This window comes from Halomonas sp. DP1Y21-3 (genome assembly GCF_019801245.1).
In the GTDB taxonomy this organism is placed as follows: Bacteria; Pseudomonadota; Gammaproteobacteria; order Pseudomonadales; family Halomonadaceae; genus Halomonas; species Halomonas litopenaei.
In genome coordinates, this window is record NZ_JAHVJM010000002.1 from 632,345 (window position 1) to 690,015 (window position 57,671).

General features: G+C 65.2%; 50 protein-coding genes (2 of these 50 running past the window's edge). 21 read left to right on the top strand and 29 right to left on the bottom strand.

Annotation, left to right across the window (positions count from 1 at the left end; translation table 11 throughout):
* Together KUV74_RS07940 and KUV74_RS07945 are read left to right on the top strand one after the other, a co-directional pair.
* Nucleotides 1-2,515, top strand: partial view of a penicillin-binding protein 1A gene (locus KUV74_RS07940; protein WP_124803448.1) — the 3' portion only. It extends 14 nt beyond the left edge of the window; the window shows 2,515 of its 2,529 coding nt (coding positions 15-2,529); its start codon lies beyond the left edge, outside the window; its stop codon occupies nucleotides 2,513-2,515.
* A gap of 147 nt (nucleotides 2,516-2,662) precedes the next feature.
* Entirely contained in the window at nucleotides 2,663-3,367 is a 705-nt protein-coding gene (locus tag KUV74_RS07945; RefSeq protein WP_231498599.1) for a YdiY family protein, read from the top strand.
* A gap of 251 nt (nucleotides 3,368-3,618) precedes the next feature.
* Here the strand turns inward: KUV74_RS07945 and KUV74_RS07950 are convergent, their stop codons facing one another.
* Nucleotides 3,619-4,890 carry a malic enzyme-like NAD(P)-binding protein gene (locus tag KUV74_RS07950; RefSeq protein WP_222516052.1) on the bottom strand — a complete coding sequence of 424 codons (1,272 nt, stop codon included), beginning with the start codon at nucleotides 4,888-4,890 and terminating at the stop codon, nucleotides 3,619-3,621.
* A gap of 502 nt (nucleotides 4,891-5,392) precedes the next feature.
* Nucleotides 5,393-5,605: a 50S ribosomal protein L31 gene (rpmE, locus tag KUV74_RS07955; protein ID WP_045991147.1), complete on the bottom strand. Its 213-nt coding sequence runs from the start codon at nucleotides 5,603-5,605 to the stop codon at nucleotides 5,393-5,395.
* A 169-nt stretch (nucleotides 5,606-5,774) separates the two neighbouring features.
* On the opposite strand from rpmE, the gene KUV74_RS07960 reads away from it, so the two are divergent.
* The 13 genes from KUV74_RS07960 (at nucleotide 5,775) to tatC (ending at nucleotide 18,263) form a co-directional block, all read left to right on the top strand.
* Nucleotides 5,775-8,000, top strand: a complete 2,226-nt coding sequence (locus KUV74_RS07960; RefSeq protein ID WP_222516053.1) for a primosomal protein N' — start codon at nucleotides 5,775-5,777, stop codon at nucleotides 7,998-8,000.
* A 139-nt stretch (nucleotides 8,001-8,139) separates the two neighbouring features.
* Nucleotides 8,140-9,825, top strand: coding sequence for an arginine--tRNA ligase (argS, locus tag KUV74_RS07965; protein ID WP_045991149.1), 1,686 nt, complete (start codon nucleotides 8,140-8,142; stop codon nucleotides 9,823-9,825).
* A gap of 3 nt (nucleotides 9,826-9,828) precedes the next feature.
* The gene (locus KUV74_RS07970) at nucleotides 9,829-10,563 is read left to right on the top strand and encodes an SPOR domain-containing protein (RefSeq protein ID WP_108132302.1); all 735 of its coding nucleotides are present in this window, start codon (nucleotides 9,829-9,831) and stop codon (nucleotides 10,561-10,563) included.
* Between the two features lie 274 nt (nucleotides 10,564-10,837).
* Nucleotides 10,838-11,356, top strand: a complete 519-nt coding sequence (gene hslV / locus KUV74_RS07975) for an ATP-dependent protease subunit HslV (RefSeq protein ID WP_045991151.1) — start codon at nucleotides 10,838-10,840, stop codon at nucleotides 11,354-11,356.
* Nucleotides 11,357-11,358: 2 nt separating this feature from the next.
* Nucleotides 11,359-12,681: an ATP-dependent protease ATPase subunit HslU gene (gene hslU, locus KUV74_RS07980; RefSeq protein ID WP_222516054.1), complete on the top strand. Its 1,323-nt coding sequence runs from the start codon at nucleotides 11,359-11,361 to the stop codon at nucleotides 12,679-12,681.
* A 123-nt stretch (nucleotides 12,682-12,804) separates the two neighbouring features.
* On the top strand, nucleotides 12,805-13,188 hold the full coding sequence (locus KUV74_RS07985; RefSeq protein ID WP_045991153.1) for a gamma-butyrobetaine hydroxylase-like domain-containing protein: 384 nt from the start codon (nucleotides 12,805-12,807) through the stop codon (nucleotides 13,186-13,188).
* Between the two features lie 128 nt (nucleotides 13,189-13,316).
* On the top strand, nucleotides 13,317-14,063 hold the full coding sequence (ubiE, locus tag KUV74_RS07990; protein WP_222516055.1) for a bifunctional demethylmenaquinone methyltransferase/2-methoxy-6-polyprenyl-1,4-benzoquinol methylase UbiE: 747 nt from the start codon (nucleotides 13,317-13,319) through the stop codon (nucleotides 14,061-14,063).
* Between the two features lie 7 nt (nucleotides 14,064-14,070).
* Entirely contained in the window at nucleotides 14,071-14,712 is a 642-nt protein-coding gene (locus KUV74_RS07995; protein ID WP_045991278.1) for an SCP2 domain-containing protein, read from the top strand.
* Nucleotides 14,709-16,331 (top strand): ubiquinone biosynthesis regulatory protein kinase UbiB, encoded by a 1,623-nt coding sequence (gene ubiB, locus KUV74_RS08000; protein ID WP_045991155.1) that lies wholly within the window; start codon nucleotides 14,709-14,711, stop codon nucleotides 16,329-16,331. Before KUV74_RS07995 ends, ubiB begins: the two co-directional genes overlap by 4 nt.
* 22 nt (nucleotides 16,332-16,353) lie before the next feature.
* Entirely contained in the window at nucleotides 16,354-16,686 is a 333-nt protein-coding gene (locus KUV74_RS08005) for a phosphoribosyl-ATP diphosphatase (RefSeq protein WP_045991156.1), read from the top strand.
* 57 nt (nucleotides 16,687-16,743) lie between these two features.
* Nucleotides 16,744-17,007 carry a Sec-independent protein translocase subunit TatA gene (tatA, locus tag KUV74_RS08010; protein WP_045991157.1) on the top strand — a complete coding sequence of 88 codons (264 nt, stop codon included), beginning with the start codon at nucleotides 16,744-16,746 and terminating at the stop codon, nucleotides 17,005-17,007.
* A gap of 6 nt (nucleotides 17,008-17,013) precedes the next feature.
* Nucleotides 17,014-17,490 (top strand): Sec-independent protein translocase protein TatB, encoded by a 477-nt coding sequence (gene tatB, locus KUV74_RS08015; protein WP_222516056.1) that lies wholly within the window; start codon nucleotides 17,014-17,016, stop codon nucleotides 17,488-17,490.
* On the top strand, nucleotides 17,487-18,263 hold the full coding sequence (tatC, locus tag KUV74_RS08020) for a twin-arginine translocase subunit TatC (RefSeq protein WP_222516057.1): 777 nt from the start codon (nucleotides 17,487-17,489) through the stop codon (nucleotides 18,261-18,263). The genes tatB and tatC overlap by 4 nt, the downstream gene beginning before the upstream one ends.
* Before the next feature lie 136 nt (nucleotides 18,264-18,399).
* Here the strand turns inward: tatC and elbB are convergent, their stop codons facing one another.
* Nucleotides 18,400-19,065: an isoprenoid biosynthesis glyoxalase ElbB gene (gene elbB / locus KUV74_RS08025; protein WP_222516058.1), complete on the bottom strand. Its 666-nt coding sequence runs from the start codon at nucleotides 19,063-19,065 to the stop codon at nucleotides 18,400-18,402.
* A 204-nt stretch (nucleotides 19,066-19,269) separates the two neighbouring features.
* Between elbB and hemB the strand changes: the two genes are divergently transcribed.
* Together hemB and ppk1 are read left to right on the top strand one after the other, a co-directional pair.
* Nucleotides 19,270-20,277: a porphobilinogen synthase gene (hemB, locus tag KUV74_RS08030; protein ID WP_108132299.1), complete on the top strand. Its 1,008-nt coding sequence runs from the start codon at nucleotides 19,270-19,272 to the stop codon at nucleotides 20,275-20,277.
* Between the two features lie 47 nt (nucleotides 20,278-20,324).
* Nucleotides 20,325-22,547 carry a polyphosphate kinase 1 gene (gene ppk1 / locus KUV74_RS08035; protein ID WP_222516059.1) on the top strand — a complete coding sequence of 741 codons (2,223 nt, stop codon included), beginning with the start codon at nucleotides 20,325-20,327 and terminating at the stop codon, nucleotides 22,545-22,547.
* 341 nt (nucleotides 22,548-22,888) lie between these two features.
* Here ppk1 and KUV74_RS08040 read toward each other — a convergent pair whose 3' ends face one another.
* Complete coding sequence (locus KUV74_RS08040; protein ID WP_124803460.1) at nucleotides 22,889-25,018, bottom strand: PhoX family protein; 2,130 nt, start codon at nucleotides 25,016-25,018, stop codon at nucleotides 22,889-22,891.
* A gap of 285 nt (nucleotides 25,019-25,303) precedes the next feature.
* Here KUV74_RS08040 and KUV74_RS08045 point away from each other — a divergent pair, with 285 nt between their 5' ends.
* Complete coding sequence (locus KUV74_RS08045) at nucleotides 25,304-26,065, top strand: hypothetical protein (RefSeq protein ID WP_124803462.1); 762 nt, start codon at nucleotides 25,304-25,306, stop codon at nucleotides 26,063-26,065.
* A 216-nt stretch (nucleotides 26,066-26,281) separates the two neighbouring features.
* Here the strand turns inward: KUV74_RS08045 and KUV74_RS08050 are convergent, their stop codons facing one another.
* Entirely contained in the window at nucleotides 26,282-26,998 is a 717-nt protein-coding gene (locus KUV74_RS08050; RefSeq protein WP_222516060.1) for a DUF1989 domain-containing protein, read from the bottom strand.
* 235 nt (nucleotides 26,999-27,233) lie between these two features.
* Nucleotides 27,234-27,944: an FMN-dependent NADH-azoreductase gene (locus KUV74_RS08055; protein WP_222516061.1), complete on the bottom strand. Its 711-nt coding sequence runs from the start codon at nucleotides 27,942-27,944 to the stop codon at nucleotides 27,234-27,236.
* 132 nt (nucleotides 27,945-28,076) lie between these two features.
* Here KUV74_RS08055 and KUV74_RS08060 point away from each other — a divergent pair, with 132 nt between their 5' ends.
* Complete coding sequence (locus KUV74_RS08060; RefSeq protein ID WP_181248594.1) at nucleotides 28,077-28,991, top strand: LysR substrate-binding domain-containing protein; 915 nt, start codon at nucleotides 28,077-28,079, stop codon at nucleotides 28,989-28,991.
* Between the two features lie 231 nt (nucleotides 28,992-29,222).
* The gene (locus KUV74_RS08065) at nucleotides 29,223-29,858 is read left to right on the top strand and encodes a lysozyme-like domain containing protein (RefSeq protein ID WP_108132294.1); all 636 of its coding nucleotides are present in this window, start codon (nucleotides 29,223-29,225) and stop codon (nucleotides 29,856-29,858) included.
* Nucleotides 29,859-29,955: 97 nt separating this feature from the next.
* Here KUV74_RS08065 and KUV74_RS08070 read toward each other — a convergent pair whose 3' ends face one another.
* The 7 genes from KUV74_RS08070 to rho form a co-directional block, all read right to left on the bottom strand.
* The gene (locus KUV74_RS08070) at nucleotides 29,956-31,035 is read right to left on the bottom strand and encodes a 3-deoxy-7-phosphoheptulonate synthase (protein WP_108132293.1); all 1,080 of its coding nucleotides are present in this window, start codon (nucleotides 31,033-31,035) and stop codon (nucleotides 29,956-29,958) included.
* Between the two features lie 317 nt (nucleotides 31,036-31,352).
* Nucleotides 31,353-31,520 (bottom strand): hypothetical protein, encoded by a 168-nt coding sequence (locus KUV74_RS08075; RefSeq protein WP_222516062.1) that lies wholly within the window; start codon nucleotides 31,518-31,520, stop codon nucleotides 31,353-31,355.
* 113 nt (nucleotides 31,521-31,633) lie between these two features.
* A complete protein-coding gene (locus KUV74_RS08080) occupies nucleotides 31,634-31,789 on the bottom strand; it encodes a hypothetical protein (protein WP_222516063.1) in 156 nt (51 codons plus the stop codon).
* Between the two features lie 80 nt (nucleotides 31,790-31,869).
* Nucleotides 31,870-32,583: a dihydromonapterin reductase gene (folM, locus tag KUV74_RS08085; RefSeq protein ID WP_222516064.1), complete on the bottom strand. Its 714-nt coding sequence runs from the start codon at nucleotides 32,581-32,583 to the stop codon at nucleotides 31,870-31,872.
* Complete coding sequence (locus tag KUV74_RS08090) at nucleotides 32,580-33,359, bottom strand: NAD(P)H-flavin reductase (RefSeq protein WP_222516065.1); 780 nt, start codon at nucleotides 33,357-33,359, stop codon at nucleotides 32,580-32,582. The genes folM and KUV74_RS08090 overlap by 4 nt, the downstream gene beginning before the upstream one ends.
* Complete coding sequence (ubiD, locus tag KUV74_RS08095; RefSeq protein ID WP_222516066.1) at nucleotides 33,356-34,849, bottom strand: 4-hydroxy-3-polyprenylbenzoate decarboxylase; 1,494 nt, start codon at nucleotides 34,847-34,849, stop codon at nucleotides 33,356-33,358. Before ubiD ends, KUV74_RS08090 begins: the two co-directional genes overlap by 4 nt.
* Before the next feature lie 117 nt (nucleotides 34,850-34,966).
* Nucleotides 34,967-36,226: a transcription termination factor Rho gene (rho, locus tag KUV74_RS08100; RefSeq protein ID WP_045991171.1), complete on the bottom strand. Its 1,260-nt coding sequence runs from the start codon at nucleotides 36,224-36,226 to the stop codon at nucleotides 34,967-34,969.
* A gap of 438 nt (nucleotides 36,227-36,664) precedes the next feature.
* On the opposite strand from rho, the gene ppx reads away from it, so the two are divergent.
* A complete protein-coding gene (ppx, locus tag KUV74_RS08105; protein ID WP_222516067.1) occupies nucleotides 36,665-38,224 on the top strand; it encodes an exopolyphosphatase in 1,560 nt (519 codons plus the stop codon).
* 66 nt (nucleotides 38,225-38,290) lie between these two features.
* Here the strand turns inward: ppx and tilS are convergent, their stop codons facing one another.
* From tilS to pyrH, 16 genes are all read right to left on the bottom strand, one after another.
* Complete coding sequence (gene tilS / locus KUV74_RS08110) at nucleotides 38,291-39,577, bottom strand: tRNA lysidine(34) synthetase TilS (protein WP_222516068.1); 1,287 nt, start codon at nucleotides 39,575-39,577, stop codon at nucleotides 38,291-38,293.
* Nucleotides 39,578-39,733: 156 nt separating this feature from the next.
* Complete coding sequence (locus tag KUV74_RS08115) at nucleotides 39,734-40,687, bottom strand: acetyl-CoA carboxylase carboxyltransferase subunit alpha (RefSeq protein WP_045991173.1); 954 nt, start codon at nucleotides 40,685-40,687, stop codon at nucleotides 39,734-39,736.
* A gap of 158 nt (nucleotides 40,688-40,845) precedes the next feature.
* Entirely contained in the window at nucleotides 40,846-44,355 is a 3,510-nt protein-coding gene (gene dnaE / locus KUV74_RS08120; RefSeq protein ID WP_222516069.1) for a DNA polymerase III subunit alpha, read from the bottom strand.
* Nucleotides 44,356-44,401: 46 nt separating this feature from the next.
* Nucleotides 44,402-45,040, bottom strand: coding sequence for a ribonuclease HII (rnhB, locus tag KUV74_RS08125; RefSeq protein ID WP_315900734.1), 639 nt, complete (start codon nucleotides 45,038-45,040; stop codon nucleotides 44,402-44,404).
* On the bottom strand, nucleotides 45,030-46,313 hold the full coding sequence (gene lpxB, locus KUV74_RS08130; protein ID WP_108449744.1) for a lipid-A-disaccharide synthase: 1,284 nt from the start codon (nucleotides 46,311-46,313) through the stop codon (nucleotides 45,030-45,032). Before lpxB ends, rnhB begins: the two co-directional genes overlap by 11 nt.
* 132 nt (nucleotides 46,314-46,445) lie before the next feature.
* Nucleotides 46,446-47,213 (bottom strand): acyl-ACP--UDP-N-acetylglucosamine O-acyltransferase, encoded by a 768-nt coding sequence (gene lpxA / locus KUV74_RS08135; protein ID WP_045991176.1) that lies wholly within the window; start codon nucleotides 47,211-47,213, stop codon nucleotides 46,446-46,448.
* Entirely contained in the window at nucleotides 47,210-47,653 is a 444-nt protein-coding gene (gene fabZ / locus KUV74_RS08140; RefSeq protein ID WP_045991177.1) for a 3-hydroxyacyl-ACP dehydratase FabZ, read from the bottom strand. The genes lpxA and fabZ overlap by 4 nt, the downstream gene beginning before the upstream one ends.
* A 115-nt stretch (nucleotides 47,654-47,768) precedes the next feature.
* A complete protein-coding gene (lpxD, locus tag KUV74_RS08145) occupies nucleotides 47,769-48,809 on the bottom strand; it encodes a UDP-3-O-(3-hydroxymyristoyl)glucosamine N-acyltransferase (RefSeq protein WP_045991178.1) in 1,041 nt (346 codons plus the stop codon).
* A 56-nt stretch (nucleotides 48,810-48,865) separates the two neighbouring features.
* Nucleotides 48,866-49,372 carry an OmpH family outer membrane protein gene (locus KUV74_RS08150; RefSeq protein WP_222516070.1) on the bottom strand — a complete coding sequence of 169 codons (507 nt, stop codon included), beginning with the start codon at nucleotides 49,370-49,372 and terminating at the stop codon, nucleotides 48,866-48,868.
* Nucleotides 49,372-51,720: an outer membrane protein assembly factor BamA gene (bamA, locus tag KUV74_RS08155; protein WP_181248592.1), complete on the bottom strand. Its 2,349-nt coding sequence runs from the start codon at nucleotides 51,718-51,720 to the stop codon at nucleotides 49,372-49,374. Before bamA ends, KUV74_RS08150 begins: the two co-directional genes overlap by 1 nt.
* Before the next feature lie 175 nt (nucleotides 51,721-51,895).
* A complete protein-coding gene (gene rseP, locus KUV74_RS08160; RefSeq protein ID WP_222516071.1) occupies nucleotides 51,896-53,254 on the bottom strand; it encodes an RIP metalloprotease RseP in 1,359 nt (452 codons plus the stop codon).
* A gap of 97 nt (nucleotides 53,255-53,351) precedes the next feature.
* Nucleotides 53,352-54,575 carry a 1-deoxy-D-xylulose-5-phosphate reductoisomerase gene (gene ispC, locus KUV74_RS08165; protein ID WP_108449741.1) on the bottom strand — a complete coding sequence of 408 codons (1,224 nt, stop codon included), beginning with the start codon at nucleotides 54,573-54,575 and terminating at the stop codon, nucleotides 53,352-53,354.
* A complete protein-coding gene (locus tag KUV74_RS08170; RefSeq protein ID WP_222516072.1) occupies nucleotides 54,572-55,378 on the bottom strand; it encodes a phosphatidate cytidylyltransferase in 807 nt (268 codons plus the stop codon). The genes ispC and KUV74_RS08170 overlap by 4 nt, the downstream gene beginning before the upstream one ends.
* Nucleotides 55,371-56,141, bottom strand: a complete 771-nt coding sequence (gene uppS / locus KUV74_RS08175) for a polyprenyl diphosphate synthase (protein WP_261395198.1) — start codon at nucleotides 56,139-56,141, stop codon at nucleotides 55,371-55,373. The genes KUV74_RS08170 and uppS overlap by 8 nt, the downstream gene beginning before the upstream one ends.
* A 203-nt stretch (nucleotides 56,142-56,344) precedes the next feature.
* Nucleotides 56,345-56,902 (bottom strand): ribosome recycling factor, encoded by a 558-nt coding sequence (gene frr / locus KUV74_RS08180; RefSeq protein WP_045991183.1) that lies wholly within the window; start codon nucleotides 56,900-56,902, stop codon nucleotides 56,345-56,347.
* 4 nt (nucleotides 56,903-56,906) lie between these two features.
* A protein-coding gene (gene pyrH / locus KUV74_RS08185; RefSeq protein ID WP_045991184.1) for a UMP kinase crosses the window boundary here: on the bottom strand, nucleotides 56,907-57,671 show its 3' portion. 3 nt of this gene lie beyond the right edge of the window; only the last 765 of its 768 coding nucleotides appear in the window; the start codon falls outside the window, past its right edge; its stop codon occupies nucleotides 56,907-56,909.

Here is a 57,671-nt window from a genome sequence, read left to right on the forward strand (position 1 = left end):
AACGCTCATTTTCTCCGCCGTGTGGCTGGTGATATCGCTTGGCGCCGCCGCGGCCCTGGGCGTCGTCGGTGCCGCCCTCTACTTCGCTCCTGGGCTTCCCGATGTCCGTCAACTGCAGGACTTCGAGCTGCAGACACCACTGCGCATCTATACCCGCGACGGTCAGCTGATCGGCGAATTCGGCGAGGAACGCCGCATGCCGGTCGACTTCGAGGACATTCCAGAACCAATGCTCCAGGCACTGATGGCAGCAGAGGATTCGGCGTTCTTCGAACACCCCGGCGTCGACCCCAAGGGCCTGGCGCGGGCCGCAGTGGAACTGGTGTCCAGCGGTGGCGATATCCAGTCGGGCGGTTCGACCATCACCATGCAGGTGGCGCGCAACTATCTGCTGACGCTGGATCGTACCTTTACCCGCAAGCTGCGTGAGATCCTGTTGTCGCTGCAGATGGAACAGATCCTGAGCAAACAGGAAATCATGGAGCTCTATGTCAACAAGATCTTCCTGGGGCACCGTGCCTACGGCATCGCCGCCGCCGCCGAGGTCTACTATGACAAGCCGCTCGACGAGCTGACGCTGGCCCAGCACGCGATGATCGCAGGCCTGCCCAAGGCGCCTTCGGCCTTCAACCCCCTGGCCAACGCCGAGCGCGCGCTGATTCGCCGCAACTGGATCCTGTTTCGCATGCGCGAGCTGGGCTACATCGACCGGAGCGCCTATGACGAAGCGGTTCAGGCGCCGATCACCGCCAGTCGCCACGTGGCCAAGGCCGAGGTTCAGGCCGACTATGTCGCCGAGATGGCCCGTCAGTTCGCCACCGATCGCTTCGGTGACGAGGCCTATACCGGCAGCTATCGCATCACCACCACCATCGACAGCGAGCTCCAGCCCATGGCTCGCCAGGCGCTGGCCAATGGCCTGATCGCCTACGACACCCGCCATGGCTGGCGCGGGCCTGAGGACACCGAGATTCCTCAGAGTCTGGCCGAAGCCCAGGAAAAGACCGAGCGCACCGGCCTGGAGGAAGAGCTGTCCGAGTCTCCCGAGGTCATGGAAACCGCCCGTCGCGCGGCCGAGCGCAGTCAGACCAGCGTCGAGGGCGTCGATGGCGACGTCAGCAACTGGCTGCAGGTGCTGGAGCGCACCCCGACCTACGGCCCGCTGGAACCCGCCATCGTGGTGAAGAGCGAAGGCCGCGAGATGCAGGTGCTGGCCCATGAGGGCGAGCTGATCACCCTGTCCTGGGACGGGCTGGACTGGGCCGCGCCCTACAAGAGTGCCCGCTATCGTGGCGCCTCACCGTCCTCGGCCTCAGAGATCGCCAGCCGGGGTGACCTGGTGCGCATCCTCCAGCGCGAGGACGGCAGCTGGCGCCTGTCCCAGCAGCCCGGTGCCGAGGGCTCACTGGTGGTGATGGACCCGCAGACCGGCGCGATCCTCGCACTCCAGGCCGGCTTCGACTTCGACGCCAGCAAGTTCAACCGCGCGATTCAGGCCCGTCGCCAGGCCGGCTCCATCTTCAAGCCGTTCATCTACCTGGCGGGCCTGAACAGTGGCGAGGTGACCCCCGCCACCGTCATCAACGACGCCCCGGTGGTGCTCAACGACGGCAGCAACGAACTGTGGCGCCCGTCCAACTCCAGCGGTGACTTCCTCGGCCCGACCCGACTGCGGGTCGGCCTTGCCCGCTCGCGCAACCTGGTCACCATTCGCCTTCTGCAGAACATCGGGCTGAGTCGCACCATCGACTTCCTGGTGGACTTCGGCTTCTCCCGTGATCGTCTACCCAACGGCCTGTCGCTGGCACTGGGCAGCGCCAGCCTGACCCCGCTGGAGATGACCAACGCCTACGCGGTGCTGGCCAACGGCGGCTTCCGGGTATCGCCCTGGTTCATCGAGAAGATCACCCAGGGCGAGCAGCAGACCCTGGTGGAAGAGGCAAGCCCCCGCGTGGCCTGCCGCGAATGCAGCGAAGGCCAGACCACCACACAGATCGACGGCAAGACCTACGAGGTGGCGCCTAGGGTCGCCAACGAGCGTGCCGTCTACCTGCTGCGCGACATGCTGCGCGACGTGGTCGAGCGCGGCACCGCCCGCCGCGCCCTGGCACTCGAGCGCACCGACATCGTCGGCAAGACCGGCACCACCAACGACCAGCGTGATGCCTGGTTTGCCGGCTTCAACGGCGACTACGCTGCCACCGTGTGGGTGGGCAAGGACGACAACACCCCCACCGCCGAGTACGGCGCCCAGGCCGCCTTGCCGATCTGGGTCGACTTCATGGGCCAGGCGCTGGCCGGCAAGCCGGAGAACATCCCCGAACAGCCGCCCGGCATCATCACCGCCAGGGTCGACGCCAACAGCGGTCGCCTGCTGCGCGACGGCCAGGGTGGCGGCGTCGAGGAACTGTTCGACGAAGACCACATGCCCACCGTACAGCCCCGCCGTGTCGAAAGCGCCGTCGAGCGCCACAGCGGCTCCCAGGGTACCGGCGCCTACGAAGCCATCTTCTAAGGCCATTACCCCTCCTTCCCGTCGGGAAGGAGGGGTCCCTTGTCACTTCGCGCTACCCACCACGCCTTGAACCTTCCTAGAGACCACCTTATGGTGATTTCCCGTTTTTATTTGCCCGCGACGGCACTATGCATTTTCGGGCTTTTTGTGCCGATAAAAGCCGCGCTGGCGGACGCCTTCTACGCCCCGATCCCCGTCCATGACGACTCGCCGGACTTTCTCGGCCATGTCGAGTTCGGCTACACCCATCTGTCGGGCAACTCCAACAGCGAGACCTTTCTCGGCAAGGCTCAGCTCACCTGGCTGCAGGGGGCCTGGCTGTCACGCCTGCGCGGCGAGGCCCGCCACGCCAGCGAGGACAGCGAGACCAGCGCGGAGCAGTATCTGGTGTCCTTTCGCCAACGCCGGGAACTGGTCGGCCCGCACTATCTGTTCGGCTTCGGCCGCTGGGAGAAGGATCGCTTCAGCGGCTACGACCACCAGTTCACCGCCATCACCGGCTACGGCCGCCAGCTGATCGACGACGATCGCGCCCACCTGGCGCTGGAGGCAGGCCCCGGCTATCGTGCCGACATCCTGCCCGGCGAGAACGACCAGCGTCTGGCGGTGGCATACGGCGCCCTGGAGGCCGGCTATGCGCTGAGCGATAGCGCCACCCTCGAACAGGAACTGTCGCTGGAGACCACCCGCAAGAACTCGACGGTGCGCTCCTATACCGCCCTGGATACCCGCATCAACGCCCATATGTCGCTGCGCCTGTCCCACGAGATCAAGCACAATTCGGATCCCCCCGAGGACGCCGAGGCCAAGACCGACCGCATCACCTCGGCCTCGCTGCGCTACGAGTTCTAAAGCAGCGTCCATTCCCCGATGGCCTCGCTGCGATACGAGTTCTCAAGCAGCTCTCATCCCTTGGGATCCCCCCGAGGATGCCGAGGCCAAGACCGACCGCATCACCTCGGCCTCGCTACGCTACGAGTTCTAGCGACCAGGACCGATCGGATTACGGCCACCAGACGCGACAAGGCCCTCCACTGGAGGGCCTTGTCGTTACTGTCGAGACGCCTGGATCCTATCGGCATCTGGATCTAGCGGCGCCTGGCTCAGCCGCCGTAGACGTCGTCGATGGTCTTGAGCGGATAGTGCGACGGGTAGGGCTTTCTGGCCACGCCGGAGTCCACCGCCGCCTGGGCCACCGCCGAGGTCACCCGCTCCAGCAGACGCACGTCCACCGGGGTCGGAATGATGTACTCACGGCCGAAGCTCATGGCGTCCTTCTCGTAGGCTTCCAGCACCGCCTGGGGCACCGGCTCCCGCGCCAGGTCCTTGAGCGCATGGACGGCGGCGACCTTCATCTCTTCGTTGATGCGGGTGGCGCGCACGTCCAGGGCACCGCGGAAGATAAAGGGAAAACCGAGCACGTTGTTGACCTGGTTCGGATAGTCCGAACGTCCGGTGGCCATGATCACGTCCGGGCGGGTCTCCCGCGCCAGGTCGGGATGGATCTCCGGATCCGGATTGGTGCAGGCGAAGACGATCGGGTCCTTGGCCATCTTGCCAATATGATCGGCGGTCATCAGGCCAGGGCCGGACAGACCGATGAACACATCGGCACCATCGATGGCGTCATCCAGGGTGCGCTTGTCGGTGTCCACCGCAAACATCGCCTTGTACTGGTTGAGGTCCTCACGACCTGTATGGATAACGCCCTTGCGATCGAGCATCACCAGGTTCTCGGGGCGAGCACCACAGGCCACCAGCAGCTTCATGCAGGCGATCGCCGCGGCGCCGGCGCCCATGCACACGATACGCGCCTGATCGAGGGACTTGCCGGCAATTTCCAGCGCATTGAGCATACCCGCCGCCGTGACGATGGCGGTGCCATGCTGATCATCGTGAAACACCGGGATCTTGCAGCGCTCGACCAGCGCCTGCTCGATCTCGAAACACTCCGGTGCCTTGATGTCCTCGAGGTTGATGCCGCCCCAGCTGTCGGCGATCCGCGCCACGGTATCGATGAATGCCTGGGGACTCTCGGCGTCGACCTCGATATCCACAGAGTTGATGCCGGCGAAGCACTTGAACAGCACACCCTTGCCTTCCATCACCGGCTTGCTCGCCAGCGGCCCCAGGTTACCGAGGCCAAGGATGGCGGTGCCGTCGGAGATCACCGCCACGGTGTTGCCCTTGCCGGTATAGCGATAGGCGTTTTCCGGGTCCCGCGCGATCTCTCGCACCGGCTCCGCCACGCCGGGACTGTAGGCCAGCGCCAGGTCCTTGGCCGTGGCGGTCGGCTTGGTCAGTTCGACCGACAGCTTTCCGGGAATGGGGAGGGCGTGATAGTCCAGCGCAGCCTGCTTCTTTGCGTCCGTCATGCTTGGTGTCCGGATGTCCTTGTGGAACGGTGGCAACACAATATAGAAAAATATTCCATTTCTCAACATGATTGAGAAAAGCGTCAGTTATACGCCCGTTTCAGGATTTTCGCTGACAATGTCGACAACTTTTGCTGCATTGCACCAACCCTTGTCATGAAGAAAGATGCAAGGAAGGTGAGCGCAGAGATGGACCAAGGGTGACGCTGGAAGCTCACCGCTCGGGCAAGCGTGAGTTCGCCCATTGACAACGATGAGGCCCGACCATCGCCTCCCTTTGCTGCTTGAAGCCTAGTCGCCCGCCGCGCGTTGCGCATTGATGCAACGCAATAACGGGAACGCTCACGCGGTCGCGGGCCCTGCCCTTTGCCCCCTGTCCTTTCCCCACGTTCCTCTGCGCAACCCCAGACGCAACGAACCCGCCATGAAGGCGGGTTCGAAGGGGACATTGCCCGAGCATCGTCGACCAGCGTTTCTCGCTGGCGCGTTCAGCTCCGTACGATCAACGCTTGAGCGCGGCACCGAAACGCTTGTTGAAGCGCTCGACGCGACCACCGGTGGTGGCCTGCTTCTGCTTGCCGGTGTAGAACGGGTGGCACTGAGAGCAGACGTCCAGGCTCAGGTCGTGGCCAGCGGTGGAACCGACCTCGAAGGTGGCGCCGCAGGAACAGGTCGCATTGACCGTCTTGTAATCCGGGTGGATACCTTGTTTCATCGTGAACCTCACTTTTCGGTATGCCGCCACCTGATCCATTGCCAGGCACCGCATACGGGTAATGGCACGGGCACTCGTTGGTGCGTCGTCAAGCCCCTGTGCCGGCCGGTGATCCGCTCCCATCAAGGAAGCGGCGGAGTATTCTAGCAGACTTCATTGTGGAGGCCAATTGGCTGACTCTCCTGCCCCGCGCGTGCTGCGGATCGCCATTCCATCCCCCCTTCGCCGCCTGTTCGACTACCTCCCCCAGGGGGTGCCCCCGCAAGGGGGCTGGTCGCCGGGACTGCGCGTGCGCGTCGAGTTCGGCCGCCGCCAGGTGGTGGGCGTCATCGTCGACTGTCGTGACGACAGCGACCTGCCGCTGGCCAAGCTGAAGCCGCTCCAGGCCTGTCTGGACAAGGCGCCGCTGCCAGGCGATTGGCTGTGGTTATGTCGATTCACCTCGCGCTACTACCAGCACGCCCTCGGCGACACCCTGGCCCATGCCATGCCGGTGTTGCTGCGTCAGGGACGCCCGCTGGAGGCGCGGGTACGCGAACGCTGGCAGGTCGCTTTGAACGGCGATCCTGCCCGCCTGGGCCGAGCTCCGCGCCAGGCCGAACTGCTGGAGATGCTGCGCCAGCATCCCCAGGGCCTCACCACCCAGGTGATCCAGGCGCAATCCTTCACCCGCGACCAGCTCAAGGCGCTGGAAGCCAAGGGGCTGGTGAGCTGCCACGAGGAAACCCTCACCGGCCCCACCCCCGACGACAGCCAGGGCCTGCTGGCGAGCCCGGCGCTGGCCCTGAACGACGAGCAGGCCAAGGCGCTGAACCAGCTCCACCAGGGGCTCGATCGCTTTCACCCTTGCCTGCTGCACGGGGTGACCGGCAGCGGCAAGACCGAGGTCTACCTGCAGTTGATCGAGGCGGTGGTGGCCAAGAAGCGCCAGGCGCTGGTGCTGATTCCCGAAATCGGCCTGACTCCGCAGACCCTGGGGCGCTTTCGCCAGCGCTTCCGGGTCCCGGTGGTGGCACTGCACTCGGGGCTGACCGACCACGAGCGCCTGGACGCCTGGGAGGCGGCGGCCAGCGGGAGGGCGCCGATTGTCATCGGCACCCGCTCGGCCATCTTCACCCCGCTGGCTCGCCCAGGCCTGATCATCGTCGACGAAGAGCACGATGGTTCGTTCAAGCAGCAGGACGGGCTACGCTACCACGCCCGCGACCTGGCGGTGGTGCGCGCCAAGCGCCATGGCATTCCGCTGCTGCTGGGGAGCGCCACGCCGTCGCTGGAGAGCCTGCACCGCGCGCGCACCGGTGACTACGCTCACCTGCGGCTGACCCGGCGGGCCACTCGCCACGCTCCCGCTCGACTGGAGCTGGTCGACCTCAAGGGGCGCCCTCGACGCGGCGGTCTGATTCCGCCGGTCATCGACGCCATCAAGGCAACGCTGGATGCCGGCCACCAGGTGCTGGTGTTCATCAATCGCCGCGGTTTCGCCCCCACCCTGGCTTGTCACGCCTGCGGCTGGATGGCCGAGTGCGACCACTGTGACGCACGCATGACCTGGCACCGCCAGCCGCCGATGCTGGCCTGCCACCACTGCGATCGCCGCCGGGTCATTCCCGACGCCTGCCCGGACTGCGGCAGCGCCGACCTGCGTCCGCTGGGTAGCGGCACCGAGCGTACGGAGGAGAGCCTGGCCGAAACCTTTGCCGAGACCCCGGTCCACCGCATCGACCGCGACAGCACCCGGGCCAAGGACGCGCTCGAGAAGATGCTCACCGAGGTCCGGCGTGGCGAACCAGCGATCCTGGTCGGGACCCAGATGCTGGCCAAGGGCCACCATCTGCCCCACGTCACCCTGGTCGTGGTGGTCAACGCCGACGCTGGCCTCTACGCCAGCGACTTTCGCGCGCTGGAGCACTCGGCCCAGTTGCTTGAGCAGGTGGCCGGGCGCGCCGGCCGCGCCGCCCACCCTGGCCGAGTGCTGGTGCAGACCATGCACCCGGACGACCCCAGCCTTCGTCTATTGGCCGAGCGCGGCTACGACGCCCTGGCCGAGTCGCTGCTGGAAGAACGCCGCATCGCCGCCCTGCCGCCACTGCGCTTCATGGCCCTGGTCCGCCTGGAAGGCCCCCGGGAAGACGCCCTGACGGCACTCGCCCGGGAGATCGCCGGCGAATTGCGCGAGCAGGTACGTAGCCTGGCTCTGGATCTCGACTGCCTCGGCCCGGTACCTGCCCCCATGGAGCGCCGTCAGAACCGCTACCACCTGCAGATCGCGCTGATGGCGGAGCGACGCAGTCAGCTGCACCCCGCGCTCGAATGGCTAGCCCACCGTCTGGAAGCCTGGCCCGAGGCGCGGCGTATCCGCTGGTCCATTGACGTCGATCCGCAGACCCTGAGCTGAGGTCCGATACGCTGAGCTTTGCCGCCCCGGCCTTTAAAGGCCAGGCGCAATCATCGATAATACGCGGTCTGCCCGCCGACAGGTGCTCCCGCCAGGATTCGCCACGCTCGGCCACCGTGCCACAGGACATAGACGCCTCATGAAAGACACCATCGTTGCGCTGCTGGATGCCGCTCTTGCCGAGCTCAAGCAGCAGGAAGTCGTTCCCCAGGAGCTTTCCCCGGCCTACAAGGTCGACCCGACCAAGGACAAGGCCCACGGCGACTACGCCACCAACCTCGCCCTGATGCTGGCCAAGCCGGCCAAGGCCGCACCGCGCCAGGTGGCGGAAAAACTGGTAGCGGCCCTGCCCGAAAGCGCCGCCGTGTCCAAGGTCGAGATCGCCGGCCCCGGCTTTATCAACTTCTTCGCCGCCACCGACGCCGCGGCCCAGGTGGTGCGCCAGGTGCTGGACGCCGGCGACGCCTTCGGCCGCAGCCTGGCCGGCGCTGGCGAAAAGGTGCAGGTGGAGTTCGTTTCCGCCAACCCCACCGGCCCCCTTCATGTCGGCCACGGCCGAGGCGCCGCGGTGGGCGACTGCCTGTGTCGCCTGCTCGAGGCCACCGGCTACGACGTCACCCGCGAGTTCTACTACAACGACGCCGGCGCCCAGATCACCAATCTGGCGCTGTCGGTGCAGGCCCGCGCCAAGGGGCTGGGCCCGGACAGCGACGGCTGGCCGGAGGACGGCTACCGCGGCGGCTACATCGAGGACGTAGCCAAGGCCTACCTGGCCGGCGAGACCATCCACGCCGACGACCGCCACGTCACCGCCAAGGGTGACCCGGAGGATCTCGACGCCATCCGCGAGTTCGCCGTGGCCTACCTGCGTCGCGAACAGGACCTGGACCTGCGCGCCTTCGGCGTCGGCTTCGATGTCTACTTCCTCGAGTCCTCGCTGTACCAGCAGGGCAAGGTCGAGGAGACCGCCCGTCGCCTGACCGACAACGGCCACACCTACGAGCAGGACGGCGCCCTGTGGCTGCGCACCACCGACTTCGGCGACGACAAGGATCGGGTGATGCGCAAGAGCGAAGGCGGCTACACCTACTTCCTGCCCGACGTGGCCTACCACCTGGACAAGTGGCAGCGCGGCTTCACCAGCGTGATCAACGAGCAGGGTGCCGACCACCACTCCACCGTGACCCGGGTACGCGCCGGTCTCCAGGCGCTGGATGTCGGTATCCCCCAGGGCTGGCCGGACTATGTGCTGCACCAGATGGTGCTGGTCACCCGTTCCGGGGTCGAGGTCAAGCTGTCCAAGCGGGCCGGCAGCTACGTCACCCTGCGCGACCTGATCGACGAGGTCGGCCGCGACGCCACCCGTTTCTTCCTCGCCGCCCGTCGCGCCGACTCCCAGCTGACCTTCGACATCGATCTGGCGCGCTCGCAGTCCAATGACAACCCGGTGTACTACGTCCAGTACGCCCACGCCCGGGTGTGCAGCGTGCTGCGCAAGGCCGAGAGCGAAGGCCTGGCCTTCGACCACGCCACCGCCATGGCCAACCTGGGCCTGCTCGAGGCAGACCAGGAAAAGGCCCTGCTCAATCGCCTGGCGCGCTATCCCGAGGTGGTCGAGCACGCCGCCAAGGCCCGCGAGCCGCAGCAGATCGCCCAATATTTGCAGGATCTGGCAGCCGACTTCCATAGCTGCTACAACGCCTGCAAAGTCATGGTCGACGACGACGCCCTGCGCAATGCGCGCCTGGCGCTGGGCCTGGCCGCGCGTCAGGTGCTGCGTAATGGACTCGACCTGATGGGCGTCGGTGCACCGGAGGAGATGTAAGCCATGGCCACTCGCAAGGCGCCCCCGCGCAAGCGCGGAGCAACCACCAGCCAGAAGCGCAGGCAAGCACCCAAGCAGGCCCGCGGAGGTATCCCCGGCTGGCTGTGGGCCGCCGTCGGCGTGGTCGCAGGCTTCCTGCTGGCCCACCACCAGAACGGTACCGCCCCCTGGCAGGATCCCCGTTCACCGGTGGCGGCGGTACTGCCCAAGCCCTCCAGCGGCGAGCAGCAGGGCAGCAATGCGAGTGGCAGTGCACAAGGCGGACAGGCCAGCGAAAGCGAGCCGCCGATGCCGACGTTCGAGTTCTATACCCTGCTGCCGGAGTCCGAAGTCATCGCCTCCGATGAGGAGATGCCGGCGTCCACCGCCAAGCGCCCCGAGGCGGCCCAGCCGAGCGAGGACGAGATCTCCGCGGACGACCCCATCGCCGCGGTGATCGCCGCCAACTCCCGCGAAGAGGAAGCGTCGTCCACGCCATCCGAGACACCGCGCAGCGCCGAGCGTCGCTACATGCTGCAGGCGGCCTCCTTCCGCGAGGTCAACGATGCCCGACAGCTCGCCGGGCGACTCAAGGACTTCGGCCTGCTGGCCAAGATCAGCGAGGTCGAAGCCACCGGCGGCGCCACCTGGCATCGCGTGCAGGTCGGCCCCTACAGCGATCGCAATGAACTGTCGCGGGCCCAGGATCTAATGAGCACTCAAGGCATCGAGCCGCTGCTGATCCAGCTGCAGAACTGACGTCGGCACACCTCCTCCTTCTGAAGCTACGCCCACCAGGCCCAGAACGTCACGTCTGGGCCTGGTGGGTGCTGGCCACCGCTCAAGCACCCATCGTGGCGGTATCTCTCTTCCTTCTGCTGCTCAGTCTTCTCGTCGAAGCGAGCCGTATTCCCGAGTCGCCCGCGCTTGAAATCCTTGCGACCCGCCCGCACCTACCAGCCTATCGCTTATGCAGAGGGCTCTGCCCCTCGACAGTCACCGGAGGCCTCGGCTTCCCCAAGGAGAATTCTCCATGACCACGATCGTTTCCGTTCGCCGCGGCGACCAGGTGGCATTGGCCGGCGATGGCCAGGTGTCACTGGGCAACACGGTGATGAAGGGCAACGCCAGCAAGGTGCGTCGCCTCTATCACGGCCAGGTGCTGGCCGGTTTTGCCGGCGGCACCGCCGACGCCTTCACCCTGTTCGAACGCTTCGAGGCCCAGCTGGAGAAGTACCAGGGCAACCTGGTCAAGGCCGCGGTGGAGCTGGCCAAGGACTGGCGCACCGATCGCGCCCTGCGCCGCCTCGAGGCGCTGCTGGCGGTGGCCGACAAGAAGGCCTCGCTGATCATCACCGGCAACGGTGACGTGGTGGAACCCGAGCGTGGCATCATCGCCATCGGCTCCGGCGGCAACTACGCCCTGTCCGCCGCCCGCGCGCTGCTCGAGAACACGGAACTGTCGCCCCGCGAGATCACCGAGAAGTCGCTGGAGATCGCCGGTGACATCTGCGTGTTCACCAACCATCACGTGACCCTGGAAGAGCTTTGATCATGACCCAGATGACGCCCCGCGAAATCGTCCACGCGTTGGATCAGTACATCGTCGGTCAGCAGGATGCCAAGCGCTCCGTGGCCATCGCCCTGCGTAACCGCTGGCGCCGCATGCAGCTCGACGGCGAGCTGCGCCAGGAGGTCACCCCCAAGAACATTCTGATGATCGGCCCCACCGGCGTCGGCAAGACCGAAATCGCCCGGCGCCTGGCCAAGCTGGCCAAGGCTCCCTTCATCAAGGTCGAGGCGACCAAGTTCACCGAGGTGGGCTACGTCGGCCGTGACGTCGAGTCGATCATCCGTGACCTGACCGAGGCAGCGATCAAGCTGGTACGCGAGCAGGCCAAGGAAGAGGTCGGCCACCGCGCCGAGGACGCCGCCGAGGATCGCATCCTCGACGCCCTGCTGCCGCCGCCCCGTGGCCAGGAAAACGAGCCGCGCGAGGACTCCTCGACGCGCCAGATGTTCAGGAAGAAGCTGCGTGAAGGCCAGCTCGACGACAAGGAGATCGAGATCCAGGTGTCGCCCCAGGCACCCAACCTCGAGTTCCAGACACCGCCGGGCATGGAAGAGATGACCAGCCAGCTACAGAACCTGTTCTCCGGCATGGGCAAGGGCAAGACCGAGACCCGCAAGGTCACGGTCAAGGAGGCCTTCACCATCCTGCGCGACGAAGAGGCCGGCAAGCTGGTCAACGAGGACGACATCAAGTCCCGCGCGGTGGAGGCGGTGGAGCAGAACGGCATCGTCTTCCTCGACGAGATCGACAAGGTCGCCAAGGGCAGCGGTCAGTCCAGCGGCGGTGAGGTCTCCCGCGAGGGCGTCCAGCGCGACCTGCTGCCGCTGATCGAAGGCTCCACGGTGTCGACCAAGTACGGCATGGTGAAGACCGACCACATCCTGTTCATCGCCTCCGGCGCCTTCCACCTGTCGCGTCCCTCGGATCTGATCCCCGAGCTGCAGGGCCGTCTGCCGATCCGTGTCGAGCTGTCGGCGCTGACGCCGGACGACTTCAAGCGCATCCTGACCGAGCCGTCCGCCGCCCTGACCCGTCAGTACGAGGCGCTGCTGGCCACCGACGGCCTCGAAGTGCGCTTCACCGATGACGGCATCGAGCGCATCGCCGAGATCGCCTTCAACGTCAATGAAGGCACCGAGAACATCGGCGCCCGTCGCCTGCACACGGTAATGGAGCGGCTGCTCGAGGAGGCCTCGTTCAAGGGCTCGGATCTCGGCAACCCGCTGATCATCGACCGTGCCTACGTCGATTCTCAGCTCGGCGAACTGGCCATGGACGAGGATCTGAGCCGGTATATCCTGTAACCACCGGCCAAGCACCCTCGATGACCGGGCCGCCGCGCACTGCGCCGCGGCCCGGTCGTGCTTTCGATGCCGCAAATGCTGAAGTCAGGGCACGCCCACCGTGCTGAAACAGAGAGGATCGCCATGAGCGCCCCCACTCCGACCCTGGTGCACTACCACAGAAAGGCCCGCGAGCTCGAGATCGGCTACGCCGACGGCTCCCGCCACCGCCTGTCGGTGGAGTACCTGCGGGTGTTTTCTCCCTCCGCCGAGGTCCGTGGCCACGGCGGCGACACCGCCACCCTTCAGGTGGGCAAGAAGGACGTGGGCCTTGCCGACATCACCCAGGCGGGCCGCTACGCCCTCAAGCTGCACTTCGACGATGGCCACGACAGCGGCCTTTACAGCTGGGACTATCTGGACTGGCTGATCCGCGAGCGCGAGGCCAACTGGACCGACTATCTCAAGCGTCTGGACGAGGCCGGCGCCAGTCGCGAGCCGCTGGGTATCGAGATCCGTCAGCTGTAGCGATCGACACCGGTGTGGCGACAAGCCGGGTGACGGTCAAAGACAAGCCACCTCGGCAAGGCTACAATGGCCGCTGCCAAAGAGCCCCCATCGGCTCTTCTCGCAATCGCTCACGACTCGGGAGTCCCATGGATAAGCGCACCACCCACTTCGGTTTTCAGGACGTGCCGGTCGAGGAAAAGGCCTCACGTGTCGCCGATGTCTTCCACAGCGTGGCGGCTCGCTACGACGTGATGAACGACCTGATGTCCTTCGGTATCCATCGGCTGTGGAAGCGCCTGACCATCGAACGTTCCGGCGTCCGGCCTGGTCATAGCGTACTCGACATCGCCGGCGGTACCGGCGACCTGGCGCTGAAGTTCTCGCGCATGGTGGGACCGCGCGGCAAGGTGGTGCTGGCCGACATCAACGCCTCCATGCTTGGGGTGGGACGCGACAAGCTGATCGACCGTGGTGTCGGTGGCAACGTCGAGTACGTCCAGGCCAATGCCGAATGCCTGCCATTTCCCGACAATACCTTCGACTGCATCACCATCGCCTTCGGTCTGCGCAACGTCACCGACAAGGACGCCGCCCTGGCCTCCATGGCGCGCATCCTCAAGCCCGGCGGCCGCCTGCTGGTGCTGGAATTCTCCAAGCCCGACAATCCGCTGTTGACCCGCGCCTACGACGAGTACTCCTTCCGTCTGCTGCCGAAGATGGGCGAAATGGTGGCCGGCGACGCCGACAGCTATCGCTATCTGGCCGAGTCGATCCGCATGCACCCGGATCAGGAAACGCTCAAGGGCATGATGGAAACCGCCGGACTCGAGCGCGTCGAATACACCAATCTCACCGGCGGCATCGTCGCGCTGCATCGCGGCATCAAGCTTTGAGGACATGATGGCCTTGACCCCGACCCTGCTGCTGGCCGGCATCGAGAAGACCGTCAACGCCCTGCTCGCACGCGACCCTGCCTCGCCTTCTCGGCTGCGCTCGCTGGCGGGCCAGCGGGTGCTGATGTGCCTGGAGTCCCCGCGTGTCCAGCTGGCGCTGTGCTATCACCCCCAGGGGGTTGACCTGCTGCTGGTGGACGAGGTCGATGAAGGCGCCTGGGACGCCATCGTCGAGCTGGACAGCGACACCCTGGGCCGGCTGGCCGGCGGCGCCGACATGGAACGGCTGATGTTCGAGGGCCGTCTGGCGGTGCGCGGCAAGATCCACCTGCTCGAGGCGACCCGCGACCTGCTGCTGGATCTCGACCTGGACTGGGAGGCTGAGCTTGCCCGCTATCTCGGCGACCTGCCGGCTCACCAGCTCGCCGAAGGCCTGCGCGGCCTGTCCCGCTGGGGCCTGCGCACCCACCGTGAGCTGTGCGCCGACGTCTCCGAGTACGTCTTCGAGGAAGCCCGCTGGCTGCCCGGCCGCCATCAGCTCGAGGCCATGCGCGAGGCGCTGACCGAACTGGAGCTGGCCACCGACCGTACCGAGGCACGTCTCAAGCGCCTGACCCGTCGCCTGGCCCGGGAGAACGACGTCTCATGATCCTCCGCCCGCTGCGCATCATCTGGGTCGTCACCCGCTACCGTCTCGACACCCTGCTGCCGCTGGAAAAGCTGCCCTGGTGGCTGCGCCTGATATTCACCTGGTCGCCGCTCAAGCTGATTCCCGTCGGCGAGCGCTCCCGCGGCGAACGCCTGCGTCTGGCGCTGGAGTCACTGGGGCCGATCTTCGTCAAGTTCGGCCAGATGCTGTCGACCCGTCGCGACCTGTTCCCCGACGATATCGCCAATGAACTCAAGCGGCTGCAGGATCAGGTACCGCCCTTCCCCGGCGAGCAGGCCGAGGCACTGATCGAGGAGTCCTTGGGCGAGCCGCTCGAGGTACTGTTCGCCGAATTTTCCCGTGAGCCGCTGGCCTCGGCCTCGATCGCCCAGGTCCACACCGCCAGGCTGCCCGACGGCCAGGACGTGGTGGTCAAGGTGATTCGCCCAGGCATCGAGCGGGTCATGCGCCAGGACATGGCGCTGATGTACCTGGTGGCGCGAGCGCTGAACAAGGTGCCGGAAGCGCGCCGGCTGCACCCGGTGGAAGTGGTCCGCGACTACGAGACCACCCTGTTCGACGAGCTCGACCTGACCAAGGAAGCGGCCAACACCTCCCAGCTCAAGCGCAACTTCGACAAGTCGCCACTGTTGTATGTGCCGTCGATCCACTGGCCGCTGACCCGCCACAAGGTGATGGTCCAGGAACGCATCCACGGCGTGCCGGTGGCCGACATCGAGGCACTCAAGGCCCAGGGCACCGACCTGAAGCGCCTGGCCGAGCGCGGCGTGGAGATCTTCTTCACCCAGGTGTTCCGCGACAACTTCTTCCACGCCGACATGCACCCGGGCAACATCTTCGTCTCCCGCCAGGCGCCGTCCGACCCCCAGTACATCGCCATCGACTGCGGCATCGTCGGCAGCCTTACCCGGGAAGACCAGGACTACCTGGCGCGCAACCTGCTGGCCTTCTTCCACCAGGACTACTACGAGGTCGCGGCGCTGCACATCGAGTCCGGCTGGGTGGCCGAAGATACCCGCGCCAACGAGTTCGCGGCGGCGGTACGCACGGTGTGCGAGCCGATCCTCGAGAAACCGCTCAAGGACATCTCGTTCGGCCAGGTGCTGCTGGGCCTGTTCCAGACCGCGAGGCGTTTCAATATGGAGGTCCAGCCCCAGCTGGTGTTGCTGCAGAAGACCCTGCTCAATATCGAGGGGCTGGGCCGTCAGCTCTACCCGGACCTGGACCTGTGGGCCACCGCCAAGCCCTACCTGGAGCGCTGGATGAAGGAGCGCGCCGGCGCCCAGGGCCTGTGGGAGTCGTTCAAGCGGCAGGCGCCGGAGCTGACCCGACAGCTACCGGAATTGCCGGTGCTGGCCCACCAGGCGCTGTCCCAAACCGAGAAGCGATCGCGCCAGATCACCCAGCAGGGCGAGGTCATGACCCACATTCTCGGCCAGCTGACCCGCCAGGCCAGGCGCATACGCCGGACCCGACTGGGGCTCGCCCTGGCCGCGGTGGCGCTGGCCTGGCAACCGCTGTCCGGCTGGTTGACCGATCAGCCCTGGCCGGTTCTGGTCGCTGCGGGCATCGGCACACTGCTGGTGATCTGGAACTGATCTTTTAATGGAATCTTCACCGATGAGCGATATTCTGAACCAGCTCGACGCCGCCCTCAGCGAACGTCGGCACGCCGATCCTGACACTTCCTACGTTGCCTCCTTGCATCACAAGGGGCTGAACAAGATACTCGAGAAGGTGGGCGAAGAGGCGGTGGAGACCGTGCTTGCCGCCAAGGATGTTGACGCGGATCCAGCCAGTCGCGAGGCGTTGATCGCCGAAACGGCAGACCTGTGGTTTCATAGTCTGGTGATGCTCTCGCACCTGGGACTCGACCATCGGCAGGTGCTGGATGAACTCGCCCGACGCTTCGGCGTATCGGGGCACGAGGAGAAGGCCTCGCGCCGCTCCTGAGCCTCGGCGGGAACCAACGATTCACGGCGCCTGGCGCCGCATATTGAGGAAGTTCTTATGTTAGGTGGTATCAGTATCTGGCAACTGCTGATCGTACTCGGCATCATCATCCTGATCTTCGGCACCAAGAAGCTGCGCAACGTTGGCAGCGACCTGGGTGGCGCGGTCAAGGGCTTCAAGAAGGCCGTCAACGAAGATGAGGACAAGTCGGAGGAGGCCAAGCCCCAGGCCCAGGTCCGTCATGACGAGACCGATACGCCCAACAACACCTACGACGTCGAGGCGGAGCGCAAGCCCGAATCCTCCGACGAGCGCAAGTAACGCCACATGTTCGATATCGGCTTTCTGGAACTGCTGATCATCGGGGTGGTGGGACTGCTGGTGCTGGGTCCCGAGCGCCTGCCCAAGGCCGCGCGTACCGCCGGCCTGTGGATCGGACGCATCAAGCGTTCGGTGGCCGGCATGCAGCGCGAGATCAGCGCCCAGCTCGAGGCCGAGGAACTGCGCCAGAAGCTCAAGGAGCAGGAACGCAAGCTGGACGACAGCGTCAACCAGGCCAAGCGCAGCGCCGAACAAGCCAAGCGCAGCGTGGAATCCATCGCCGACACCCCGAACACGGGCAACGGCGGGCAGGCGGATTCCACCGGCGCCCAGTCTGCCTCGGCCGGCCAGCGGCTGGACGACGCCGTCGACAGTGCCGCACGCGCCTCGTCGTCCAGCGCTTCGGCTTCCACGCTCTCCCCCGCATCAGCGCCCAGCGATGACACCGCCTCTTCCGAGCACAAGGACTCCGCCACCCGATGAGCGATACCGGTGACACTCCGCCGTCAAGCCAGGGCCACGCCCCACTGATCGAACACCTGGTGGAGCTGCGCTCGCGGCTGATGCGCGCCGTGATTGCCATCCTGGTGATCTTCCTGGCGCTCTACGCCTTTTCCAACGACATCTACCAGTTTGTCGCAGACCCCCTGATGGAGCTGCTGCCGGAAGGCTCCCAGATGATCGCCACCGAGGTGGCGTCGCCCTTCCTGGCGCCGTTCAAGCTGACCCTGGTAGTGGCGGTGTTCGTGGCCATTCCCTTCGTCCTGCACCAGGCCTGGGCCTTCGTGGCACCAGGGCTGTACGACAAGGAAAAGGCCCTGGCGCTGCCGCTTCTGGCCTCGAGCGTGCTGCTGTTCTATCTCGGCGCGGCCTTCGCCTACTACGTGGTCTTTCCCCTGCTGTTCGCCTTCTTCACCCAGACCGGGCCGGAGAACGTGCAGGTGATGACCGATATCAACCAGTATCTCAACTTCGTGCTGAAGCTGTTCTTCGCCTTCGGTATCGCCTTCGAGATCCCGATTGCCACCTTCCTGCTCATCCTCACCGGCGCCGCCAGCGTCAAGAGCCTGAGCGCCAAGCGCCCCTACGTCATCCTCGGCTGTTTCGTCATCGGCATGCTGATGACCCCGCCGGACGTGGTCAGCCAGAGCCTGCTGGCGGTACCCATGTACCTGCTCTACGAGGTCGGGCTGCTGTTCGGCCGGCTGGTCAAGAGGCGGAGCAGCGATGACGAGGGAGCGCCGGACGAGGCGTGATCGCCACACCGGCAGAGCCCCCGTCAGCAGAATGCACAAAGCCCGAGGCATTGGCCTCGGGCTTTGCTTTTTTACCGCTCTCGCACCGGTGGTGTTCAAGGCGCTTGGCGACAATGATCCGCCATCGTCTGCCGTCTCAGGTGTTGACGTCCATCATCTCGTCGATACGATCCACCAGCTTGTTGATGCCCAGCGCCGCCTCGCTGATGCGGGTAGCCAGCATATAGGCGGGGGTGGTCACCAGGCGATGCTCGAAGTCCACCACGATATCGTCCACCGCACAGCTGCGATGCAGGCCGCCCATAGCGCTGATGCAGCCACACACCTCGGGGTCGGTACCGATGGTGACGGCGATGCCTGGCCCCAGCACCTTGGGCACCAGCACCGGCGCGATGCACATCAGACCGATCGGCTTGCGCGCATCGTGAAACTCGATCAACAGCTCAGCCAGGTCCTCGTGGACCTCCATCTCGGACTTGGCCGTGGCGTAGTTCGAAAGATTCTTGGCCGCCCCGAAGCCACCGGGCAGGATCAGGGCATCGAAGTCCGATGCCGACAGTTCGTCCAGCGGCGAAATCTCGCCCCGCGCCAGGCGGGCGGACTCGACCAGCACATTGCGCGACGCCTCGACGGCCTCCCCGCTGTGGTGGTCGATCACCTCCTGGTGAGCGATATCCGGGGCAAAACAGCGATAGGCGATGCCCAGCTGGTCCAGGCGCAGCAGGGTCAGGGTGGTCTCGTAGATCTCGGAACCATCCTGTACGCCGCAGCCCGACAAGACGATCGCTACCTGTTTACTCATGTCATTCTCCTTTATAGCGCGTCGCGAACGGGGCCGGACGCGGCCAAGACTGCCACTACTCTAGAGAGTCGCCACGGGTGCGACAAGACGCGACTTTCGGCGAACGGGAGAGGAGGAATATACTCAATCAATGTCATGCTTTTGTCATGAAGTGCCACCAGACTAGCGCGTGGCGCCGAATCCTTGCTTCCGTGGAGTGCCGTCTTGAGTGCCATTACCCCTCGTCTTTACCCCGCCAGCCGTCCTCGCCGCATGCGCAAGGACGACTTCTCCCGCCGCCTGATGCGCGAGAACCAGCTGAGTGCCGACGATCTGATCTGGCCAGTCTTCGTGCTCGAGGGCGAAGGCCGCCGCGAGGCTGTACCCTCCATGCCCGGGGTCGAGCGCCTGTCGCTGGACCTGTTGATCGAAGAGGCCCGCGAGGCCGTCGAGCTGGGCATTCCCGCCATTGCGCTGTTTCCGGTGGTCGACGCCGACAAGAAGAGCGAGCTGGCGGAAGAAGCCTACAGCGCCAGCGGCCTGGTCCAGCGCAGCGTGCGCGAGCTCAAGGCCGCCCTGCCCGAGCTCGGCGTGATCACCGATGTCGCCCTGGACCCCTACACCAGCCACGGTCAGGACGGCATCCTCGATGAAGACGGCTATGTGGCCAATGACCGCACCGTCGAGACCCTGATCAAGCAGGCGCTGTCCCATGCCGAGGCCGGGGCCGACGTGGTCGCCCCTTCCGACATGATGGACGGGCGTATCGGTGCCATCCGTGAACTGCTCGAGCGTGAAGGCCTGCCCAACACCCGTATCATGGCCTACAGCGCCAAGTACGCCTCGCGCTACTACGGCCCCTTCCGCGATGCGGTGGGCTCGGCGGCCAACCTGGGCAAGGCCGACAAGTCGACCTACCAGATGGACCCGGCCAACAGCGACGAGGCCCTCCACGAGGTCGCCATGGACATCACCGAAGGTGCCGACATGGTGATGGTCAAGCCCGGCATGCCGTACCTGGACGTGGTCCGCCGGGTCAAGGACGAGCTGCGGGTGCCCACCTACGCCTACCAGGTGAGCGGTGAATACGCCATGCACATGGCCGCCTTCGACAACGGCTGGCTGGACGCTGACACTGTCATCCTCGAGTCGCTGATGTGCTTCAAGCGTGCCGGCGCCGACGGCGTGCTGACCTACTTTGCCAAACGCGCGGCCAGGCTATTGGCCCGCTGATCAGGGGAGGGAGCGGCGCCCTTCCCGAGCCCCGATGAGGAACCACCATGGAAGACGCGCAGAGCGACAACGCCACGATTGAACATGCGACCCTGGGCAAGTCCGACGTCTCGATGAGCGACGCGCCCCAGGCCGATACCCCGGTGCCGCGCCTTAACCAGACGCGCACCGGCATCAAGCCCAAGGCAATGCCGGACCCGGAGGCCGACCTCACTGACCCGAGCCTCTACTTCAATCGTGAGCTGTCGCATCTGCAGTTCAACATCCGGGTGCTGGAACAGGCGCTGGACCAGGCGCACCCGCTGCTCAACCGCCTGATGTTCCTGTTGATCTTTTCCTCCAACATGGACGAGTTCTTCGAGATCCGGGTGGCCGGACTGAAGAGCCAGCTGGCCGTGGGCGACGACGCCACCGGTGCCGACGGCCGCAGCCCACGTTCGGTGCTCGACGAGATCTCGAAGATCGCCCACGAACACGTGGAGCGTCAGTACCGCATCCTCAACGAGCAGCTGATCCCTGCCATGGAAGCTCACAACATCCGCTTCCGTCGGCGTGGGGACTGGACCAAGCAGCAGCGCAAGTGGGTCCATGATTACTTCTCCACCGAGATCATCCCGGTGGTCAGTCCCATCGGGCTGGACCCCTCGCACCCCTTCCCGCGGCTGGTCAACAAGAGCCTCAACTTCATCGTCGAGCTCGAGGGCAAGGACGCCTTCGGCCGCGAGGGCGGCCTCGCCATCCTGCCGGCGCCACGTTCGCTGCCCCGGGTCATCGCGCTGCCGGAAGAGCTGTGCGAGGAAGGCTTCACCGAGTATCTGTTCCTGTCGTCGATGATCCACGCCCACGCCGACGAGGTGTTCCCGGGGATGAAGGTCAAGGGCTGCTACCAGTTCCGTCTGACCCGCAACGCCGACATGACGGTGGATCCCGAAGAAGTCTCGGACCTGGCCTCGGCCCTGCGCGGCGAGTTGCTGGCCCGGCGTTACGGCAGCGGCGTGCGCCTGGAGGTGGCCGACAACTGCCCCGAGGAGCTTTCCGACTTCCTGATCAAGCAGTTCCAGCTCGAACCCAGTGACCTCTATCGGGTCAATGGCCCGGTCAACCTGACCCGCATGATGTCGGTACTGGGTGACGCCGACCGACCCGATCTGATGTACCGCTCCTTTACCCCCGGCGTGCCCAAGCAGGTCAAGCAACCCAACTCCATCATGCAGTCGATGCAGGAAGGCGACATCCTGCTGCACCACCCCTTCCAGTCGTTCACCCCGGTGGAGGACCTGCTGCGCGAGGCCGCCCGCGACCCCGACGTGCTGGCGATCAAGCAGACGCTGTATCGCACCGGTGCCGACTCACCCATCGTCAACGCCCTGGTCGAAGCCGCCGGCCAAGGCAAGGAAGTGACCGTGGTCATCGAACTGCGCGCCCGCTTCGACGAAGCCGACAACCTGGCGCTGGCCTCGCGCCTGCAGGAGGCCGGCGCCATCGTCATCTACGGGGTGATGGCCTACAAGACCCACGCCAAGATGATGCACATCGTGCGTCGCGAGAAGGGCGCGCTGCGCCACTACGCTCATCTCGGCACCGGCAACTATCACTCCAAGACGGCCAAGCTCTACACCGACTACAGCCTGCTCACCGCGGACCCTGTGCTGTGCGCCGACGTGCACAAGGTGTTCCAGCAACTGTCCGGCATGGGCCGCACCCGCCAGATCGAGAAGCTGCTGCACGCCCCCTTCACCCTGCACGAACGGGTCGTGGAAATGATCGAGCGGGAGGCAAGCTACGCGCGCAAGGGCAAGCGCGCCCATATCATCGTCAAGTGCAACTCGCTGACCGAACCCAAGCTGATCCAGGCGCTCTACCGCGCCTCCCAGGCCGGCGTCGAGTGCGACCTGATCATCCGCGGCATGTGCTGCCTGCGCCCCGGCCTGCCCGGTATCTCCGAGAATATCCGGGTGCGCTCGGTGATCGGTCGCTTCCTCGAACACACCCGGGTGTTCCACTTCCACAACGACGGCAAGCCCGAGATATGGGGCTCCAGCGCGGACTTCATGGCGCGCAACATGTTCCATCGGGTCGAGACCTGCTTCCCGCTGCTCGACAAGAAGCTCGCCGCCCGGGTGCGCAAGGACCTCGAGACCTACCTGGTCGACAACTGCCAGAGCTGGCTGCTGCAGGCCGACGGCACCTACATCAAGCAGGATCCGGGCGAGGCCGCACCGATCTCCGCCCAGGAAACGCTGCTGTACGCCTACGCCGCTCGCGCTTGAATAACGCCCCGCATTGACGCGCCATCGGCGCGTCGATAACACCACCCAGGCCCCTCGCCAGCGACGCTGGCGAGGGGCTTTTCATGTTGTCGTCATGTGTCCTGACGGCTGCCGGACGCCGCGCGACCTGCGCCTTGGCCGCCCCAAGCGGTTCCCGGACCAACCGCCTCCCGCTTCAGGCTGCCGATCATCCAGCCCTGGACACCCAGACCCTAGAAAAAACACCCCGGCTCCCTGAAAAGGGAGCCGGGGTGCTGGGGCGGCGCAAGACGTCAGACGTAGAGAACGCCCCTGGAGGTTGCCCGAAAGGCCGACGCAAGCCGGCACCTTTCGGACACGTCCTAGACGCCGATCTGGCCGCCGTCTTCGCGCTGGATCACCACCGTGGCGGCGCGCGGTCGCACGCTGGCATCAGACGCCTGGGTCGCGTCGTCACTGGCCGGCCAGTTGCCCGGATGCTGGATATTGATAAACAGCGCGGTCTTGTCCGGCGTGGGGAAGATGCCAGTGACCTCGCAGCCGTTGGGGCCTACGCAGAAACGCTTGAGCTTGTCCTGGTTGGCCCCGGAGATCACCGCGGCGGCACCATCGGCACGCTCGAGCTCCGCCGGCACGACCGCCAGCACCTGGTCATTGGTGCTCTCGGTGACGCCCTCGTAGCCGTTGTCGGTCTGGATCCACAGGATGCCCTGGCCGTCGCCGCGCTCATCGAAGTAGAGCCCATCGGGACTGGCGAATTCGTTGTCGGCGGTCAGCCCGGACAGGTTGTTCTGGTCACTGGCCGCGGCACCGAACACGAATACCTCCCAGTCGAAGGCGGTGGCATCGCTGCCCTCGCGCCAGCGGATGATCTGACCGGCCTCGTTGTTCGCCCGCGGGTTGGCCGCATTGACCGGTGCCGTGGCGTAGCCGTTGCCCAGCGCGGTGATGTTGTCGCCGTCGCCGGTCAGGGTCGCCTCGGTGCCGTCTTCGGTACGCTTCGAGTTGTTGGTCAGGGTCATGTAGACCTCGCCGGTGGACGGGTCCACCGCGCCCCACTCAGGGCGATCCATCGGTGTGGCACCCATCAGGTCGGCGGCATCACAGGTGTGGATGATCACCCCGGCCAGGTCATCGGCGTCGAGTTCCAGCGCCTCGGCCAGGGTACGGCCATCCTGGGTGGAAGCGTCCGGCGTCAGCGGCAGCCACTCGCCGCTGCCATCGGCGTTGAAGCGAGCGACGTAAAGGGTGCCGCTGTCCATGTACTTGTCACCGATCGCCAGGCGATCGGCCTCGGCGCCGGGAGCGATGGCATCCGCCGGGTCCCAGGCCGCCTCCGAGACAAACTTGTAGATGTACTCGTTGCGCGAGTCGTGACCGGAGTAGAACACCACCGGCTCGCCTGCTACCAGCTTGCCCGGCCAGCAGCCCTCGTGGCGGAAGCGGCCCAGCGCCGTGCGCTTGATCGCCTGCCTGCCGGTATAGGGGTCGATCTCGACGATATAGCCGAACTGACGCGGCTCGTTGCGGTAGTCACCACTGGCGTCGTCGGCGACGGGGTCGCCGATCAGACGGGTAAATTCGTCGTCGCGTTCGCTGTCATCACCCGCGGCGGTCTCCCAGCCGTAGCGTCCGCGACCACTGGCGATGCCAAGACGGTCATCGTCCAGGGTACGGCCCTCGTTCTTGACGAAGTAGGCCGGCCAGTTCTCCTCGCAGGTGAGGTAAGTTCCCCAGGGCGTGTAACCGTGGGCACAGTTGTTGTTGGTGCCGCGAGCCTGGGTGCCGCCCGGGGAATACCTGGTCTTGACGTAGTCGCTGCCCGCCACCGGCCCTGACAGGTGCATCGGGGTGGCACTGGTGTAGCGACGGTTATGGGCGGAACCCTTGACGTGGCTCCAGCGACCATCGGCGTCCTTCTTCACCTCGACCACGGTCACCCCGTGGGCGTTGATCTCGGTGCGCACCTCATCCGCCGGGCGCTTGCCTTCGGTCATGTTGGTGGGGCCGCCCTGGGGCGCCCACAGCGCGTTCTCGTCGATGTATTCGTTGTTCATCACCAGCAGGAAGCGCTCGGAAGCCGTGCTCTCATCCAGCGCGAAAGGATGCATGCCGTCGTGATGCATGCCGACGCTGGCCGCCTGGGCCTGGGGCGTCATCGTCAGATCCTCGCTCCATTCGGGCGCGCTGTCGTCAAGCGGCGTACCCCAGGGCACCAGCACCTGGGCGGTATAGCCCGGCGGCACCACCACGGCGTCGCTGCGCGAACCGGCAATCGACTCGAAGGCCAGCGCCAGCGGCGTCTTGGCCATCCCTGACGACGGCTCGTTGGCGAAGGCCGAGAGACCAAAGCTTCCCAGCATGGTCATGGCCGCCATGCCCATGCCCCCCTTCATCACCGCTCGCCGGGAAAGACGACGGTCGAGCACCGAGGAGAAGGGTTCATTACGGCTGGGGTTCAACAGACGATGATCTTCAATTTCCTTGCTCATTGCGCAGTCCTCTTCTTGCAGCCCTCTGTTCGCCGTCAAGGCGTGGGCTGTCGGTGCCAGTCACTGTTGCCGGCCTCGGGTATCGGAGGGGAAAGTCGATCACAGGGGCGACGGCGGTCCGCCGACAACACTAGGTAGTCCAGATGACACTCGTATGACGATAGACGAGGTTGACGCAGAGCACAGGAAGTAGCGCTATTGTAAAAAGAGTAACAGTTGGTGAAAGAAAATGGCTTCGCTCGTCGACACAGTGCACCAACAATCGCTATCGACAGGACCAGAACCATGTGGAATCTGGGACACCGACATCAGCGCATACTTCTTATGCCCCAACGCGCCCCTTCAGCCGACGAAGATCCCGAGCCTCGTTGGTACTGGGTCCACTGTGTCGATCAACAGAGCCTCGACCGGGGCAGCGCCGCCAATGTCCAATCGCTTTCGTGCCTCGACCAGGCACTTCCCTGTTGTCTCGTCATACCGCCACAATCGGTCACCCTGGTAACGCTGGACGGCGCCCTGGCCGAGGAGGTCGACAGCAGGGAGTCACTGGATGAACTGGTTGAGCGGGAGCTTTGCGTAATACCGCACACTCTCGCGCTCCATGTGCTCTATCGTGATGACAGCGCCCTGGATGTCATGGTGGTGCAGCGTACCCTGCTGGCCCAGTGCAGCCGACGCCTGGGACGCCATCACCTCTCGCCCCGCTGGTGGGCCAGCGCCTTCCAGGGTCTGCCGCCGCCCGAACCCGACACCCTGGGCGTACTGCCCTGGGGCGACGACTGGATGCTGAAGTGGCGCCACCCCGAGACCCCTGAACGGGAGCGCTGGCTGTGCTGGCCCAAGAGTCAGGACATGGAGGACCTGAGCGACCATCTTCCGGAAGTGCTGCGCGAGTCGCCATGGAATTGTCCACTGGCCCCCCAGGCCGTCAACGGCCTCGACTGCCTGGACTTCTGTGCCCGCCACCTGCCCGAGGACCTGCCACTGGTGCCCTCGGACATCGGAGGTGAGGGTCAGCCTAGGGAGAAGAAGCCCGAGCCCGCGTAGAGGCAGCGTGATCGCTATCGCTAAACTTCGCTGCCACTGGCCCAAAAAACGTGTAGAGGCGTTTGAAGCGACGAGAGGGAATGCTGAAGTCATATCGTGAGCGATGACGAGCCGGATGCCGCCGGAGCGCAAAGGCTGGAGTTTACCTTCGACGGAATGAGAACCTTTAGCGCCGGCGGCGGAGTTGCAGTGCATCGCCATCTATCCCGTGTTTCTTCAATCTCCGAGCATGACTCCTATACTTTCCGTTTGGCTACCAACTCCGTTGACCGCCGTAATATCCTGGGGACAGCATGACATGACTACGCAACAGGTCATCATTGCCTTGAACACGATCCTGTCGTCTCTTTTGGCCACGGGTGGCACAAATGTCAGTGAGCCATCACCATCAAGTGGAACATTCATCCACACATTGAATGGTGATGGAACATGCGAAACCTCCTTGCCGATGGCAAGCAATGCCATTCGAAGATTATCAACACAGTTGTCATGGTATTCGCTTACGCCAAGCTGTCTATAGCGATTGATATCGCAGGCGGCAATCAATGTGTCATGCACCCCAGGCGAAGTATCTTCCACTAGTTCCAGCATCTCGTTTCTTCTATTGGAAACCATACTGTCACCGACAACCGGCACCAAGCGCCCAAGATGGGTTCGAGTATGTTCCATGGATAGAAATTCGTCTGGATCACTCGTATTGAAAGTCCACATATCGCAGACCTGCAATCCACATACGTTAATCAGCGTAAGCATCTGCCCTTTTTCCAGTACAACGGCAGCGCCACACCTCGCGGGAATGAAATAGACCTTTCCTGGCTGCAGAACACCATTGCGCGCAAGCGGTTGGCTCACTGACAACTGTTTTTCTTCCAGCGCACCGAAAGAAGCCGCCAGATCAGGCTCCCTATCTCTACTTATATAACCACCCATCATCCACCTCGCTCACTGATTTTTCCGACTTATCATGAAGAATACATTGTTGGAAATCAGACACTCCCTCTCACCACATCGGCCCTCTGACGGCGAGACGCGCAAATTTCTCATCCCGCGAGACTATTCTTATTTCAAGTTCTGTAATACAGACGTTTGCTGGACAGGGAATCACATCTGTTGCCGAGCATCTGGTACCCAGCAGGGGACGATCGTAGAAGCGGTCACGGAGGTGCGCTCACCCCGAGACTGGAGCGGAAACAACGCGAGGAACGTCCAGACTGGCCGCCAGCCTGTCGACCAACGCCTCAACGCGTTGCTCCGCCTGAATCAGAGACTGCTGCAGCCGCTCGTCGGCAAACTCGTCATACTCCACGGCGATGCTGTGCAACTCCTCTATGCCGAGATAGGCGAAAACGGTACGCAAGTGTGGTTCGACGTGGTTGGTGTGCTCCATTCGCTCACCAGGCTCGTAGCCATAGTCACCCCGTGCACCAAGCACCACCAAGCGCTTGCCCATGGCGCTCAGCATCGGCCAGTAGGGCAAGCCTGGGCGGGAGCGATCAAAGCCGAAAGTCCGCCCGACTCGCACGATATTGTCGATATAAGCCTTGAATCCGGCCGGAACGCCGAAGTTGTACATCGGGACGCCAGCGATGATCAGATCCGCCTCGAGCAGTTCGTCGACCAGGGAATCACTCTCCGCGAGAACCTCGTGCATCCAACTATCCCGCGCTTCCGGCTTGGTGAAGGCGGCATGAATCCAATCACCGCTGACAGGACGAGGCGGCTGCTGGCCGACATCGCGATAGACGACCCTGTCGTCAGGACGTACCCGTTGCCACTGTGTGACGAAGTGGGCGCTGAGGCGTCTCGAATGCGATCCGTGGGGTTGACTACCGGAAAGTCCGGAGCGTGCGCTGGCATCAAGGTGCAACAGTGTGGCCATGAAGATTCTCCTTTGGGATTAGTACCGATCATGCTTGGTGGAGCGCGAACGACAGAATCTTCCAATCGATTCGGGCCGACAAACGATCTATTCTTTGCAGATGCACAAAAATTTTTTATCCATAGGGATGTGATGCAACGACGCCGACTACCACTATCGCAGTTGCGTGCTTTTGAGGCGGCAGCACGTCACCGTAGTTTCAAGGGGGCGGCTGAAGAGCTGGCGGTAACGCCCGCCGCGATCAGCCACCAGGTACGTGAACTGGAAAGCTGGCTCGGCGTAGCGCTATTCGAGCGTCGCACCCGCCAGGTGATCCCGACCGACGCGGCAACGGAGCTTTCTCCCGTGCTACGCCAGGGCTTTGACGCCTTCGCCGAGGCATTGGAAAGTCTGCTCAAGCGAACGACACCCGCCAGCGTCACCCTCTCCTGCACTCCGGCCTTCGCCAGCCAGTGGCTGCTTCCTCGACTGACCGACTTTCATTCGACGAATCCCGATATCGCCTTGAATATCCATGCCAGCGAGAGCGTGCTTGATCTAACGCATGGAACCCGCCTGGCGATTCGTTACGGTATGGGCCCCTATCCGGACCATGAGGTGGTGACCCTGGCGACCGATCGCATTGCCCTGGTCGCCAGCCCGCAACTCCAGCTGGCTGGCGTCGACGACCTCAGGGGTGTTCGTCATATCGATTTCGACTGGTACTGTCCGAACCTTGGCCTGCCCGGCTGGGCTCAGTGGTGTCAGGCGTTGGGGTCTACCCCTGCCGTGCTGGGGCCTCGACTCGCCTTCTCCGAAGAAAGTCACGCGATCCAGGCCGCTATCTCCGGTCAGGGCGTGGCCCTGCTGGGCTTGACCCTGGTGCAGGATGAGATCGCTCGTGGTGTGCTGGAGGTGCCATTCGGCCCGTTTCTACCGGGACTGCACTACCACCTGATCAGGAGCCAAACAATGTCCGACAATGCCATCCTCGACAAGGTGGTGGTTTGGCTTCAACAGGCGTTTTCAGCGGCAACCGCTACCATAGGCGAACAACAGGCACCTTGATGCAACCCGTTTGCCTTCCCGCAAGAAATGACCGTCCTGGCCTTGAGCGTGGCGCTGGATGATCGAACTCAGACGTCATCGGACATCGAAGGCGTTCGCCCCATCGCCCCCTCTCCGATGACCCGAAGCAGCCGGTGGGACATGTGAGGATGACCCGACACTGCACGGGAGGGCATACTGGGGGCGATATCACTAAAACGGGAAAATGTTGTGAAACGGGCCATGCCAGGGATGCGGTCTGCTCTACTCACTACGGTGCTTGCCGCGGCGCTTGTTACTCTCAGCGGCTGCGCCGCCTTCGCCCCGGCGCCGCCGAGCCATCAGGACAATCTGTGCGAGATCTTTCGCCAGCAGCCTGACTGGTACGACGCCACCCAGGCCTCCTATGAAAAGTGGGGCACGCCCCCCTGGACCCAGATGGCCTTCATCAAGCGCGAGTCGTCGTTTCGCAGCCACGTCAGGCCGCCACGTACCAAACTACTGGGCTTCATTCCGTGGACGCGCCCGTCCTCGGCCTACGGCTATGCCCAGGCCCAGGATCCGGTATGGGGCGAATACGATGACGCCGCCGGCGGGCTGTTCGCCAGTCGCACCGACATGGACGACGCCACCGACTTCATCGGCTGGTACAACGCCCGCACGCGGCGCATGACGGGGGTGTCACTGTCCAACCCCGAGCACCTGTACCTGGCCTACCACGAAGGCCAGGGCGGCTATCAGCGCGGCAGCTATCGCGCCAAGCCGGCGGTGCAACGCGCGGCGCGGGAGGTGGCAAGCACCGCTTCCCGCTACCGCAGCCAACTGGCAGCCTGCGAGGCGGAATTCCGCTGCGACAGCTTCTATCAGGTATGGCCCTTCTGCCGCTGAGTCACGTCCCCCACCCGCGGCGCGAGCCAGTTACGCCGGACAAAAACGACCAGAGGCCCGAAAGGGCCTCTGGTCTGGTTCGTTCGCATCGTCGGGCTCAACCCTGCTGGGCAAGACGCTCGGCAGCCAGGCTCAACAGGTGTTCGGTGGTCTCCCAGCCGATGCAGGCGTCGGTGACCGAGACACCGTAGCGCAGCTTGCCGGGCTCCAGGGGTTGTTTACCCTCGTTCAGGTGGCTTTCGAGCATCACCCCGATCAGCGAGGTGTCACCGGCCAGACGCTGGGCCAGCACCTCGAGCAGGACTTCGCTCTGACGGCGATGGTCCTTGCGTGCGTTGGCGTGACTGCAGTCCACCATCAGTCGCGGCGGCAGGCCGGTGCCGATCAGCGCCTTCCTGGCGGCGGCGACCGCGTCGACCCCGTAGTTGGGCTCACCGTGGCCGCCCCGCAGCACCACATGGGTGTAGGGGTTGCCGGCGGTCTCGCGCATGACCGGCTGCCCCTGCTCGCCCACCGCGAAGTGCTGGTGGGGGTGGGCGGCCGAGCGCATGGCGTCCAGTGCCACCTGGACGTCGCCGCTGGTGGCGTTCTTGAAGCCGACCACCGCGCCGATGCCACTGGCCATCTCGCGATGCAGCTGGGATTCGGTGGTGCGTGCGCCGATCGCGACCCAGGCCAGCAGGTCCTCAAGGTAAGGAGCGATCATCGGCTGCAGGATCTCGGTGGCCACCGGCAGGCCCAGCTCGACGATCTCGCGCATCAGCTGGCGTGACAGCTCGAGCCCACGCGCCATGTCGCCCTTGCCATCCAGGTCCGGGTCATAGGCCAGGCCCTTCCAGCCCACGGTGGTGCGGGGCTTCTCGACGTACACCCGCATCACCACCAGCACTCGATCACGGATGCTGTCGGCCAGGGAGGCCAGGCGCCGGGCGTATTCAAGCGCCGACCTGGGATCATGGATCGAACAGGGCCCGACCACCGCCAGCAGGCGATCATCACGACCCTCGAGAATGTCACGGATCTGCTGACGCTGAGCGTCGACGCGATCGCTCAGGGTCGTCCCGAGTGGGCACTGGCGCTTGAGCGCCTGCGGGGTCGGCAGGGTCATCTGGGGGGCGGTCTCTTGCGTCGCGGCAGCGTTGAGGTCGGCGGTGGCAAGCGAAAGGCTGGCGGTCATGGTATCAGCTCCGTGTGGTCGTACATCGTTGGGTGCGTCGACCACCGAGGCGCTCACGGTCGGAGGTGGCCAGTTGGGCCGACCGCGCGTCGATAAATCGCCAGCTATCGCCATAGGCATAGCCATGGGAAATGGTGCTGGCGAAGAGTCGATATGCGGTCATGTCATTGCTCCGGTTGCCTGCCTTTCGCAGGTGAGTGCTACTGAGTGAAAACGTCTGGCCACACAAACAAGGAACCCCCGGACGGGCAGCCGTCCGGGGGTTCTGGGAGGCGGCCCTGGGGGGGGGAGCGCCTCGCGAGTGCCAGATACTTGGATCAGGCCTCGCGCACCAGCGCCCCGGTATCAAACCAATACCAGGAAAAGCTGGGCCAATAAAAGGACACCGCGTCCGCATGCACACAATCCGAACCCAAGACGCCACCGACGAGGGCGCTATCGCTGCCATCGGGTCGGGGTCGGGTCGGGTTTGCGTGATCGGTCATCGGTGTCTCCTCGAATCTTGTTTCATCCTGCCCCGCGCCGGAGCAAATGGCAACCCCTGTGCACGGGCAGGAAAAACGCCGAGCCGTCGACCATGGTCTGCTGACGCCCCTGGCTAGCCTGTCGCCAGCTGCACCCAGCCGATGGTCGCCGGCAGACAGGTCATGCCGACCATCACCACCAGGCCGAGAAAGATCGTCAGGAATCCGCTTTCGTCATGAAAGCCGTCGTGAGAGCTTTCGCCATGAGGGTCGTCGTCGTGATGGGCCATGGGTCGCCTCCTGTGAAGTTGTTGTCAGGGTCATCCAGAGTCTAGGGGGATTCCTCGGGTCAGGCGAGTCCGCCGGCGATTCAGCGCAGGTGGCGTCCACCGTCCACGGCCAGGGTCGTGCCGGTCACATAGCGGTTGTCGAGCAGGTAGCGCAGGCTCTGGTAGATGACCCCGGGCCCCGGCACCATGTCCATCGCCGACTTGGCCCTGGCCTTGGCGGCATAGTCCTCGTCATCGCCCTGATTGAGCATGATCAACGCGGGTGCAATGGCGTTGACCTGGATCTCTGGGGCATAACGCGCGGCGAAGGACAGCGTCAGATTGTCGAGCCCGGCCTTGGTGGCGGCGTAGGCGGCGTGCTTGCGCGAGCCCTTCTGCACCACATAGTCGGTCATGTGGACGATGTCCCGCTGGGGTTCGCTGCAGGCGTCGAGCAAGGCCTTGGCGTGGAGGTTGATCAGGTAAGGCGCCAGCATATGGATACGGAACAGCCGCTCGAAGGCGGCCCCGGCATCCGCGCCATCGCTGTCCGGCGCCCAGTCGCTGGCGTTGTGGACGATGGCGCGCAACGCGCCGGTCTCGCTCTTGAGCCGCTCGAGGAAGTCGAGGATACCGTCTTCGCTGGAGAAGTCCGCCTGGAGGGTGACGATGCCGCGCTCGCGCATGGCCTCGAGCTCCGGGCGCTCGCGGCGATAGCTGATGATCACCGGCTGGCCGTCCTGCACCAGGCGCTCGGCGCAGTGACGCCCCAGACGCTGGGCGCCACCGGTAATCAGGATCGGCGACGCGCTCATGACTGTTTTTCCCCGACCAGGCTACCGACCACCGGCACCAGAGGGTCGCGTGGCGCGTAGGCGAAGACGTCCGAGAACACCCGTGACGGGTCCAGCCCCAGCGAGGCGAGCACGTCGACACAGGCATAGACCATGCCGGGCGAGCCCGACAGATAGACGTCGTGGCCCGACACATCGCCAAGCTCGGCGGCGAGTGCGGCGTCGATACGGCCATGATGGGCGTGCACCCGCTCCTCGGCGAAGCCCTGCTCGAAGCCTTCCTCGCAGACCGCGTGGAAGCTGACCTTATCGGACTCGGCGACCCACTGCCGGGCCAGGCTCTCGGCGTACAGATCACGGCGTTCCTTGGCCGCCCACCACAGGCTGATGGGACGCTCGGGGTTGGAGTGGAGCGCCGCCTCGACGATCGCCTTCATCTGGGCGAAGCCGGTACCGGCGGCGATCAGCGTCAGCGGACGATCGCTTTCACCATCCAGCACGCAGTCGCCCCCCGGCAGGCGCACGGTCAGGTGCTGGGCCTCGACCAGCATGGCCCTGAGCTGGGCCGAGTTGGAGCGTTCGGGCCAGTGCTGGATATGCAGTTCGAGTCGCCCATCGTCACGATGGCGGCTGGCGATGGAAAAGGGCACCCAGCAGTCATCGTCCAGGCACATTTCCAGGTACTGGCCCGGGGCATGGGCCATGGCCTCGGCGCGTCCTTCCAGAATCACGCGAAACACGTCAGGGGTGAGGTCCTCGACCTCGATGACCTGGCAGGTCAGGGTCCTTGCCGTCATGTCGACCTCTTGTTGCTGTCGGGGAGAGGAATGTCGAATTCGTCCCAGCGCTCGCTGACCCGGGACTTGATGCTGTCATCCATGGCAATCGCCACGCCCCACTCCCTGTCCGTTTCACCCGGCCACTTGCTGGTGGCGTCCAGGCCCATCTTGGAGCCGAGCCCGGCCACCGGAGAGGCGAAATCGAGGTAGTCGATCGGGGTGTTCTCGACCATCACGGTGTCGCGGGCCGGGTCCATGCGGGTGGTGATGGCCCAGATCACGTCCTCCCACTGGCGAGCGTCGACGTCATCATCCAGCACCACCACAAACTTGGTGTACATGAACTGACGCAGGAAGCTCCATACCCCCATCATTACCCGCTTGGCGTGGCCCGGGTACTGCTTTTTCATGGTCACGACCGCCATGCGGTAGGAGCAGCCCTCCGGGGGCAGATAGAAGTCGACGATCTCCGGGAACTGACGGCGCAGGATCGGCACGAACACCTCGTTCAAGGCGAGCCCTAGGATCGCAGGCTCGTCCGGTGGACGTCCGGTGTAGGTGGAGTGGTAGATGGCGTCCTTGCGCATGGTCATACGCGTCACGGTGAACACCGGAAAGGTCTCCACCTCGTTGTAGTAGCCGGTATGGTCGCCGTAGGGACCTTCCGGCGCGGTATCATCGGGGTACAGGAAGCCCTCGAGGATGATCTCGGCAGACGCCGGCACCTGCAGGTCGGCGTGACCGCAGTTGACCAGTTCGGTGCGCGAGCCACGCAGCAGCCCGGCGAAGGCGTACTCGGACAGCGAGTCAGGCACCGGGGTCACCGCCCCCAGAATGGTCGCCGGGTCGGCGCCCAGCGCCACCGCCACCGGGAAAGGCTCGCCGGGGTGCGCCTGCTGGAATTCCTGGAAGTCCAGCGCACCACCACGATGGGACAGCCAGCGCATGATCAGGCGGTTCTTGCCGAGCTTCTGCTGGCGATAGATACCGAGATTCTGACGACTCTTGTGCGGGCCCTTGGTGATCACCAGCGGCCAGGTCACCAGGGGGGCGGCATCACCGGGCCAGCAGTGCTGGATCGGCAGTCGATCCAGGTCCACCTCATCGCCCTCGAAGACTCGCTGCTGGACCGGTGCCGAGCGCACGGTCTTGGGACCCATGCTCATGATCTGCTTGAAGATCGGCAGCTTTTCCCAGGCATCGCGGAAGCCCTTGGGAGGTTCCGGCTCCTTGAGAAAGGCCAGCAGTTCACCAACCTCGCGCAGCGCCTCGACAGACTCCTGGCCCATGCCCATGGCGACGCGTTTGGGGGTGCCGAACAGGTTGCCCAGCAGCGGCATTTCGCTGCCCTTGACGTTCTCGAACAACAATGCCGGGCCGCCGGCGCGCAGGGTGCGATCGCAGATCTCGGTGATCTCGAGATAGGGGTCCACCTCGGCGGTCACCCGCTTGAGTTCGCCGGCGGCCTCGAGACCCGCGATAAAGTCACGCAAGTCACCATATTTCATGCGATTGCCTCGCTCCCCTGAACACAAAAGGGGCAGCATAGCATGCTGCCCCTCGTCTTGACCTCGGTCACCTGGACCTTGCGTCTGGCGACCGCCCAGGCGCGGCGTTGGCCAACGCTAGCGGCGCTTCATCGCCTCGAAGAATTCGAGGTTGGTCTTGGTGTCCTTGAGTCGGTCGATCAGGAACTCGGTGGCCGCGGTATCGTCCATCGGGTTGAGCAGCTTGCGCAGGATCCACATGCGCTGCATCTCCTCGTCGGAGGCGATCAGGTCCTCACGACGGGTGCCGCTGCGGCGGATGTTGAGCGCGGGATAGACGCGACGCTCGGCCAGACGGCGATCCAGGTGGGCTTCCATGTTACCGGTGCCCTTGAACTCCTCGAAGATCACCTCGTCCATCTTGGAGCCAGTATCCACCAGGGCCGTGGCGATGATGGTCAGGCTGCCGCCCTCCTCGATGTTACGCGCGGCACCGAAGAAGCGCTTGGGCTTTTCCAGGGCGTGGGCGTCGACACCACCGGTCAGCACCTTGCCGGAGGACGGCACCACGGTGTTGTAGGCGCGCGCCAGACGGGTGATGGAATCGAGCAGGATGACCACGTCCTTCTTGTGCTCGACCAGACGCTTGGCCTTCTCGATCACCATCTCGGCCACCTGGACGTGACGCGCCGGCGGCTCGTCGAAGGTCGAGGCGACCACTTCGCCGCGCACGGTGCGCGACATCTCGGTGACCTCCTCGGGGCGCTCGTCGATCAGCAGCACGATCAACTGGCACTCGGGGTTGTTACGCGTGATCGAGGTGGCGATGTTCTGCAGCATCAGCGTCTTGCCCGCCTTGGGCGGCGACACGATCAGGCCACGCTGGCCCTTGCCGATGGGTGCGGTCAGGTCGATGATGCGCGCGGTCAGATCCTCGGTGGAACCATTGCCGATCTCCATGCGCAGACGGTCCTGCGGAAACAGCGGCGTGAGGTTCTCGAACAGGATCTTGTGCTTGGCGTTCTCCGGCCGGTCCAGGTTGATCTGACTGACCTTCAACAGCGCGAAGTAGCGCTCGCCTTCTTTCGGCGGGCGGATCTTGCCGGAGATGGTGTCGCCCTTGCGCAGGTTGAAGCGCCGGATCTGGGACGGCGACACATAGATATCGTCGGGGCCGGCCAGGTAGGAGCTGTCGGCGCTGCGCAGGAATCCGAAACCGTCCTGAAGGATCTCCAGCACGCCATCGCCGAAGATGTCTTCGCCGCTCTTGGCGTGCTTCTTCAGGATGGCAAAGATGATGTCCTGCTTGCGGGACCGGGCCAGGTTGTCGATACCCATCTCGCGGGCGATATCGAGAAGCTCCGGCACGGGCTTTTGCTTGAGTTCGGTCAGATTCATCAGAGTTCAGAAATTACTCGTGGAAGCCGGGCGGCAAGGCGCCGAGGGGCGAAAAGACACGCCGATTGAGTGCGTTCAGAGCCCGAGGCTGCTCGTGCGAGGCCAGGTAAAGATAATAGGGCCATTGACTGGATTCTCCGGAGGGGAGATCCACGCCAGCGTCTGGACGAGGGAGCAGGTTCATTCGCCGTTGCCAGCGTCTCGCGGGCTTGGGCCGGGGCCTTGGCCGGGAGCGGAGCTGACGTCGTGCGGGCTGTCTGACGACTTGGGATGGTCACGTCGCGGCGGCGGCGCGACCGGGAAAACACATTCGAAACAGGCGAATGACCCGATACTAGACAAGCCGGAAGGGGAACGCAAGCCCCGTGGCGGACCCGGATCATTGACATCCCCCGGGGCGAAACGCAACCTTGATCCATCTCCAGTGAAGGACCCGCCATGAATCAACCCTCGGATACGCTCAGCACCCTGCGCGAGTCGCCCCACGACGCCACCAAGGACCCCGCCCGCCTGGCCGCCATCGATCTGGGCTCCAACAGCTTTCACCTGCTGGTGGCCAACTATCAGGATGACCGGCTGCAGGTGGTGGCGCGGCTGGGCGAAAAGGTCCAGCTGGCGGCGGGCCTGGACGACGACGGCTACCTCAACGAGGACGCCATGACGCGGGCGCTGGACTGCCTGGCTCGCTTTGCGCCCTTTCTCGAGGGCATCCCCGCCTCGCGTATGCGGGTGGTGGGCACCAACGCCCTGCGCGATGCCCACAATAGCCAGGAGTTGATCGACCGCGCCGAGGCCATGCTCGGCACGCGCATCGAGATCATCGCCGGGCGCGAGGAGGCACGCCTGATCTACCTCGGCGCGGCCCACGCCCTGGCCGAGAACGGGCGCCGGCTGATCGTCGATATCGGCGGCGGTTCCACCGAGTTCATCATCGGCGAACAGTTCGAACCCAAGGCGCTGGAAAGCCTCTCCATGGGCTGCGTGACCTTTACCCGACGCTTCTTCGGCGACGGCGATATCAGCGAGAAGCGCATGCGCAACGCCGAACTCGCGGCGTTGTCGGAACTGGCTAATATCCGCAGACCCTACCAGCGTCTGGGCTGGGATGACCCGGTGGGCTCCAGCGGCACCATCAAGGCGGCGGCGGCGGTGATGCACGCGGCAGGCGACGCGCCGGAAGGAGTGATCACTCGCGACGGTCTGGCCAAGTTGAGAAAGCGCTTGATCAAGACCAAGCAGCTCGACAAGGTCTCCATGGACGGGCTCAAGGCCGATCGTGCCCGGGTCTTTCCCGCCGGTGTCGCGATTCTGTGCGCGATCTTCGAGGCCTTCGACCTCAGCGAAATGCGCTACGCCGACGGCGCCCTGCGTGAAGGGGTGCTCTACGACATGGCTGGCCGCAACAGTCCCGAGGACTCGCGTCTAAAGAGCCTGGAGACCCTGGCCCGCTACAATGCCGTCGACGTTCGCCAGGCCGACAATGTGGCCGCCTCGGCCAAGGCGCTGTTCGCCCAGGTCGCCGGCGACTGGGGGCTCGATGAGGAACGTGGCCGCTATCTGGAGTGGGCCGCCTGGGTGCACGAGATCGGCCAGTCGATCTCGCACAGTCAGTTCCATCGCCACGGCGCCTATCTGCTCGAGCACTCGGATCTGGCCGGCTTCTCGCGCCCGGAACAGCGCCTGCTGGCCTTCCTGGTCCGCGCCCACCGACGCAAGTTCCCGAGCAAGGAATGGCAGCTGTTGCCGAAGGCCGAACAGCGTGACAGCCAGCGCCTGGCACGCCTGCTGCGACTGGCGGTGATCCTCAACCATTCGCGCCCGGAGCAGCCGCCGGCGACGCCGCGGCTCGAGGTGGACGGCGAGGTCCTGCATCTGCACTACCAGGGCGGCGACGAGCCAGGCCTCTTGTGCACCGACCTGGAACGCGAGGCCGACTACCTGGCCAATACCGACTTCGCGCTCAAGCTGCACGCGAGCACGGCCCACGCCGAAGCCTGAGCCCTCTCACACGGTCCCTGGCCAGAGCCCTTGGCCAAGCCATCAGCCGGCCCCAGGCGTTGCCCGTCAGGGCGACGCCGTCCAGCCCTCGGCCAGGGCGATCCAGCACCCCCTGCCGGCGTCCAGCGCCGCCACGCAGCGCTCGCCCTGCCACACCACCAGCACCTGGGCACGCCGCCAGGGCGGCACACCAGCCTCCTGCAACAGCCGCTTCAGGTCGCGACTTCCTCGCCCGGCAAGCCTCAGCCGTTCGCCGCCCTGGCGCGGGCGAAGCCACAGCGGCAGCGAAGTCTCCTCCGCCGGCCTCGGCAGCTTTAGTGGCACCCCGGCGACCACCAGGGCGCTCCCTGGCGACCAGGGGCCTTCGGCAACCTCCAGCGGATCTCCGGCACCCTCCCCCATCAGCCACAACCCACCGCGCCAGAGCCGCGCCTCTGCCCCGGGCCAGCTCACCTTGACCTCGGCGTCACGCCGGGCATGGCATTGCTCGAGCAGATCGTCCAACCGTGGTCCCGGTGCCGGCGCAAGTCCCAGCCGACGCAGGCACAGCCCGATCAACCAGCGCTGACGGCGCCGTGACAGCGACAGCAGGCCCTCGAGCTCAAGCCTGGCGGGGTCGCCACCCAGCCGCGCCAGATCCTCAAGCGCGTATTCGTCCAGCAGTGCCGCCGCCTCGCCGGCATGCCGGGCGCTCGCCGCCAGGGCGTCCGCGGCGTCGGGCCAGCGCTGCGCCAGCGCCGGCACCACCTCATGACGCAGATAGTTGCGATCGAACTCGCGACTGGCGTTGCTGGGGTCCTCGACCCAATCGAGCCCGCGACGCCGGGCTTCGGCTTCCAGTTCGCTTCGCCGGACCTCCAGCAAGGGGCGCTCGATCGAAAGGCCACGCTCCTCACGCCGCGCCGGCATGGCGGCAAGGCCCGCAACGCCTGCGCGCCTGAGTGCGGCCAGCAGCAGCGTCTCGGCCTGGTCATCACGGTGCTGGGCCAGCCACAGCACATCACCGGCGTCCAGGCATTCGACGAAGGCGTCGTAGCGCGCCTGGCGCGCTGCCGCCTCCAGGCCCTTGCCGGAGGTACGGTCCACCCTTGCCCGGACGACCTCGAGGGTTATCCCCAGCTGCGCGCATAGCCTGCGACAGTGGCGCTCGAAGTCATCCGCCGCCGCCTGCAGGCCATGGTGCACGTGGATCGCCCGCAATCGGCGCGACCGCTGCCCGCAGGCCCTTGCCGCCAGCGCCAGCAGCACGCAGGAGTCGAGCCCACCGGACAGCGCGATCCACAACGACCGCTCCGGCGGCACCCGGTCGAGGGCCCGCTCGATTCGCGCTTCAAGGGTGGGAGACGTCGGCATGTCGGCGATTCCTGAGGGTCAGGGTGGGCGGTGGCACCTACTATGCATACGGCCCCCATCGCAGGACGATGGGGGCCGCACAATCGATGCAGAGCGCTCGAGCTCAGGCCGGGCGCCGTGGCTCATCAGACGCTCATCGATGCAGAGCGTTCGAGCTCAGGCCGGGGCGCCGTAGCTCATCAGACGCTCGTAGCGACGTTCGAGCAGTGCCGCGGTATCCATGGCGTCGAGGCGCTCGAGGCTTTCGCCGATGGCGTCGCGGACCCGGGTGGCGGTTTCATGGGGGAAGCGATGGGCGCCGCCCAGGGGTTCCTTGATCAGGGTGTCGACGAAGCCCAGCTCCTTGAGACGGCTGGCGGTGATCCCCATGGCCTGGGCGGCGTCGCTAGCCCGCTCGGCGCTCTTCCACAAGATCGAGGCACAGCCCTCCGGCGAGATCACCGAGTAGGTGGAGTATTCAAGCATCATCAGCTCGTCGCACACGCCGATGGCCAGGGCGCCGCCGGAGCCGCCTTCGCCCACCACGGTGGAAATGATCGGCGTCTCAAGCCGCGACATCACCGCCAGATTGTAGGCGATGGCCTCGCTCTGACCGCGCTCCTCGGCGTCGATGCCCGGGTAGGCACCAGGGGTGTCGATAAAGGTCAGCACCGGCATCTTGAAGCGCTCGGCCATCTCCATCAGACGGCAGGCCTTGCGATAGCCTTCCGGCCGCGGCATGCCGAAGTTGCGGCGCACCTTCTCCTTGACGTCGCGGCCCTTCTGGTGGCCGATGATCATCACCGGACGATCATTGAGTCGCGCCACACCACCGACGATGGCAGCGTCATCGGCGAACTCGCGATCACCGTGCAGTTCGTCGAAGTCAGTGAATACGTGCTCGAGGTAGTCCAGGGTGTAGGGACGCTGGGGATGGCGCGACAGCTGGGATACCTGCCACGGCGACAGGTCCTTGAAGATCGACTCGGTGAGCTTGCGGCTCTTTTCCTCGAGACGGGAGATTTCGTCCGCCAGGCTGACCTGGCTGTCGTTGCCGACCAGACGCAGTTCTTCGATCTTGGCCTGCAGTTCGGCGATGGGCTGTTCGAAATCGAGATAGTTGGGATTCATGGGCCAGCCTTGTGGTCATGGTCAGGCGGGCGCGACGCAGTCGTCGCAAGCCCACCCATGGCAAAGAAAAAGTGGTGTGCATTATCGCACCCTGACCGGGCCACGCAAGGCGCAGCGGGTCAAGATCGTCTTAGAGGCGCCCTCGCAACCCCGCGCCGCTAGCGATACTTGAGGCGGACGCCGTCCTGGCCCTCGACCTCACGCAGCGCGATCAGCAGGTCGTCGGATGGCAGCACCTTCCACTGCTCGTCGAGTTCGAGCCAGCCGGTGGCCTCCAGATTGCGGTAGCGCAGGCGCACCGGCAGGCCTTCCTGGTGACGATGCGGCTCGAGGCTCGTGCGCAGGCTGTCGATCAGTCGACCGTTGGCCTCACGACCATCCACCGACACTTCCACCGCCTGACCGAAGCGCGAGCGCGCCTGGACCATGGGGGTGACCTCCTTGCCGCGCAGGCGCAGGCCGCCGGAGTAGTCATCGCTGGACACCTCACCTTCGATGATCAGCACCTCGGCGTTGTCGAGCTGCTCGCGCACGCTGTCGTAGAGCTCACCGAACAGCGACGCCTCGATGCGTCCGGTACGGTCGTCCAGGGTCACGAACGCCATGGTGTCGCCACGCTTGGACTTCATGGTGCGCTGGGCCACCACCAGGCCGGCGACCCGCTGGGGCTCGCGGGACGGTTTCAAGTCGGCGATGCGGGTCGAGACGAAACGCGAAAGCTCTTCCTCGTATTCATCGATGGGATGGCCGGTCAGGTAGAGGCCCAGGGTGTCCTTCTCGCCGGCCAGGCGCTCGCGGTCGCTCCACTCACGCACGCGCAGATAGTCGGCGTAGGGATCGCTGGCGCTGTCGTCCTCGTCCGGGGCGAAGGCCTCGCCAAACAGATCCATCATCCCGGCGCTCTGGTTCTTGTGGCTCTGGGCCGCGGCCTTCAGGGCGTCATCCAGCGAGGCGGCCAGCACGGCGCGGTTTGGCCCCAGGTTGTCCAGCGCCCCGGAGCGGATCAAGGCCTCCAGGGTACGCTTGTTCATGCGCTTGGGGTCGATCCGCCGACAGAAGTCGAACAGGTCGCTGAAGGGGCCGTCTGCGCTGCGCGCCTCGACGATGGCGCCGATGGGACCTTCGCCCACCCCGCGGATCGCGCCCAGGCCGTAGACCACCCGCCCCTCTTCGTCGACGGTGAACTTGTAGCCACCGACATTGACGTCCGGCGGGGTCACCGTCAGCTTGAGGTGACGACACTCCTCGATCAGCGGCACAACCTTGTCGAGGTTGTCCATCTCGGTGGACATTACCGCCGCCATGAAGGGACCCGGATAGTGGGCCTTGAGCCAGGCGGTCTGGTAGGACACCAGGGCGTAGGCGGCGGAGTGCGACTTGTTGAAGCCGTAGCCGGCGAACTTCTCCACCAGGTCGAAGATGTTGCCCGCCAGGTCGGCATCGATGCCGTTGGCCGCGCAGCCCTCCATGAAGCCGGCGCGCTGCTTGGCCATCTCTTCCGGCTTCTTCTTGCCCATGGCACGACGCAACAGGTCGGCCTGGCCCAGCGAGTAGCCAGCCATCACCTGGGCGATCTGCATCACCTGCTCCTGGTACAGGATGATGCCGTAGGTGGGCTGCAGCACCGGCTTGAGCAGATCATGCTGATAGTCCGGGTGCGGATAGGAAATCTCCGCCCGACCGTGCTTGCGGTTGATGAAGTCGTCGACCATGCCGGACTGAAGCGGACCGGGACGGAACAGCGCCACCAGGGCGATCATGTCCTCCAGCGAGTCCGGCAGCAGGCGCTTGATCAGCTCCTTCATGCCGCGGGATTCGAGCTGGAACACGGCGGTGGTCTCGGCCTTCTTGAGCATCTCGAAGGTCTTGCCGTCATCCAGCGGAATGGTGTCGATATCGAGCGGTCCCTGGCCCTCCTTCGAGCGCACCTTGTCGACCATCTCCAACGCCCAGTCGATGATGGTCAGGGTGCGCAGGCCAAGAAAGTCGAACTTGACCAGGCCGGCGTCCTCGATATCGTTCTTGTCGAACTGCACCACCAGGCCGGAGCCGTCTTCATCGCACAACAGCGGAGAGAAGTCGGTCAGCTTGGTGGGGGCGATCACCACGCCACCGGCGTGCTTGCCGGTGCCTCGGGTCACGCCCTCGAGCTTGAGCGCCATGTCCCAGATTTCCTGGGCCTCCTCGTCGGCCTCGAGGAACTCCTTGAGCTGAGGCTCCTCCTCGATGGCCTTGGCCAGGGTCATGCCGACCTCGAAGGGGATCAGCTTGGACAGCTTGTCACCCAGCGAATAGGGCTTGCCCTGGGCCCGGGCCACGTCGCGAACCACCGCCTTGGCCGCCATGGTGCCGAAGGTGACGATCTGGGACACCGCGTTGCGGCCATAGCGCTCGGCCACGTAGTCGATGACCCGGTCGCGCTTCTCCATGCAGAAGTCGACGTCGAAGTCGGGCATGGAGACACGTTCCGGGTTGAGGAAGCGCTCGAACAGCAGGTCGTACTGGATCGGGTCGAGGTCGGTGATCTTCTGGGCGTAGGCCACCAGCGAGCCGGCACCGGACCCCCGCCCCGGCCCCACCGGCACGTCGTTGTCCTTGGCCCACTGGATGAAGTCCATCACGATCAGGAAGTAGCCAGGGAACCCCATCTGCAGAATGATGTTCAGCTCGAAGTCCAGGCGCTCGCGGTAGCGTTGCTCGAGGGCCGCCCATTCGTCGCTGTCGCGGGGGTGCTGGGCCACCGGATAGAGCGCATCAAGGCGCTCAGTCAGACCGTCGTGGGAGATCTTGCGGAAGAACTCGTCCTGGGTCATGCCCTCGGGGATGCCGTACTCCGGCAGGAATATCTCGCCCAGACGCACGTCGACGTTGCAGCGCGCAGCGATCATCACGCTGTTTTCCAGCGCCTCGGGGATATCGGCGAACAGCTCGGCCATCTCCTGGGGCGACTTCAGGTACTGCTCTTCGGTGTAACGGCGCTCACGTCGGGGATCGTCGAGCGCCTTGCCCTCACCGATGGAGACCCGGGTCTCGTGGGCCCAGAAGTCCTCACGCTTCAAAAAGCGCACGTCGTTGGTGGCCACCACCGGCACCCCGGTGTCCAGCGCCAACGCCACCGAGGCGTGTACACAGTCTTCTTCCAGCGGGCGGCCGGTACGGGTCAGCTCCAGATAGAAACGTCCCGGGAAGGCCTGGCACCAGTCGTCCAGCAGGCGCCTGGCATCAGCGTGAAGATCGCTGAGCAGGTGGCGACCGACATCGCCGTCGCGACCACCAGACAGCGCAATCAGCCCCTCGTTCTGCTCGAGCACCCAGGCCTTCTCCAGGTAGGCCCGCCCCTGGCGCTGGCCCTCGACCCAGCCACGCGAGATCAGCTCGGTCAGATTGCGGTAGCCGACGTCGTTCATCGCCAGCAGGGTCACCCGATAGGGGTGATCCAGGTCGTGGCCGTTGACCAGCCACAGATCTGCGCCGATGACCGGCTTCATGCCGGCGCCCTGGACACCGTTGTAGAACTTCACCAGGCCGAACAGGTTGGCCTCGTCGGTCAGCGCCAGCGCCGGCGCCCCGTGCTCGATGCCCGCCTTGACGTACGGCTTGAGGCGCACCAGGCCATCGACGAGGGAGAACTCGCTGTGGACGCGAAGATGAACGAAGGGAGCGGACATGAGAAAGCCTTACCTCGACCCGCCGTGGCGGGTGTGTGAAAACGGGTCAGAACAGCGCCAACTGACGCTTTACCGGTGCAAACGATCGGCGATGCTCGGCCAGCGGCCCGAGGCGTTCGAGCGCGGCCAGATGCTCAGGCGTCGGGTAGCCCTTGTGGCGGGCGAAGCCGTAGTCGGGATAGCGCTCGTCGAGGGCCAGCATGGCCGCGTCACGGGCCACCTTGGCCAGGATGGAGGCGGCGGCGATGGCCGGATGGCGGGCATCGCCCTTGACCACGGCCTGGCCCGGAACATGATGCCCGGGCAGCCGATTGCCGTCCACCAGCAGGTACTCAGGAGTCGGCGCCAGGCCATCGATGGCCCGGCGCATCGCCAGATGGGTGGCGTGATAGATATTGAGGCGGTCGATCTCTTCGGGGCTCGCCTCGGCCACATGGTAGGCCAGTGCATGCTCGCGTATCTGGCCGTCGAGCGCCTCGCGACGCTTGGCACTCAGTGCCTTGGAGTCATTGAGTCCGCTGATCGGCACCGAGGGATCGAGGATCACCGCCGCTGCCACCACCGAGCCCACCAGCGGCCCTCGACCAACCTCATCGACACCGGCCAGCAAGCTGCCATCATAGTTCACCACCAGCGGCGGCAAGGCAGGCTTGTTGCTGCGCCTGGACTTCGCTTCAGCGGCCACCGCTTGCCTCCTGACGGACATCATCCGTTTCATCAGCCGTGGCCTCGGCCACCTCCTCGGCCAGCCGAGGCGATACGCTGTCCGGCAACGGCTGCCCCGCTACCAGCGCTTCGATGGCCTCCGCCGCACGCCGGCTGGCGTCACGCTGCAGCCCCTCGTGCATGGCGGCAAAGCGAGCCTCGAGCGCCGTCCGCGCCGCTTCATCGTCAAGCAACTCGCCCAGGCGGGTGGCAATGGCCTCGCTGCTGGCCTCGTCCTGAATCAACTCCGGCACCAGCGATTCGCGGGCGATCAGATTGGGCAGCGAGATCCACTCGGTCTTGACCATCAGCCGAGCGATGCGATGGGTCATCGGCGCCATGCGGTAGCCCACCAGCATGGGGCGATGACACAGCATCGCCTCCAGCGCCGCGGTGCCGGAAGCCAGCAGCACCAGGTCGCTTGCCACCATGGCCTCCCGGGCCTGGCCATCGAGCAGGCTGACGCAGGCCGCAAGCGCCGGCCGCGCGGCCAGCAGCGCCTCGAGCTCCTGCCTGCGCTCGGGCGTGGCCGCCGGGATCACCACCGCAAGCCCCGGCCTTGCCTTGACCAGGCGCTCGGCAGCCTCCAGGAAGGTCTCCCCCATGAAGCGGATCTCGTTGCGCCGGGAGCCGGGCAGCAACGCCAGCACCCGGGCGTCGGCGGCAATCCCCAGCGCCTCGCGCGTGGCCCGGCGGTCGTTGACCAGCGGCAGTTCGTCGGCCAACGGATGGCCGACGAAGGCCACCGGCACCCGGTGCTTGACGTAGAAGGCCGCCTCGAACGGCAGAAAGGTCAGCATGGCGTCCACCGAGCGGGCGATGCCCTTGACCCGCCCCTGACGCCAGGCCCATACAGACGGGCTGACGTAGTGGGCGGTGGTGACACCTGATTCGCGCAGCTGGCGCTCGAGGCCAAGATTGAAGTCCGGGGCGTCGATTCCGACCATGATGTCGGGTTCCCAGTCCAGTGCATCCCGGCGCAGGGTACGGCGCACGCGGATCAGCTCTGGCAGGTGCTTGATCACCTCCACCAGCCCCATCACCGACAGGGTCTCCAGCGGATACAACGACTCGAGCCCCTCGGCGATCATGCGCGGGCCACCCAGTCCTCGGAATGCCACCTCGGGATGACGCGCCTTGAGCGCGCGCATCAGGCTTGCGCCGAGAATATCGCCGGACAGTTCACCGGCCACCAGGTAGACGCGGCGGATTGAGCCTGCCTCGCTGGCGACATCGCGTGCAGCGTGTGTCATGACGGATCCCTGACTGGCTGAACAAGTCTGACGATGGAAGGGTGCCCAAGCCGACGACGGCCATCAAGATGGCCGACGACACTGGGGCTGACGCCCGCCGCTGCGGGCGCCGACCGCCGGGCCGATGACTGCCTAGCGGATGATGCCCCGCGAGGACGCCTCGATGGAGGCCACGAAGGCTTCGGTCTCGGCCAGCGAGAAGCGCTGGCGGATCTCGCCGATGGCCTGTTCCACGGTGAGCCCCTGGCGGTACACCAGCTTGTAGGACTCGCTGAGGGCGCGGATGGCTTCCGTCGCAAAGCCGCGGCGCTTGAGCCCGACCACGTTGAGTCCGTGGGCCTGGGCCGGATTGCCGTTGATCATCACGAAGTCCGGGGTGTCCTTGGTGATGATCGAGCCACCGCCTGCCATGGCGTGGGAGCCAAAACGACAGAACTGATGGATGGCGGATAGCCCGCCAATGATCGCGAAGTCGCCCAGGTGCACGTGGCCCGCCAGGGTGACCTGATTGGCCAGGATGCAGTCGTCGCCGATCACGCAGTCATGGCCGACGTGGACGTAGGCCATGAACAGGTTGCGCGAGCCGATCGTGGTCTCGCTGCGATCCTGAACGGTGCCCCGGTGCAGGGTGACGCCCTCGCGCACGACGTTGTCGTCACCCATCACCAGGCGGGTCGGCTCGCCCTGGTACTTCTTGTCCTGGCAGGCCTCCCCCACCGAGGCAAACTGGAAGATGCGGGTACGCTCGCCCAGCACGGTGGGGCCCTGCACCACGACGTGGGGGCCGATGACCGACCCGGCGCCAATCTCGACGTCTGGGCCGATCACACTGAAGGGCCCCACCTCGACATCGTCGGCCAGGCGGGCGCCGGGGTCTACGATGGCGGTCGGATGTATCAAGCGATCTTCCTCTCGGCACAGATGATGTCGGCCTCACAGGCCAGCTCGCCTTCCACGGTGGCACGGCACTTGAACTTCCAGATACCCCGCTTGGCCCGCTCGACCTCAGCGCGCAGCTCAAGCTTGTCGCCGGGCATCACCGGGCGCTTGAAGCGCACGTTGTCACTTCCGACCAGGTAGTACACATAGCCATCGGCGGGCAGCTTGTTGACGGTCTTGAAGCCCAGGATACCGCAGGCCTGGGCCAGCGCTTCCACCACCAGCACGCCGGGCATGATCGGGTGATGGGGGAAGTGACCATTGAAGAACGGCTCGTTGATGCTGACGTTCTTGTAGGCAACGATGGTTTCGCCAAGGGTCAGTTCCGTGACCCGATCCACCAGCAGAAAAGGATAGCGGTGGGGCAGATATTCGCGAATCTCGTTGATGTCCATAACCATCGTAGCGACCTCTGAAATGACAAGAGCCCTTCTCCCTGGAAGGACATGACCGGCGGGGGCCAAGGGCACCATACCGGCAAATAGGCGGTGGATTATACCGACCTGTACCCGCCCCTCAAGCCTCGCCGGAGCCTCGCTTCTCCAGACGATTGACCCGCTTGGCGATACTGTCGAGCTGCTTGAAACGCACCGCATTGCGGCGCCACTGACTGTTTTCCATGGCCCCGGTGCCCGAGGAATAGACCCCGGGTTCGAGGATGGAGTTGGTCACCAGGCTCATGCCGGTGACCTGGACGCCGTCGCAGATGGTCAGGTGGCCGGACAGCCCCACGCCGCCACCCAGCATGCAGTGGCGGCCCACCCGGGTGGAACCGGCGATGCCGACACACCCGGCCAGGGCGCTGTGGTCACCGATGTGCACGTTGTGGGCGATCTGCACCTGGCTGTCGATCTTGACGTCATTGCCGATCACGGTGTCACCCAGCGCCCCACGGTCGATGCTCGAGCAACTGCCGACCTCGACATCATCGCCGAGCACCGCGCCACCGAGCTGGGCGATCTTGCGCCAGCCGCCACCGTCGTGGGCAAAACCGAAGCCATCGCCACCGATCACACAACCGCTGTGCAAGATGACACGCTTGCCGACGACCACGCCGTGATAGAGGGTGACGTTGGCGTGCAGGAAACCGTCCTCGCCGATCTCGCAGTCCGCCCCGACCACCGAACCGGGCCCGACCACCACACGATCCCCCAGGCGAGCACCTGACTCGATCACCGCATTGGGGCCGATCGAGACGTCGGCACCCAGACTGGCGTCCTCGGCCACCACCGCACTGGGATGGATGCCCGGCTGGTGCGCGTCGGCCTGGGGGTCAAGCATGCGCGAAAGCTCGGCGTAGCCGAGGTAGGGATTGTCCAGTACCAGCGCTGGCACCGGGCAGGCGTCGAGATGGTCGGCGTGCAGCAGTACCGCCGCCGCCCGGGTGGACGGCAGGTCCTTCAGATAGGCGCGATTGGCAAGAAAGCTCACCTGATCGGGGCCGGCGTCCTTGAGCGTCGCCAGGCCAACGATACGTTGGCTGCCGTCACCGTGCAGGCGAGCGCCCAGGCGAGAGGCGATATCGGAGAGGTTTGGCTGTGTACGTGTCGATTTCATGTATGACCGTAATGCGGTGACGACGGAATTCGGGACAGGCGCTGTCGGCGATTCCCTCAGTACGTGTTGAGCAGCCGGGTGACCTCGGCCGTCAGGTCCGGCAGATCACGACCGCTGTGCAGGACACCGTCCGGTGTCACCAGCACCTCGACCTCGTGACGCTCGATGACCTGAGCGACCGCCTGGTCGACCCTGCCTTCCAGGCGACTTATCAAACGCTGTTCGGCTTCCTGGCGAGCCTCGAGGATATCACGTCTGAGGCGATCGAAACGCTGCCCTTTTCGCTGAAATTCCTGAACCCGTGAGGGGCTCGGCTGCCCTTCGGCAGCCGCCAGGTCGTCGGCCAGGGCCTCGAGCTCAAGGCGTAGCGTCTCGGCCTCGCGCTGCCAGGGTGCGACCTGTTGCTGCAGGCTCTGCATGGCACTGCGGGCGGCCTCGGTGTCGAGCACGGCGCGACGCCAGTCGAGCACCGCCACCTGGGACGCCGATGCCGACACCGGGCTGCTCAGTGCAGCGGCCAGCGCCAACCACACCAGCCAGCGGCGACGGCCGCCTGTCCTCATCAGAAGGTCTGACCCAGCGAGAACTGGAACACCTGGGTGTCGTCCTCGTCCTCGTCATTGAGCGGCTCGGCCACGCTGAAGGTCAGGGGACCCACCGGCGTCAGCCAGGAGACGCCCACGCCCACACTGTAGCGTATATCGCTGAATTCCACCCCGGAGTTGCACTTCTTGCGATCCTCGTCCTCGGACAGCACGTCGTAGCACTCGGTGAGGAAGGTGTTACCGGCATCGACGAACAGCGACGGCTGCACCGAGCGCTTGTCCTCGACGAACGGCATCGGGAAGATCAGCTCCATGCTGCCCTCGAGCAGCACGTTACCGCCGAGGGTCTCGTCATCACCGTCCTCACGTTCGGTGGTGAGCTGGCCAAGGGTGTTGTCGGTGAAACCACGCACCGAGCCCAGGCCACCGGCGAGGAAGTTCTCGTAGAACGGATAGGGGTCGCTCGAATTGATGGCATCGGCGTAGCCCAGCTGGCCACTGAACTTCAACGACCAGGTCTGCTCTTCGTTGAACGGGAAGAAGTGCTTGGCCTGGGCCCTGGCCTTGTAGTACTCGGCGTCACTGCCGGGCACCCCGAGTTCCAGCGACAGCCGCTGGTAATTACCCGCCGTCGGCATGATGCCGCGGTTGAGGTCGTTGCGGGTCCAGCTGCCGGTGGCCGACAGGGTACTGGCGTCGTCACCCTCGTCGAGCACGTAACGCTTGATCTCCGACGGGGTGTCATCGTAGGTGTCGATCTCGAGCTTCTCGATGTTGGCGCCGAAGTTCATCCGCGTCAGCTCGTTGATCGGGTAGCCGAAGTTGATCCCGGCACCGAGGGCATCGGTGGAGTAGGTGGAGATGTCGGAATCTTCGTAGTCCGTGGCCCGGTAGTAGAAGTTGTAGCCGCGGGAGATGCCGTCCAAGGTCCAGTAGGGATCGGTGAAGCCGAAGTTGACGCTGGTGTAGGTATCACTCTTCTGGGCGCCGATATTGACCCGGTTGCCGCTACCCAGGAAGTTGTTCTGGGACAGCGAGGCACCGTAGATGACGCCGGCACTCTGGGAGAAGCCGAGACTCGCCGACAGCGAGCCTGAGGGCTGTTCCTCGACGGTGTAGGTGACGTCGAGCTGGTCGCTCTCGCCGGGGACCGGCTCGGTCTGCACCTGCACCTGCTTGAAGAAGCCAAGGCGCTCGAGGCGCTGGCGCGACTGGGAGATGGCCTCGGTGGAGGCAGGCGCGCTCTCCATCTGGATCATCTCGCGGCGCAGCACTTCATCCTTGGTGGTGGTGTTGCCGACGAACTGGATACGCCGTACGTAGGCGCGACGCCCCGGCGCCACCTGGAAGCTCAGGTCCACCGTCTCGCCGTCGCTGCGCACCTCGGGGATACCATTGACCTCGGCGAAGGCAAAGCCCTCCGCACCCAGGCGTGAGCGCATGGCCTCGGAGGACGCCACCACGTCGCTGCGCGAGAAGATATCACCGGATTCGAACTGCAGCAGCTCGCGGGCCTCGGCCTCGGCCACCTTGAGATCACCAACGAAGCTGATGTCGCCGACCCGGTAGCGATTGCCTTCATTGACGTTGATGGTGATGAAGATGCGCGACTTGTCCGGGCTGATCGATACCTGGCTCGAGGTGATCTCGAAGTTCACGTAGCCGCGGTCTAGGTAGTAGGAGCGCAGCCGCTCCAGGTCGCCAGCCAGCGCCTCGCGGGAGTACTCGTCGGCGGAGAACCAGCCGAAGAACAGACCGGGATCGTCCTCGAGCTCGAACTCGTCGAGCAGGATCTCGTCGGAATAGGCTTCATTGCCGACGATGTTGATCTGGCGGATCTTGGCGACCGCACCTTCATTGATGTTGATGTCGACCCGCACCCGGCCCTGGCCCACCGGCGTCAGCTCAGTGTCGATGCGCGCGCTGTAGCGGCCCTGGGACTGGTAGAGGCCTTCCAGCTCACGCTTCATCTCGTCGATGGTCGAGAGCTGCAGCACCTGGCCTTCGCTGATGCCGGCCTGCTTGAGGCCCGCACGCAGGTCCTCGTCGGGAATCTGGGAGTTGCCTTCGATATTCAGCGCCGAGATCGTCGGGCGCTCCTCCACCTGGATGATCAGGACGTCGCCTTCACGGGCCAGCTGGATATCTTCGAACAGTCCGGTGGCAAACAGCTGGCGAGCCGCTTCGGCCAGTTCACTGTCGTCCACTCGATCGCGAGCGTTGACGGGAAAAGCATTGAAGACGGAAGCCGCAGAGACCCGTTGAAGGCCTTCCACGCGAATGTCCGACACGGTGAAAGGGGCCGCGTGCGCCACCTGGGCACAGGCGGTCAAGAGTGTCGCCAATCCGATGGTCTTGATTTTCATGCAGTCGTTTCGCTCGCGTTGAGTCAGCGTACCTGTCCAGACAGGCACCTTATACATTTCTCCGCCTTACTGACAAGTTGGCGGCGGCGTCTCGCTTGGTGACGTCCCCGGCAAAGCGCGATTCACCTGGGCGCTCGTTGTTGCGCACGCACCACGTCGATGGCGGGGGCAACTTCTACCACAAGCGCATCACATCGAAGTACAGGGCCATGATCATCAGGGTGCCCACCAGCGCCAGCCCGACCTTGAGGCCAACGGCCTGGGTGCGCTCGGACACCGGGCGCCCACGTACCGCTTCGACCAGGTAGTACAGCAGATGGCCGCCATCGAGCACCGGAATCGGCAGCAGGTTGAGCACCCCAAGGCTGATCGACAGATAGGCCATGAAGTTGATGAAGCTCTCGAGCCCGGAACGCGCCGTGTCACCGGCGATCCGAGCGATGGTGATGGGCCCGGACAGATTGGTCGGCGAAATCAGGCCGACCAACATCTTGCGCACGGCGTCGAACGTCAGAAGCGTCATCTCGGCGGTACGTGAGGCCGCCTGCCCCACTGCGTCCAGGGGGCCGTAGCGGATTTCCCGCTGGTACTGCTGGGGCCAGTCTACCGGGGCAACGCCGGCACCGATATAGCCGATCTCGCTTCCATCATCCAGCCGGTTGATCCGCGGCGTCAGACTCAGCGCCTTCGACTCGCCGTCACGCTCGACCTCCAGCGACAGCGTCTGGCCGGGTCGCGCTCTGACCCGCTCGACCAGATCAGGCCAGTCACTCACCGCGCGATCGTCGATACTCAGCACACGATCACCGGCTTGCAACCCTGCCTCGGCCGCGGGCTCCCCTTCCATCACCTGGCCGATGACGGCAGGCATGTCGGGACGCCAGGGGGCGATACCGAGCGTTGCCAGCGGCGCGGGCGGGTCCTGCCCCACCAGCCAGTTCTCGACCGGCGCGCGATAGCTGCGGGAGGCACTCGAGCCCTCCCCGCGGGCCTCGATCTCCAGGCTGCCACTGGCGCCGATGGCCGCCACCAGCTTGAGATTGACCTCGTCCCAGGAGCGCACCGTCTCGCCACCGATGGCGGTCAGCTCCATCCCCGACTCTAGGCCAGCCTCGGCCGCTGGCGTCTGCGGGGTGACGTCACCCACCACCGGCACCACCGTAGTGGTCCCGGCGACGAACAGCGCCCAGTAAGCCACCAGTGCCAGCAGGAAGTTGGCCAGCGGACCCGCCGCAACGATGGCCATGCGGGCCCACACCGACTTGCGATTGAACGCCTGATCGAGCTGGTCCTCGGGCACCTCGCCTTCGCGCTCGTCGAGCATCTTGACGTAGCCGCCCAGCGGAATCGCGGCGATGGCGAATTCGGTGCCATGGCGATCGAAACGTGACCACAGCGGGCTACCGAAACCTACCGAGAAGCGCAGTACCTTGACCCCGCAACGCCGCGCCACCCAGAAGTGACCGAACTCATGGAAGGTGACCAGCAGGCCGAGTACGACGATCACGGCCAGAATATTTTGAATCAGGCCCACGCAAGCCTCCTTGGCTGTATCACGACGGCCGCCGTCGCCGCCGCTTCCCAGGCTCCGGCAGCGCCAAAGGCAAAAGGTTCAACCGGGTGCGCGAGCATCACAACGCCTCCAGCCAGGCACGGGCACGCGCGCGGGCGTCATGGTCGGCGGCGAGTACCGCCTCCAGATCATCGGCACCACCACCGGGGGCACCTGCGCGCACCGCCTCGACCAGCCGGGGGATCTCGGTGAACCCAAGCCGCCCGTCGAGAAAGGCCTCGACCGCCACCTCATTGGCAGCGTTGAGTACCGCCGGCTGCAGCCCACCCTCGTCCATCGCCTCACGGGCCAACCGCAGGCACGGAAAGGCAGCCTCGTCGGCAGGTTCGAAGTCGAGCCTGGCCACCTGAAACAGGTCCAGCGCCTCGACCCCTGCCTCGATCCGCTCGGGCCAGGCCAGGCCGTAGGCGATGGGGGTGCGCATATCGGGATTGCCGAGCTGCGCCAGCACCGAGCCATCGCTGTAGGCGGCCATGGAATGGATCACGCTCTGAGGGTGCACCACCACCTGGATCTGCTCGGGGCGGGCGTCGAACAGCCAGCAGGCCTCGATCAATTCCAGCCCCTTGTTCATCAGGGTGGCGCTGTCCACCGAGATCTTGCGCCCCATGGACCAGTTGGGGTGGGCGCAGGCCTCATCCGGGGTCACCCGGGCCAGACGCTCGGCATCGAATCCACGAAAGGGGCCGCCCGAGGCGGTCAGCAGCAGCTGAGTCACGCCGTGGCGCCCGAGTCCCCCACGATGCTGGCCAGGCAGACACTGGAAGATCGCATTGTGCTCGGAGTCGATGGGCAGCAGCGCCGCACCACTTTGCTCCACCGCTTTCATGAACAGGGCCCCGGACATCACCAGGGCCTCCTTGTTGGCCAGCAGCACGCGCTTGCCGGCCCGCACCGCCGCCAGCGTCGGCAACAGGCCCGCCGCGCCGACGATGGCCGCCATCACCACCTCGGCCTCAGGGGCGCTTGCCACCTCGGCCAGAGCCGCTTCGCCGTGACGCACCTCGGTGGCAAGCCCAGCCTCTTTCAGCTGCGTGGCCAGCCAGTCGGCGTCGGTCGGCGTGCCGAGCACCGCCACGTCGGGACGATGGGTCAGGCACTGACGATAGAGGGCCTCGCGGGAGCGATGGGCGGTGAGAGCGTGGACCCGATAGCGGTCGGGGTGGCGGGCGATGACGTCCAGGGTACTGGTTCCGATGGAGCCGGTAGCACCGAGCACCGAGACGCCCTTGATGGTGGTCGAGGAGGTTTGGGACGAGGCAGAAACTGCAGATGCCGTCATGCTTGCACCAGCCAGGTAAAGAACAGGGCGAACACCGGGACCGCCGCGGTAAGACTGTCGATGCGATCGAGCACCCCGCCGTGCCCCGGCAACAGCGCGCTGGAGTCCTTGAGGCCGCGATGGCGCTTGAGCATACTCTCGAGCAGATCGCCGAGCACCGACACCAGGGTCACGCCGAGGGTCAACGCCACCAGCGCCAGACCGGCCGACAGCGACAGCTGCTGCCACAGCGCGAACACCAGCGCCAGCGCAGCGGTGACCGCCATGCCCCCATAGACGCCCTCCCAGGACTTGCCGGGGCTGACGTTGGGTGCCAGCTTGCGCCGCCCCAGGGCACGCCCGACAAAGTAGGCGCCGATGTCGGCACCCCACACCAGCAGCAGCACGAACAGAAGCCAGGCGCTGCCGCTCTCGCGCAGCAGATTGAAGCCGACCCAGGTCGGCAGCAGCACCCAGGCTCCCATGGCCAGGCGCATCGCCCGCGAGGACCACTGATGGCTGCGCCCAGGATGACCGAGCACCCACCACAGATTCAGCGCCCAGCCCAGCGCGCCAATGACCAGCGGCCACAGCGCCAGGTGCTGGCCGAAATGCCACAGCAGCGCCATGCCAAGGACCAGCACCAGCGGTGGCAGCAGGCGCGAGGCCCCGCGCTCGAGCCCCGCCAGATTGGCCCACTCCCAGCCCGCCAGCACCACGATGGCGGCGGTAAACAGGGCGAAGGGGCCGCCCCCCAGACCGAACAGCCCGGCCAGCGCCAGCGGCGCCAGCCAGGCTGCGGTGATGATCCGCTGTCTAAGCACCCTGGGCCTCGAGCTGTTCGTCGGTCATGCCGAAACGGCGCTTGCGCCGGCAGAAATCCTCCAGGGCGTCATCGAAGGCCTCGCCATCGAAGTCCGGCCACAGGACGGGCGTGAAGTACAGCTCGGCGTAGGCCAGCTGCCACAACAGGAAGTTCGAGATGCGTCGCTCACCGCTGGTGCGAATGCACAGATCCACCGGCGCGGCGTCACTCAGACTGACCTGATCGGCCAGCGCCTGCTCGTCGATGGCGCCCGGGTCGAGCTCGCCGGCAGACACTCGCTCGGCCAGCCGCCGCGCAGCCCGGGCGATGTCCCACTGACCACCGTAGTTGGCGGCGATCACCAGGCGCAGCCCCTGGTTGTCGCAGGTCAGTCGCTCGGCCTCTTCGATGCGCTTCTGGATGGCCGAGGAAAACCCCGAGGTATCGCCGATCACCGACAGCCGGATGTCATGCTCATGCAGCTTCTTGACCTCACGCTTGAGTGCCATCAGGAACAGTTCCATCAAGGCGTTGACCTCGGCCGCCGGGCGCTTCCAGTTCTCGCTGGAGAAGGCGAACAGCGTCAGCGTCTCGATGCGGCGCTCCGCCGCCCGACGAATGACGGCCCTGACCGCCTCCACGCCGGCGTGGTGTCCACGCACTCCTGACAGGCCGCGCGCCTTGGCCCAGCGATTGTTGCCGTCCATGATCACCGCCACATGGCGAGGCAGGCTCGCGGTCGGCGGTAACGGGCGGAGTTCGGGAGACGGCGTTGACTTCATGGTGTCTCGCATGACGGTTGAATCAGGCCCCGAGGCATCCCTGACTCGGGGAGTCCAGACAGTATGACCGATGGCGGAGTCGCCAGGGATCGCTGAACGGCGGTAGTACCCAACGGCCGACCGGCCACGCCAGGCGTGACCGCTCGGTATCGCGCCCCCTCCCGGCCGCACAGGCAGGCCAGTACGGGTATCGCCAGGGCGCCTCAGACCTGCATCAGGTCCTCTTCCTTGGCGGTCAGGGTCTTGTCGATCTCGGCGACAAAGCGATCGGTGATCTTCTGGATCTCGTCCTCGCCCTGACGCTCCTCGTCCTCGGAGATATCCTTGTCCTTGAGCAGCGCCTTGAGGTCGTTGTTGGCGTCACGACGCACGTTGCGGATCGCCACCCGGGCGTTCTCGGCCTCCTGACGCGCCTGCTTGATGTAGCCCTTGCGGGTCTCCTCGGTCAGCATCGGCATCGGCACGCGGATCACGTTGCCGGCAGACGCCGGGTTGAGGCCCAGGTCGGAGGTCATGATGGCCTTCTCGACCTTCGGCACCATGCTCTGCTCCCAGGGCACCACGGCCAGGGTGCGGGCGTCCTCGACGTTGACCGAGGCCACCTGGTTGAGCGGCATCATGGAACCGTAGTATTCGACCTGCACCGCGTCCAGAATGCTGGGATGAGCACGACCGGTACGAATCTTGTTCAGGTTGTGATGCAGCGACTCGACGGTCTTCTGCATTCTTGCTTCTGCGTCTTTCTTGATCTCGTTGATCACGATGTCACCCTCTGTGAATCAGCGTGCCTTCCTTGCCGCCCACCACCAGGTTGAGCAGGGCGCCAGGCTTGTTCATGTTGAAGACCCGGACCGGCATGTCATGGTCCCGCACCAGGCAAATCGCGGTCAAATCCATCACCCCGAGCTTCTGATCGAGGGCGTCATCATAGGACAGTTCGTCGTACTTCACGGCATCGTCGAACTTGACCGGATCCTTGTTGTAGACGCCATCCACCTTGGTGGCCTTGACCACCACATCGGCGTCGATCTCGATACCGCGCAGACAGGCGGCGGAATCGGTGGTGAAGAAGGGATTGCCGGTACCGGCGGAGAACAGTACCACGTCACCGGAGGTCAGGTAGCGAATCGCCGTGCGCCGATCGTAGTGCTCCACCACGCCGCTCATGGGAATGGCCGACATTACCCGCGAACGGATGTTCGAGCGCTCCAGCGCATCACGCATGGCCAGGGCGTTCATCACCGTGGCCAGCATCCCCATGTGGTCACCGGTCACGCGCTCCATGCCGGCCTCGTGCAGGGCGGCACCGCGGAACAGGTTGCCGCCACCGACCACGATACCGACCTGGACACCGATACCGACCAGTTGCCCGATCTCCAGCGCCATGCGGTCCAGTACCTTGGGGTCGATGCCAAAGTCGGCATCCCCGGTCAACGCCTCACCCGAGAGCTTCAGCAGGATGCGCTTGTACTTCGACACCGCGGCACGGGGCTTCTCGGACTTGGACAGGGGGGAAGAATCGACGCTGCT

Excerpts from the sequence above, each read along its gene's own strand:
- KUV74_RS07950 (WP_222516052.1), bottom strand. The coding sequence starts at position 4,890 with ATGACGGACGCAAAGAAGCAGGCTGCGCTGGACTATCACGCCCTCCCC.
- rpmE (WP_045991147.1), bottom strand. The coding sequence starts at position 5,605 with ATGAAACAAGGTATCCACCCGGATTACAAGACGGTCAATGCGACCTGT.
- argS (WP_045991149.1), top strand. The coding sequence starts at position 8,140 with ATGAAAGACACCATCGTTGCGCTGCTGGATGCCGCTCTTGCCGAGCTC.
- KUV74_RS07970 (WP_108132302.1), top strand. The coding sequence starts at position 9,829 with ATGGCCACTCGCAAGGCGCCCCCGCGCAAGCGCGGAGCAACCACCAGC.
- hslV (WP_045991151.1), top strand. The coding sequence starts at position 10,838 with ATGACCACGATCGTTTCCGTTCGCCGCGGCGACCAGGTGGCATTGGCC.
- hslU (WP_222516054.1), top strand. The coding sequence starts at position 11,359 with ATGACCCAGATGACGCCCCGCGAAATCGTCCACGCGTTGGATCAGTAC.
- KUV74_RS07985 (WP_045991153.1), top strand. The coding sequence starts at position 12,805 with ATGAGCGCCCCCACTCCGACCCTGGTGCACTACCACAGAAAGGCCCGC.
- ubiE (WP_222516055.1), top strand. The coding sequence starts at position 13,317 with ATGGATAAGCGCACCACCCACTTCGGTTTTCAGGACGTGCCGGTCGAG.
- KUV74_RS07995 (WP_045991278.1), top strand. The coding sequence starts at position 14,071 with ATGGCCTTGACCCCGACCCTGCTGCTGGCCGGCATCGAGAAGACCGTC.
- ubiB (WP_045991155.1), top strand. The coding sequence starts at position 14,709 with ATGATCCTCCGCCCGCTGCGCATCATCTGGGTCGTCACCCGCTACCGT.
- KUV74_RS08005 (WP_045991156.1), top strand. The coding sequence starts at position 16,354 with ATGAGCGATATTCTGAACCAGCTCGACGCCGCCCTCAGCGAACGTCGG.
- tatA (WP_045991157.1), top strand. The coding sequence starts at position 16,744 with ATGTTAGGTGGTATCAGTATCTGGCAACTGCTGATCGTACTCGGCATC.
- tatB (WP_222516056.1), top strand. The coding sequence starts at position 17,014 with ATGTTCGATATCGGCTTTCTGGAACTGCTGATCATCGGGGTGGTGGGA.
- tatC (WP_222516057.1), top strand. The coding sequence starts at position 17,487 with ATGAGCGATACCGGTGACACTCCGCCGTCAAGCCAGGGCCACGCCCCA.
- elbB (WP_222516058.1), bottom strand. The coding sequence starts at position 19,065 with ATGAGTAAACAGGTAGCGATCGTCTTGTCGGGCTGCGGCGTACAGGAT.
- ppk1 (WP_222516059.1), top strand. The coding sequence starts at position 20,325 with ATGGAAGACGCGCAGAGCGACAACGCCACGATTGAACATGCGACCCTG.
- KUV74_RS08040 (WP_124803460.1), bottom strand. The coding sequence starts at position 25,018 with ATGAGCAAGGAAATTGAAGATCATCGTCTGTTGAACCCCAGCCGTAAT.
- KUV74_RS08045 (WP_124803462.1), top strand. The coding sequence starts at position 25,304 with ATGTGGAATCTGGGACACCGACATCAGCGCATACTTCTTATGCCCCAA.
- KUV74_RS08050 (WP_222516060.1), bottom strand. The coding sequence starts at position 26,998 with ATGATGGGTGGTTATATAAGTAGAGATAGGGAGCCTGATCTGGCGGCT.
- KUV74_RS08055 (WP_222516061.1), bottom strand. The coding sequence starts at position 27,944 with ATGGCCACACTGTTGCACCTTGATGCCAGCGCACGCTCCGGACTTTCC.
- KUV74_RS08060 (WP_181248594.1), top strand. The coding sequence starts at position 28,077 with ATGCAACGACGCCGACTACCACTATCGCAGTTGCGTGCTTTTGAGGCG.
- KUV74_RS08065 (WP_108132294.1), top strand. The coding sequence starts at position 29,223 with ATGCGGTCTGCTCTACTCACTACGGTGCTTGCCGCGGCGCTTGTTACT.
- KUV74_RS08070 (WP_108132293.1), bottom strand. The coding sequence starts at position 31,035 with ATGACCGCCAGCCTTTCGCTTGCCACCGCCGACCTCAACGCTGCCGCG.
- KUV74_RS08075 (WP_222516062.1), bottom strand. The coding sequence starts at position 31,520 with ATGACCGATCACGCAAACCCGACCCGACCCCGACCCGATGGCAGCGAT.
- KUV74_RS08080 (WP_222516063.1), bottom strand. The coding sequence starts at position 31,789 with ATGGCCCATCACGACGACGACCCTCATGGCGAAAGCTCTCACGACGGC.
- folM (WP_222516064.1), bottom strand. The coding sequence starts at position 32,583 with ATGAGCGCGTCGCCGATCCTGATTACCGGTGGCGCCCAGCGTCTGGGG.
- KUV74_RS08090 (WP_222516065.1), bottom strand. The coding sequence starts at position 33,359 with ATGACGGCAAGGACCCTGACCTGCCAGGTCATCGAGGTCGAGGACCTC.
- ubiD (WP_222516066.1), bottom strand. The coding sequence starts at position 34,849 with ATGAAATATGGTGACTTGCGTGACTTTATCGCGGGTCTCGAGGCCGCC.
- rho (WP_045991171.1), bottom strand. The coding sequence starts at position 36,226 with ATGAATCTGACCGAACTCAAGCAAAAGCCCGTGCCGGAGCTTCTCGAT.
- ppx (WP_222516067.1), top strand. The coding sequence starts at position 36,665 with ATGAATCAACCCTCGGATACGCTCAGCACCCTGCGCGAGTCGCCCCAC.
- tilS (WP_222516068.1), bottom strand. The coding sequence starts at position 39,577 with ATGCCGACGTCTCCCACCCTTGAAGCGCGAATCGAGCGGGCCCTCGAC.
- KUV74_RS08115 (WP_045991173.1), bottom strand. The coding sequence starts at position 40,687 with ATGAATCCCAACTATCTCGATTTCGAACAGCCCATCGCCGAACTGCAG.
- dnaE (WP_222516069.1), bottom strand. The coding sequence starts at position 44,355 with ATGTCCGCTCCCTTCGTTCATCTTCGCGTCCACAGCGAGTTCTCCCTC.
- lpxB (WP_108449744.1), bottom strand. The coding sequence starts at position 46,313 with ATGACACACGCTGCACGCGATGTCGCCAGCGAGGCAGGCTCAATCCGC.
- fabZ (WP_045991177.1), bottom strand. The coding sequence starts at position 47,653 with ATGGTTATGGACATCAACGAGATTCGCGAATATCTGCCCCACCGCTAT.
- lpxD (WP_045991178.1), bottom strand. The coding sequence starts at position 48,809 with ATGAAATCGACACGTACACAGCCAAACCTCTCCGATATCGCCTCTCGC.
- KUV74_RS08150 (WP_222516070.1), bottom strand. The coding sequence starts at position 49,372 with ATGAGGACAGGCGGCCGTCGCCGCTGGCTGGTGTGGTTGGCGCTGGCC.
- bamA (WP_181248592.1), bottom strand. The coding sequence starts at position 51,720 with ATGAAAATCAAGACCATCGGATTGGCGACACTCTTGACCGCCTGTGCC.
- ispC (WP_108449741.1), bottom strand. The coding sequence starts at position 54,575 with ATGACGGCATCTGCAGTTTCTGCCTCGTCCCAAACCTCCTCGACCACC.
- uppS (WP_261395198.1), bottom strand. The coding sequence starts at position 56,141 with ATGAAGTCAACGCCGTCTCCCGAACTCCGCCCGTTACCGCCGACCGCG.